This window comes from Aeromonas sp. DNP9, assembly GCF_001728955.1.
In the GTDB taxonomy this organism is placed as follows: domain Bacteria; phylum Pseudomonadota; class Gammaproteobacteria; order Enterobacterales; family Aeromonadaceae; genus Aeromonas; species Aeromonas veronii.
Genome location: NZ_LYSQ01000029.1, coordinates 1 through 57039, shown reverse-complemented (window position 1 = coordinate 57039; position 57039 = coordinate 1). Strand labels below are relative to the sequence as shown.

The 57039-nt window shown below is 59.9% G+C and carries 48 protein-coding genes and 1 riboswitch (1 of these 49 only partly in view); of the genes, 26 read left to right on the top strand and 22 right to left on the bottom strand.

What is annotated here, in order from left to right; all coding sequences use genetic code 11:
- The 3 genes in view from A9G06_RS18440 to pepQ are tightly spaced (at most 36 nt apart) and all read right to left on the bottom strand, a layout consistent with a single transcriptional unit that may run on beyond the window.
- A protein-coding gene (locus tag A9G06_RS18440; RefSeq protein WP_069556170.1) for a TrkH family potassium uptake protein crosses the window boundary here: on the bottom strand, window positions 1-960 show its 5' portion. Its footprint begins 498 nt before the window's first position; 960 of the gene's 1458 nt are visible here — the first part of the coding sequence; the start codon lies at window positions 958-960; its stop codon lies off the left edge, out of view.
- 36 nt (window positions 961-996) lie between these two features.
- Window positions 997-1614, bottom strand: coding sequence for a YigZ family protein (locus tag A9G06_RS18435; RefSeq protein WP_069556169.1), 618 nt, complete (start codon window positions 1612-1614; stop codon window positions 997-999).
- The gene (gene pepQ, locus A9G06_RS18430; RefSeq protein WP_041210605.1) at window positions 1614-2936 is read right to left on the bottom strand and encodes a Xaa-Pro dipeptidase; all 1323 of its coding nucleotides are present in this window, start codon (window positions 2934-2936) and stop codon (window positions 1614-1616) included. Before pepQ ends, A9G06_RS18435 begins: the two co-directional genes overlap by 1 nt.
- A 191-nt stretch (window positions 2937-3127) precedes the next feature.
- Here pepQ and A9G06_RS18425 point away from each other — a divergent pair, with 191 nt between their 5' ends.
- The 6 genes from A9G06_RS18425 (at window position 3128) to A9G06_RS18400 (ending at window position 12288) form a co-directional block, all read left to right on the top strand.
- Window positions 3128-5065 carry an acetoacetate--CoA ligase gene (locus A9G06_RS18425; RefSeq protein WP_069556168.1) on the top strand — a complete coding sequence of 646 codons (1938 nt, stop codon included), beginning with the start codon at window positions 3128-3130 and terminating at the stop codon, window positions 5063-5065.
- Between the two features lie 204 nt (window positions 5066-5269).
- A complete protein-coding gene (gene fadB / locus A9G06_RS18420; protein WP_069556167.1) occupies window positions 5270-7417 on the top strand; it encodes a fatty acid oxidation complex subunit alpha FadB in 2148 nt (715 codons plus the stop codon).
- A complete protein-coding gene (fadA, locus tag A9G06_RS18415; RefSeq protein ID WP_198868326.1) occupies window positions 7418-8602 on the top strand; it encodes an acetyl-CoA C-acyltransferase FadA in 1185 nt (394 codons plus the stop codon).
- A gap of 278 nt (window positions 8603-8880) precedes the next feature.
- Window positions 8881-9603, top strand: coding sequence for a response regulator transcription factor (locus A9G06_RS18410; RefSeq protein WP_005339475.1), 723 nt, complete (start codon window positions 8881-8883; stop codon window positions 9601-9603).
- Entirely contained in the window at window positions 9600-11045 is a 1446-nt protein-coding gene (locus A9G06_RS18405) for an ATP-binding protein (RefSeq protein WP_005357365.1), read from the top strand. The genes A9G06_RS18410 and A9G06_RS18405 overlap by 4 nt, the downstream gene beginning before the upstream one ends.
- A gap of 4 nt (window positions 11046-11049) precedes the next feature.
- Window positions 11050-12288: an ABC transporter substrate-binding protein gene (locus A9G06_RS18400; RefSeq protein ID WP_069556166.1), complete on the top strand. Its 1239-nt coding sequence runs from the start codon at window positions 11050-11052 to the stop codon at window positions 12286-12288.
- Between the two features lie 75 nt (window positions 12289-12363).
- On the opposite strand, the gene A9G06_RS18395 is transcribed toward A9G06_RS18400, so the two are convergent.
- On the bottom strand, window positions 12364-12555 hold the full coding sequence (locus tag A9G06_RS18395; RefSeq protein ID WP_005339471.1) for a hypothetical protein: 192 nt from the start codon (window positions 12553-12555) through the stop codon (window positions 12364-12366).
- Window positions 12556-12724: 169 nt separating this feature from the next.
- Between A9G06_RS18395 and tusA the strand changes: the two genes are divergently transcribed.
- Window positions 12725-12970 carry a sulfurtransferase TusA gene (gene tusA / locus A9G06_RS18390; protein WP_005339470.1) on the top strand — a complete coding sequence of 82 codons (246 nt, stop codon included), beginning with the start codon at window positions 12725-12727 and terminating at the stop codon, window positions 12968-12970.
- Window positions 12971-12991: 21 nt separating this feature from the next.
- A complete protein-coding gene (locus A9G06_RS18385; RefSeq protein WP_069556165.1) occupies window positions 12992-13339 on the top strand; it encodes a RidA family protein in 348 nt (115 codons plus the stop codon).
- Between the two features lie 144 nt (window positions 13340-13483).
- Here the strand turns inward: A9G06_RS18385 and A9G06_RS18380 are convergent, their stop codons facing one another.
- A complete protein-coding gene (locus tag A9G06_RS18380; RefSeq protein WP_005339468.1) occupies window positions 13484-14140 on the bottom strand; it encodes an OmpA family lipoprotein in 657 nt (218 codons plus the stop codon).
- 129 nt (window positions 14141-14269) lie between these two features.
- Window positions 14270-14842: a DNA-3-methyladenine glycosylase I gene (locus A9G06_RS18375; RefSeq protein ID WP_005339466.1), complete on the bottom strand. Its 573-nt coding sequence runs from the start codon at window positions 14840-14842 to the stop codon at window positions 14270-14272.
- Window positions 14843-15064: 222 nt separating this feature from the next.
- Here A9G06_RS18375 and glyQ point away from each other — a divergent pair, with 222 nt between their 5' ends.
- Together glyQ and glyS are read left to right on the top strand one after the other, a co-directional pair.
- Entirely contained in the window at window positions 15065-15988 is a 924-nt protein-coding gene (glyQ, locus tag A9G06_RS18370) for a glycine--tRNA ligase subunit alpha (RefSeq protein ID WP_005339464.1), read from the top strand.
- A 9-nt stretch (window positions 15989-15997) separates the two neighbouring features.
- Window positions 15998-18067 carry a glycine--tRNA ligase subunit beta gene (gene glyS, locus A9G06_RS18365; protein WP_021229264.1) on the top strand — a complete coding sequence of 690 codons (2070 nt, stop codon included), beginning with the start codon at window positions 15998-16000 and terminating at the stop codon, window positions 18065-18067.
- A 154-nt stretch (window positions 18068-18221) separates the two neighbouring features.
- Here the strand turns inward: glyS and A9G06_RS18360 are convergent, their stop codons facing one another.
- Both A9G06_RS18360 and A9G06_RS21695 read right to left on the bottom strand, forming a co-directional pair.
- Complete coding sequence (locus A9G06_RS18360) at window positions 18222-18815, bottom strand: GNAT family N-acetyltransferase (protein ID WP_069556164.1); 594 nt, start codon at window positions 18813-18815, stop codon at window positions 18222-18224.
- Window positions 18754-19116 (bottom strand): DUF1778 domain-containing protein, encoded by a 363-nt coding sequence (locus A9G06_RS21695; RefSeq protein WP_083243837.1) that lies wholly within the window; start codon window positions 19114-19116, stop codon window positions 18754-18756. Before A9G06_RS21695 ends, A9G06_RS18360 begins: the two co-directional genes overlap by 62 nt.
- Window positions 19117-19622: 506 nt before the next feature.
- Here A9G06_RS21695 and A9G06_RS18350 point away from each other — a divergent pair.
- Complete coding sequence (locus A9G06_RS18350) at window positions 19623-20387, top strand: EAL domain-containing protein (protein ID WP_069556162.1); 765 nt, start codon at window positions 19623-19625, stop codon at window positions 20385-20387.
- Window positions 20388-20505: 118 nt separating this feature from the next.
- Here A9G06_RS18350 and A9G06_RS18345 read toward each other — a convergent pair whose 3' ends face one another.
- A complete protein-coding gene (locus tag A9G06_RS18345) occupies window positions 20506-22041 on the bottom strand; it encodes an ADP-ribosyltransferase (protein ID WP_069556161.1) in 1536 nt (511 codons plus the stop codon).
- A 228-nt stretch (window positions 22042-22269) separates the two neighbouring features.
- Entirely contained in the window at window positions 22270-23631 is a 1362-nt protein-coding gene (locus A9G06_RS18340) for an ADP-ribosyltransferase (protein ID WP_069556160.1), read from the bottom strand.
- 198 nt (window positions 23632-23829) lie between these two features.
- Between A9G06_RS18340 and A9G06_RS18335 the strand changes: the two genes are divergently transcribed.
- Both A9G06_RS18335 and A9G06_RS18330 read left to right on the top strand, forming a co-directional pair.
- On the top strand, window positions 23830-24207 hold the full coding sequence (locus A9G06_RS18335; RefSeq protein ID WP_019446305.1) for a CesT family type III secretion system chaperone: 378 nt from the start codon (window positions 23830-23832) through the stop codon (window positions 24205-24207).
- A gap of 126 nt (window positions 24208-24333) precedes the next feature.
- Window positions 24334-24828 carry a DM13 domain-containing protein gene (locus tag A9G06_RS18330; RefSeq protein WP_040069868.1) on the top strand — a complete coding sequence of 165 codons (495 nt, stop codon included), beginning with the start codon at window positions 24334-24336 and terminating at the stop codon, window positions 24826-24828.
- Between the two features lie 74 nt (window positions 24829-24902).
- On the opposite strand, the gene A9G06_RS18325 is transcribed toward A9G06_RS18330, so the two are convergent.
- Together A9G06_RS18325 and A9G06_RS18320 are read right to left on the bottom strand one after the other, a co-directional pair.
- Window positions 24903-27167: a methyl-accepting chemotaxis protein gene (locus tag A9G06_RS18325; RefSeq protein WP_069556159.1), complete on the bottom strand. Its 2265-nt coding sequence runs from the start codon at window positions 27165-27167 to the stop codon at window positions 24903-24905.
- 251 nt (window positions 27168-27418) lie between these two features.
- Window positions 27419-28423, bottom strand: coding sequence for a substrate-binding domain-containing protein (locus A9G06_RS18320; protein ID WP_005355925.1), 1005 nt, complete (start codon window positions 28421-28423; stop codon window positions 27419-27421).
- 434 nt (window positions 28424-28857) lie between these two features.
- On the opposite strand from A9G06_RS18320, the gene A9G06_RS18315 reads away from it, so the two are divergent.
- The 7 genes from A9G06_RS18315 (at window position 28858) to glpG (ending at window position 34998) form a co-directional block, all read left to right on the top strand.
- Window positions 28858-29979: a branched-chain amino acid ABC transporter substrate-binding protein gene (locus A9G06_RS18315; RefSeq protein WP_005339442.1), complete on the top strand. Its 1122-nt coding sequence runs from the start codon at window positions 28858-28860 to the stop codon at window positions 29977-29979.
- 66 nt (window positions 29980-30045) lie between these two features.
- A complete protein-coding gene (livH, locus tag A9G06_RS18310) occupies window positions 30046-30972 on the top strand; it encodes a high-affinity branched-chain amino acid ABC transporter permease LivH (protein ID WP_005339439.1) in 927 nt (308 codons plus the stop codon).
- The gene (locus A9G06_RS18305) at window positions 30972-32240 is read left to right on the top strand and encodes a high-affinity branched-chain amino acid ABC transporter permease LivM (RefSeq protein ID WP_005355922.1); all 1269 of its coding nucleotides are present in this window, start codon (window positions 30972-30974) and stop codon (window positions 32238-32240) included. Before livH ends, A9G06_RS18305 begins: the two co-directional genes overlap by 1 nt.
- Entirely contained in the window at window positions 32237-33010 is a 774-nt protein-coding gene (gene livG / locus A9G06_RS18300) for a high-affinity branched-chain amino acid ABC transporter ATP-binding protein LivG (protein WP_005339435.1), read from the top strand. Before A9G06_RS18305 ends, livG begins: the two co-directional genes overlap by 4 nt.
- A gap of 10 nt (window positions 33011-33020) precedes the next feature.
- On the top strand, window positions 33021-33722 hold the full coding sequence (locus A9G06_RS18295) for an ABC transporter ATP-binding protein (RefSeq protein WP_005339433.1): 702 nt from the start codon (window positions 33021-33023) through the stop codon (window positions 33720-33722).
- A 122-nt stretch (window positions 33723-33844) separates the two neighbouring features.
- The gene (gene glpE, locus A9G06_RS18290) at window positions 33845-34168 is read left to right on the top strand and encodes a thiosulfate sulfurtransferase GlpE (protein ID WP_005342431.1); all 324 of its coding nucleotides are present in this window, start codon (window positions 33845-33847) and stop codon (window positions 34166-34168) included.
- Window positions 34165-34998, top strand: a complete 834-nt coding sequence (glpG, locus tag A9G06_RS18285) for a rhomboid family intramembrane serine protease GlpG (protein WP_069556158.1) — start codon at window positions 34165-34167, stop codon at window positions 34996-34998. The genes glpE and glpG overlap by 4 nt, the downstream gene beginning before the upstream one ends.
- 66 nt (window positions 34999-35064) lie before the next feature.
- Here glpG and A9G06_RS18280 read toward each other — a convergent pair whose 3' ends face one another.
- Window positions 35065-37500, bottom strand: coding sequence for a VolA/Pla-1 family phospholipase (locus A9G06_RS18280; RefSeq protein ID WP_069556157.1), 2436 nt, complete (start codon window positions 37498-37500; stop codon window positions 35065-35067).
- A gap of 300 nt (window positions 37501-37800) precedes the next feature.
- Between A9G06_RS18280 and A9G06_RS18275 the strand changes: the two genes are divergently transcribed.
- Window positions 37801-38058 (top strand): accessory factor UbiK family protein, encoded by a 258-nt coding sequence (locus A9G06_RS18275; protein WP_005339429.1) that lies wholly within the window; start codon window positions 37801-37803, stop codon window positions 38056-38058.
- A 54-nt stretch (window positions 38059-38112) separates the two neighbouring features.
- Here the strand turns inward: A9G06_RS18275 and A9G06_RS18270 are convergent, their stop codons facing one another.
- The 6 genes from A9G06_RS18270 to trxA form a co-directional block, all read right to left on the bottom strand.
- On the bottom strand, window positions 38113-39126 hold the full coding sequence (locus A9G06_RS18270) for a sensor domain-containing diguanylate cyclase (RefSeq protein WP_083243836.1): 1014 nt from the start codon (window positions 39124-39126) through the stop codon (window positions 38113-38115).
- Between the two features lie 217 nt (window positions 39127-39343).
- Window positions 39344-40042, bottom strand: a complete 699-nt coding sequence (gene fre / locus A9G06_RS18265) for an NAD(P)H-flavin reductase (protein ID WP_069556155.1) — start codon at window positions 40040-40042, stop codon at window positions 39344-39346.
- Window positions 40043-40188: 146 nt separating this feature from the next.
- Window positions 40189-41658 carry a 4-hydroxy-3-polyprenylbenzoate decarboxylase gene (gene ubiD, locus A9G06_RS18260; protein ID WP_005339421.1) on the bottom strand — a complete coding sequence of 490 codons (1470 nt, stop codon included), beginning with the start codon at window positions 41656-41658 and terminating at the stop codon, window positions 40189-40191.
- Between the two features lie 33 nt (window positions 41659-41691).
- Window positions 41692-42684 carry a hypothetical protein gene (locus A9G06_RS18255; RefSeq protein WP_069556154.1) on the bottom strand — a complete coding sequence of 331 codons (993 nt, stop codon included), beginning with the start codon at window positions 42682-42684 and terminating at the stop codon, window positions 41692-41694.
- A 108-nt stretch (window positions 42685-42792) separates the two neighbouring features.
- Window positions 42793-44058, bottom strand: coding sequence for a transcription termination factor Rho (rho, locus tag A9G06_RS18250; RefSeq protein ID WP_005339417.1), 1266 nt, complete (start codon window positions 44056-44058; stop codon window positions 42793-42795).
- A gap of 204 nt (window positions 44059-44262) precedes the next feature.
- Entirely contained in the window at window positions 44263-44589 is a 327-nt protein-coding gene (gene trxA / locus A9G06_RS18245) for a thioredoxin TrxA (RefSeq protein WP_005339416.1), read from the bottom strand.
- Window positions 44590-44702: 113 nt separating this feature from the next.
- Here trxA and rhlB point away from each other — a divergent pair, with 113 nt between their 5' ends.
- From rhlB to A9G06_RS18230, 3 genes are read left to right on the top strand one after another with little or no spacing between them, the layout of a single operon-like run.
- Window positions 44703-45992: an ATP-dependent RNA helicase RhlB gene (rhlB, locus tag A9G06_RS18240; protein WP_005339414.1), complete on the top strand. Its 1290-nt coding sequence runs from the start codon at window positions 44703-44705 to the stop codon at window positions 45990-45992.
- Between the two features lie 11 nt (window positions 45993-46003).
- Window positions 46004-47494 (top strand): guanosine-5'-triphosphate,3'-diphosphate diphosphatase, encoded by a 1491-nt coding sequence (gene gppA, locus A9G06_RS18235; RefSeq protein ID WP_069556153.1) that lies wholly within the window; start codon window positions 46004-46006, stop codon window positions 47492-47494.
- 30 nt (window positions 47495-47524) lie between these two features.
- Window positions 47525-47779: a Rho-binding antiterminator gene (locus A9G06_RS18230; RefSeq protein WP_069556171.1), complete on the top strand. Its 255-nt coding sequence runs from the start codon at window positions 47525-47527 to the stop codon at window positions 47777-47779.
- A 70-nt stretch (window positions 47780-47849) separates the two neighbouring features.
- Here A9G06_RS18230 and A9G06_RS18225 read toward each other — a convergent pair whose 3' ends face one another.
- Window positions 47850-48599 (bottom strand): class I SAM-dependent methyltransferase, encoded by a 750-nt coding sequence (locus A9G06_RS18225; protein ID WP_069556152.1) that lies wholly within the window; start codon window positions 48597-48599, stop codon window positions 47850-47852.
- A 76-nt stretch (window positions 48600-48675) separates the two neighbouring features.
- Between A9G06_RS18225 and A9G06_RS18220 the strand changes: the two genes are divergently transcribed.
- The gene (locus A9G06_RS18220) at window positions 48676-49416 is read left to right on the top strand and encodes an ABC transporter substrate-binding protein (protein ID WP_069556151.1); all 741 of its coding nucleotides are present in this window, start codon (window positions 48676-48678) and stop codon (window positions 49414-49416) included.
- A 6-nt stretch (window positions 49417-49422) separates the two neighbouring features.
- On the opposite strand, the gene A9G06_RS18215 is transcribed toward A9G06_RS18220, so the two are convergent.
- Both A9G06_RS18215 and prlC read right to left on the bottom strand, forming a co-directional pair.
- Window positions 49423-51969: a bifunctional diguanylate cyclase/phosphodiesterase gene (locus tag A9G06_RS18215; protein WP_069556150.1), complete on the bottom strand. Its 2547-nt coding sequence runs from the start codon at window positions 51967-51969 to the stop codon at window positions 49423-49425.
- 207 nt (window positions 51970-52176) lie between these two features.
- Window positions 52177-54219 carry an oligopeptidase A gene (gene prlC / locus A9G06_RS18210; protein WP_069556149.1) on the bottom strand — a complete coding sequence of 681 codons (2043 nt, stop codon included), beginning with the start codon at window positions 54217-54219 and terminating at the stop codon, window positions 52177-52179.
- A gap of 424 nt (window positions 54220-54643) precedes the next feature.
- A riboswitch (cyclic di-GMP riboswitch) is annotated at window positions 54644-54729 on the top strand.
- A gap of 54 nt (window positions 54730-54783) precedes the next feature.
- Here prlC and A9G06_RS18205 point away from each other — a divergent pair.
- Window positions 54784-56973, top strand: coding sequence for an immunoglobulin-like domain-containing protein (locus A9G06_RS18205; RefSeq protein WP_069556148.1), 2190 nt, complete (start codon window positions 54784-54786; stop codon window positions 56971-56973).
- Window positions 56974-57039 lie beyond the last annotated feature (66 nt).

Below are 57039 nucleotides of genomic sequence, written 5' to 3'. Positions count from 1 at the left end.
GGTGGTCCCCAGAGAGACCGCCTGGAAAAGACCGTGGTTGAGCGCCTCTTGCCAGGTGGCGTAGTGTCCGTGGGTCAGCAAGGCGACAAAGCAGATCATCACCAGGGTCGCCTGGATGGCCAGAAACACCTTGAGTTCAGAATCGTAAAGGTAGCGACCGAGCCGCACCGGGCGGTGTGAGAAAACGGTAAAGTGGAGCGCAAAGTTCACGCTGGCCAGCAGCAGGAACACCACGGTAATCAGGTTGATGACCGGACTGTTGAAGAAACCGATGCTGGCATCGTGAGTGGAGAAGCCACCGACCGACAGAGTCGAGAACGAATGGCAGACCGCATCGAACAGCGTCATCCCGGCGAGCCAGTAGGCCAGCGCACAGAGTGCGGTGAGCAGCAGATAGATGAACCAGAGCGCCTTGGCCGTTTCGGCGATGCGCGGCGTCACCTTGGTATCCTTCACCGGCCCCGGGATCTCCGCCCGATAGAGCTGCATGCCCCCGATCCCCAGCAGCGGCAGCACAGCAACCGCCAGCACTATGATCCCCATCCCCCCCAGCCACTGCAACAACTGGCGATAGAACAGAAACGCCTTGGGCAGGTTATCGAGCCCGGTCAGTACCGTTGCGCCAGTGGTGGTCAGGCCGGAAAAAGATTCGAAGAAGGCCTCCGAGACCGACATATCCGGCACATCGCTCATGATGAAGGGCACCGCCCCCACACTACCCAACACGGTCCAGAACAGCACCACAATCAGAAAGCCCTCTTTCGAGCGCATCTCCTTCTTGTGATAGCGATTGGGAAACCAGAGCACCACGCCGAGCAGCAGGGCGATCAGAAAAGAGCTGACGAACTCGGCACCACCACCATCCCGATAGCCAAAGGCCACCAGTGCAGGCAACAGCATGGTCGAGCTGAACAGCGCAACCAGCAGGCCAACAATGCGAATAATGCTCAGAATGTGCATTACAGCTCCCTTTCCCCAATTAAAGAGCGATGGATTCTAGCCATCTAAGGGGCTGAGGGATACCCGCCCATGAGTCCGGTCGGTCAATTCACGGTCCACCTGAGCCCATACCGAGGACTCCCACGCCACCTGCAAGGTGACCTGCTGACCGTAATCCGCCGCCAGCAATTCGCCATTATGGCTGCTGATCAGCGACTCGACTGCCCCCATGTCACCGTAATCGCAGTGAATGAGAGAGGGAGTGCGCGGCACCTTGAGCAGGGTAGGCAGCTGCTTGAGGGCGGCACCGACGCCGCCCCCATAGGCTTTGACCAGTCCACCGGTACCAAGCTGGATGCCGCCGTAGTAACGCACCACCACGGCACAGATTTCACCGATCCCCGAGCCCATCAGCTGGGCCAGGATCGGCTTGCCAGCCGTGCCGGACGGTTCGCCATCATCACTGAAGCCATAAACCTGACTATCTTGCGGCGCACCAGCCACAAACGCCCAGCAGTGATGGCGCGCGGCCGGATGTTGGCGCTTGATCTCGTTGACCCACCCCTTGGCCGCCTCGACGGTCGGGGTGTGGGCGATCAGGGTAATGAAGCGGCTCTTCTTTATCTCTTCGGTCAACTCCAGCGGGGCAGCCGGAATGGAGTACGCTGCCGCCATCAGAGTCCTGCTTGTCTGGTCATGTTCTCCACCCCGTTGGCGTGCAGCACCACGTTGTCCTCGATGCGGATGCCGCCGAACGGACGCAGTGCCTCCACCTTGTTCCAGTTGACCCGCTTGCCCTGTTCGCCCTGACGCAGCGGCTCCAGCAGGCTGTCGATGAAGTAGAGACCGGGTTCTATAGTGAACACCTGACCCACCTCCATCACCCGGGTGCAGCGCAGATAGGGGAACTGCTCGGGAGCTGCCAGATGGGTGCCACGCTCATCCTGCATGAAACCGCCCGCATCGTGCACCTGCAAACCAAGGAAATGGCCGAGACCATGGGGGAAGAAGACGTTGGTCACCCCGGTGTGGATCATCTCGTCTACCGACATATCCACCAGTTCGGTCGCTTGCAGCAGGCGCGCCAGCTTGTGGTGCATCTGCAGATGCAGCTCGCTGTAGCGACGGCCCGGTTTGATCTCGCCGATGATCTCCTGCTGCTGCGCATCCAGCGCCGCGATGAGATCGGCAAACTCGCCGCGGCGCCACGCCCAGGTACGGGTGATATCGGAGGCATAACCGTGGAAATCGACGCCCGCATCGATCAGGAAGGAGTAACGCTCGGCATCAGGCACCCGCACAGCCGAGAGATGGGTGTAGTGAAGAATGGCCGCATTGCGGTTGATGGCGACGATATTACCGTAGGGCGCCTCATTGGCCCCCTGCCCGACCGCTTTCATGTAGGCCAGATTGATCTCGAACTCGCTCGCCCCCGCCATAAAGGAGTCCTTGGCGGCGATATGGCCGCGCACCCCGATCCGGTTCGCCTCGCGCAGACACTCCAGCTCGTAGGGGGTCTTGTAGGCGCGGTGATAGTGCAGATAGTTAAGCACCGCCTCGGGATTGGGCTGGGTCAGACCAAGCAGCTCGGCCACTTCCAGATGACCGCCCAGATAGGCCCACTCCTGCTTGTTGCCCGGCAGATGATCGGCGACTTGTTCCGGTCGGGTCAGGAAGCGGATATCGAAGAACTCGACCCAGAAGGCATTGGGCAGATCCGCCACCTTGTGCCAGAAATCGACCGGACGATAGAACAGCAGGATTGGTTTGTTCACCCCGTCCACCAGCAGCCAGCAGTGGGGATTGTCCAGTACCGGCAACCAGGCCTTGAAGTGCGGGTTTACCTTGAACGGGTAATCCTGATCATCGAGGAAGATGCGGTGGGTCTGGCCGGAGTGGATGGCCAGCCCGCCAAGTCCCTGTTGCTGCAGGATATCGCGGGTGCGTTGCTGCAAAGTATCGAGATGCTGGGCAAAAAGTTGGCTGTAGCTGCTCATGGCGTCCTGCTCCGAGGTGAATGTGATTGCAGCATAACATCAAGCGCTTGGCGGCTCGACCCGTCAAGCTGCCGCTTCGTGAGGTAACGCATACGTTACAAACGTGTTTGTTATCAACAGAGAACCAACCGTTAACAAATCAAAAACAATTCAATACACTGCCGGAAGATACATGAAGTCAGGGATTACTCATGGACAACCTCTGCCTGTGGCAACCGGATCCGCTCAGGATGCAGCAATCCAACCTCTACCGCTTTATGGCAGAGGTGAACCGCTTCCACGGCCTGCAACTACAGGACTATCCGCAGCTGTGGCAATGGTCGGTGGAAAAGACCACCCGCTTCTGGCCGCTGGTGTGGCAGCACTGCGGCGTCAAGGGCGAACTCGGCAACATAGTGGCGGAGAATCGTCAGGATATGCAGCGCACCCGCTGGTTCCCCGACAGCCGCCTCAACTTCGCCGAAAACCTGCTGCGCCGCCAGGACGAGAGCCCGGCCATCATCTCCCGCATCGAAGGGAGCCCAAGCCGCACCCTGAGCTGGCGTGAGCTGGGGGAACAGGTTGCCCGGCTGGCTCAATGGCTGCGCAATCAGGGGATTGGTCGTGGCGATGTGGTTGCCGCCTATCTGCCCAATATCCCGGAAACCGTGGTAGCCATGCTGGCAACCACCAGTCTGGGGGCGATCTGGACCTCCACCAGCCCCGACTTTGGCGAGGCCAGCGTGGTAGAGCGCTTCGGCCAGACCCGGCCGCGAGTGCTGTTTGCCGTGGATGGCTATCGCTACAACGGCAAGGCCATCGATATTCAGGACAAAGTGGCAGGGGTCATCAGCCAGATCGACAGCATAGAGCAGACGGTGATGATCCCCCTGCTCGGCAACGCGCTGCAGCTTGGCCATGACTGGCAGCAACTACTGGCGAGCCAGCCAGACGCCAGCCTCCAGTTCGAGACCATGGCTTTCAATGACCCGCTCTACATCCTCTACTCCTCCGGCACCACCGGCAAACCCAAGTGCATCGTCCACGGCATCGGCGGCACCCTGCTGCAACACCTGAAAGAGCACCAGCTGCACTGCGACATCAAGCCGGGGGAGCGGATCTTCTACTTCACCACCTGTGGCTGGATGATGTGGAACTGGCTGGTGAGCGCGCTCGCCTCCGGCGCCACTCTGGTGCTCTATGACGGCTCGCCGTTTTACCCGGATGGCAATGTGCTGTGGGATCTGGCCCGCGACGAGCAGGTCAGCTTGTTCGGTACCTCGGCCAAGTATCTCGATGCTTTGCACAAACAGGGATATGCCCCGATCAAGACCCACGACTTGCCACACTTGCGGCTGATCTGCAGCACCGGATCCGTGCTGTCGCCGGAGGGGTTCGACTACGTCTACGAGCAGATCAAGCAGGACGTGCAGCTCAGCTCCATCTCAGGTGGCACCGACATCTGCTCCTGCTTCGTCATCGGCAACCCGCTCAGCCCGGTCTATCGCGGCGAGAGTCAGGGGCGCGGCCTCGGTCTCGCGGTGCAGGTATTCAACGAGGCGGGCCAGCCGGTGCAGAGGGAGAAGGGCGAGCTGGTCTGTACCAAGCCGTTCCCGGCCCAGCCCATCTACTTCTGGGGCGACGAGAACGGCGACAAGTACCATGCGGCCTACTTCGAGCGGTTCGACAACATCTGGTGCCACGGCGACTGGATCGAGCTGACCCCGACCGGCGGCATTCTGTTCTATGGCCGCTCCGACGCCACCCTCAACCCGGGCGGCGTGCGCATCGGCACCAGCGAGATCTACCGCTATGTCGAGCAGCTGGACGAGGTGGAGGAGAGCATCGTCATCGGCCAGCAGTGGCAGCAGGACGAGCGGGTGGTGCTGTTCGTCAAGCTCAAGGTGGGCTGCAAGCTGGACGAGCCGCTGCGCGAGCGCATTCGCCAGCAAATAAAGCAACATTGCACCGCCCGCCACGTGCCCGCCCGCATCCTGCAGGTGGATGCCATCCCACGCACCAAGTCCGGCAAGATCGTCGAGCTGGCGGTACGGGAAGTGGTGCACAACCGGCCGGTCAACAATACCCACGCCCTCGCCGATCCCGAAGTGCTGAACCAGTATCGCAACCGGCCGGAACTGGCCAGTTGATAACAAACTCACATCTATCCGGGGCGCCGCAAGGCGCCTCTCTTTTGCCCGTTTTGTGATGAGGAGCTTTTACTCGATAACTGTTAAACAAATGTTTTAAATAGGTGTTGAAAATGTCTCCTTTTGGATCAATAGTGAGCCTCGCCCCCTGCTGGGGATTAAGGAGCACCACTCCCCACTGAGTGGGAACAAGGAGACACTCTCATGATCTACCAAGGCGAAACCCTGTCGGTCAGCTACCTCGAAAACGGCATTGCCGAGCTGAGGTTTGATGCCCCGGGTTCAGTCAACAAGCTGGATCGCGCTACCCTGCTCTCCCTGAGCGAAGCGATCGCCGCATTACAACAAGAACGTGAACTAAAAGGTCTGATCCTCACCTCCGGCAAAGACGCCTTTATCGTCGGTGCCGACATTACCGAATTCCTGGAACTGTTCGATCTGCCGCAAGAAGATCTGCTCGGCTGGCTGAAAAAGGCCAACGACATCTTCAATGCCATCGAAGATCTGCCGGTTCCTACCCTCTCCGCCATCAAAGGCCACGCTCTGGGCGGCGGCTGCGAGACCATTCTCTCCACCGACTTCCGTCTGGCCGACACCACCGCCAAAATCGGCCTGCCCGAGACCAAACTCGGCATCATGCCGGGCTTTGGCGGCACAGTCCGTCTGCCGCGGGTGATCGGCGCCGACAACGCGCTCGAGTGGATCACCACCGGCAAGGATTACCGTGCCGATGACGCCCTCAAGGTGGGTGCCATCGATGCCGTGGTCGCGCCAGAGGCGCTGCAGAGCGCTGCGCTGCAGATGATCAAGGACGCCATCGCGGGCAAGCTGGACTGGCAGAGCCGCCGCGCCGCCAAGAAAGCGCCGCTGCGCCTCTCCAAACTGGAAGCCATGATGAGCTTCACCACCGCCGCCGGCATGGTTGCCGCTGTGGCGGGCAAACACTATCCGGCGCCGATGACTGCGGTGAAAACCGTCGAAACCGCCGCAGGTATGGGCCGTGACGAGGCGCTGGTCGTTGAAGCACAGGGCTTTATCAAGCTGGCCAAAACCGACGTGGCCAAGGCGCTGGTCGGTATCTTCCTCAACGATCAGCACATCAAGGCACTGGCCAAGAAGGCTGCCAAGCAGGCGAGCAAGGCCACCGGCCACGCCGCCGTACTGGGTGCCGGCATCATGGGGGGCGGCATCGCCTACCAGTCTGCCAGCAAGGGCATTCCGGCAGTGATGAAGGATATCAACGAGAAGGCGCTGGCACTTGGCATGGGTGAAGCCACCAAGCTGCTCAACGGTCAGCTCGAAAAGGGCCGCATCGACGGCATCAAGATGGGCCAGGTGCTCTCTGCCATTACCCCGACCCTCAGCTATGACAACGTCAAAAGCGTGGACGTCGTGGTCGAAGCCGTGGTCGAGAATCCCAAGGTGAAAGCCGCCGTATTGGGCGAAGTGGAAGGGATCATTGGCGAAGACGCCGTGCTCGCCAGCAACACCTCCACCATTCCCATCTCCCTGCTGGCCAAGGGGCTGAAGCGCCCGCAGAACTTCTGCGGCATGCACTTCTTCAACCCGGTGCACCGCATGCCGCTGGTTGAGATCATCCGCGGCGAGCAGACATCCGATGAAACCATCAACCGCGTGGTGGCCTATGCCGCCGCCATGGGCAAGTCCCCGGTGGTAGTCAACGACTGCCCTGGCTTCTTCGTCAACCGCGTGCTGTTCCCCTACTTCTTCGGCTTCAACAAGCTGGTCGCCGATGGTGCCGACTTCGCCGCCGTCGACAAGGTGATGGAGAAGGAGTTCGGCTGGCCCATGGGCCCCGCCTACCTGCTGGACGTGGTCGGCATCGACACCGGTCACCATGCCGGTGACGTGATGGCGCAGGGCTTCCCGGCACGGATGAGCAAGGAAGGTCGCACTGCCATCGACGTGATGTACGAAGTGAACCGCTTCGGTCAGAAGAACGGCAAGGGCTTCTACGCCTACGAGCAGGACAAGAAGGGCAAGCCGAAGAAGGTGGCCGACGCAGCTAGCTACGAGCTGCTGGCCCCCATTGCCAAGCCGAAACAGGATTTCGACAAGGACGCCATCATCGCTCGCATGATGATCCCGATGATCAACGAGGTGGTGCTCTGTCTGGAAGAGGGCATTGTCGCCACGCCAGCCGAAGCCGACATCGCACTGGTCTACGGTCTGGGCTTCCCTCCCTTCCGCGGCGGCGTGTTCCGCTATCTGGACACCATTGGTCTGGATCGCTACGTGGCCATGGCCGACCAGTATGCCGACTTGGGCCCGCTCTACCGCGTCAGCGACAAGCTGCGTGAGATGGCCGCCCAGGGCAAAACCTTCTACTGATTGCGGAAAGGAGATCCATTCATGAAAGACGTAGTCATTGTCGACTGTATCCGGACCCCGATGGGCCGGTCCAAGGGCGGCGCCTTCCGCAACGTGCGTGCAGAAGACTTGTCCGCGCACCTGATGAAATCCATCCTGCTGCGCAACCCCAACCTCGACCCGAACGAGATCGAGGATATCTACTGGGGCTGCGTGCAGCAGACTCTGGAGCAGGGCTTCAACATCGCCCGCAACGCCGCGCTGCTGGCCGGCATTCCCAAGCAGGTGGGGGCGGTTACCGTCAACCGCCTGTGCGGCTCGAGTATGCAGGCGCTGCATGACGCCTCCCGCGCCATTCAGGTGGGTGACGGGGATATCTTCATCATCGGCGGCGTCGAGCACATGGGCCATGTGCCGATGAGCCACGGCGTCGACTTCCACCCCGGCATGGCCAAGTCGGTGGCGAAAGCCTCCGGCATGATGGGGCTGACCGCCGAGATGCTCGGCAAGCTGCACGGCATCAGCCGCCAGCAGCAGGACGAGTTTGCCGCCCGCTCCCATCGCCGCGCTCACGCCGCCACCGTGGAAGGGCGCTTTGCCAAGGAGATCGTCGGGCTGGAAGGCCATGACGCTAGCGGCGCCCGCTTCTTCTACGACTACGACGAGGTGATCCGCCCGGAGACCACGGTCGAAACTCTGAGCCAGCTGCGCCCGGTGTTTGACCCGGTCAACGGCACCGTCACCGCCGGCAGCTCCTCGGCCCTGTCCGATGGCGCCGCCGCCATGCTGGTGATGAGCGCGGATCGCGCCAAGGCCCTCGGCCTCACGCCGCGCGCCAAGGTACGTGCCATGGCCATCGCCGGCTGTGACGCTGCCATCATGGGTTACGGCCCGGTGCCGGCTACCCAGAAGGCGCTCAAACGGGCTGGTCTGACTGTCGGTGATATCGACCTGTTCGAGCTGAACGAGGCGTTTGCCGCCCAGTCCCTGCCCTGCGTGAAGGATCTGGGTCTGCAGGATCTGGTGGACGAGAAGGTAAACCTGAACGGCGGCGCCATTGCGCTGGGCCACCCGCTCGGCTGCTCCGGTGCCCGCATCTCCACCACCCTCATCAATCTGATGGAGGAGAAGGATGCCACCCTGGGGGTTGCCACCATGTGTATCGGTCTGGGTCAGGGCATCGCCACCGTGTTTGAACGGGTGTGATAACCAGCCGGATCGACGGGATGCACTACTGAGAGTTGTCCCTTTTCGGGGCCAGTCTGACTGGCCCCTTTTCAAGTCTGTGACGATCGCCACACGGGGTGCTCGTCAGTGGTCAGAAGCTGTCTGTTGGCCGTCCCGTTTGGGTCGGCCTTTTTTCGTTTTAATCTTATCAATAGGCTGTTATTGCCTTAAACCTCACATTAGATAGGGGGCTTGCTTGCTTTTTACTCCCCCGACAGGTTCAATCTGCACAAAAAAATGGGTGGATGCACATACATATGTCAATGAGCAAACAACTGCTGATCGTCGATGACGACCAAGAGATCCGCGAGCTGCTCAATGAATACCTGACCCGGGCGGGCTTTCAGGTATTGACGGCGGCGGAGGGTAACGAGATGCGCCAGCAACTCGCCCAGCACAGCCCGGACCTGATTATTCTGGACATCATGATGCCCGGCGAGGACGGTTTTACCCTCTGCCAGCAGATCCGTCGTGACTCCCAGGTGCCCATCATCATGCTGACCGCCGCCTCCGACGAAGCGGATCGGGTGATCGGCCTCGAACTCGGCGCCGACGACTATATCGCCAAGCCGTTCAGCCCCCGCGAACTGCAGGCCCGCATCAAGGCACTGCTGCGCCGCGCCGAATTCCGCCAGCCGGAAAAAGAGAAAGAGCCGAGCCGCCGCCTGCGTTTTGCCGAGTGGACCCTCGACACCCTGAGCCACCAGTTGACCCATGATGATGGCAGCCTGCTGGATCTCTCCGGCAGCGATGCCATGCTGCTCGGCATGTTCCTGCAGCAGCCCGGCGTGGTGCTGGATCGGGACACCATCTCGGATGCCACCCGCGGCCGCGAAAGCCTGCCGATGGAGCGCGGCATCGACGTACAAATCAGCCGTCTGCGCCAGAAGCTGGGCGACAACGGCAAGAGCCCGCGCATCATCAAGACCATTCGCGGCAGTGGCTACATGCTGATTGCCGAGGTGCACGAGCTGCCATGAGCAACAAGTGGTCCTGGGGGGCGCTGGTGCCCCGCTCCCTGTTGTCACGGATGATCCTGCTGCTGTTGCTGGCCATCCTGCTCTCCCAGACCATTCTGACCGGCATCTGGATGCAGCAGATCCAGAAGCGGGAGCTGGAGGGGATGCTCAGCACCACCCGCAACCTCGCCATGTCTGCCGCTTCCACCGTCAATTTCTTCAAATCCCTGCCGCTGCAGTATCGCCATATCGCGCTGGACCAGCTGCGCAACATGGGGGGCAGCCGCTTCTTCGTCTCGCTCAATGAGGAAGAGATCCACATCAACGCCATCCCCGACAGCGAACGCAAGACGCAGGTGCTGGAGGAGGTGCAGGGAGTGCTGACCCGCAAGCTCTCCGATGCCATGGCGATCAAGGTGGACTTCTCCCGCCCCGATGACCTCCACGTCTTCAACAACGACACCCTGCTGGCGGATCTCCCCTCCTCCTGGGCCCGTTACACCCTGTCGCTGGAGCCGCTCAATCCGCCGGTGCTGGTGACCCAGATCGAGATTGAAAAGGGGGAGTGGCTCTATCTGGCGGCCCTGCTGCCCGCCCCCTACATGACCCTCGACGATACCGTGATGCCGAGCAACCAGGTGCGTTTCATCGCTCTGATGACCGTGTTCCTCTGCTTCTTCACCTTTATGCTGGTGCGCTGGCAGACCCGCCCGCTGCGCCGTCTCGCCAAGGCGGCGGTGAATCTGGGCAAGGATATCGATCAGCCTTCACTCAAGGAGGAGGGCGCATCCGAGATCGTGGCGGCGACCCGCGCCTTCAACATCATGCAGCACCGCATCCGCCGTTATATCGATGATCGGGAACGGCTGTTCAGCTCCATCTCCCACGACCTCAAGACCCCCATCACCCGACTGCGGCTGCGGGTCGAGCTGCTCGATGACGAGGTACAGATCGCCAAGTTCAACAAGGATCTCGACGAACTGGAGCTGATGGTGAAAGGGGCGCTGCAGACGGTCAAAGAGACCGACATTCACGAGAATATCGAGGAGATCGACATCAACGCCCTGCTTGAACAGATGGCGGAGTCGATGAACCTGCACGACGAGCGGCTGACCATCGAAGGGCACTGCAAGTGGCCCTACCGCGGCAAGCTGCTGGCGCTCAAACGCTGCATCGGCAATCTGGTGGACAACGGCATCAAGTATGGCCAGAAGGTGCGCATCATCATCATGGATGACGAGGAGATGCTGATTCTCTTTATCATGGATGAGGGCCCCGGCCTGCCGGACGATCAGTTCGAGCGTATCTTCGAACCCTATTACCGGCTCAGCACGGATCAGGCTGGCACCGGCCTCGGTCTTGGCATCGCCCGCAACATAGCCCACGCCCACGGCGGCGATCTGGTGCTGGAAAACCGTCCGCAAGGTGGCCTGCAGGCCACGCTCTCCCTACCAAGGCAGTAACCTTATGAAGTGGTTGTCTTTTTCTGTCATCGCCCTGCTCTCTGCTCCAGTTGCCGCTTCCCAGGTGGAGGTACTGCACTGGTGGACGTCCGGCGGCGAAGCGAAAGCGGTCGAAGTGCTCAAATCCGAGTGGACCAAACAGGGCAACCAGTGGAACGACTTTGCAGTGCAGGGCGGCGGCGGCAAGAGCGCCATGACGGTATTGAAGAGCCGGGCACTGGCGGCCAACCCGCCCGAAGCGGCCCACCTCAAGGGCTATGAGCTCAAGGAGTGGGCCGGACTCGGCTTCCTGCGCGATCTCACCCCCATGGCCGAACACCTCGGCTGGTACGGTCAGATGCCGCCCATGGTGCGTGCCACCCTCAGCCAGAATGGCGCTCTGATGGCGGTGCCCACCGGCATCCACCGGGTCAACTGGCTGTGGCTCAACCGCAAGATCTTCGAGCGCAACAAGCTGACTCCGCCCACTGACTGGGCCCAGTTTGTCACTGTTGCCGAGCAGCTTAAAAAACGGGGCATCACTCCGCTCGCCATCGGCAACGAGCCCTGGCAGCTGGCAGTGTTGTTTGAAACGGTGGCGCTCGGTGAGGGCGGTAAAGAATTCTATCGCAAGGCGTTCCTCGAGCAGGACAGCGCCACCCTGACCGGCCCCGACATGGTGCGGGTGCTGACCCGCTTCCAGCAGCTGCGCGCCTATGTGCCGCAAAAATACGCCGGTCTGAAGTGGCATCAGGCCACCAATCTGCTGGAGAGCGGTGGCGCCGCCATGCAGGTGATGGGGGACTGGGTGAAGGGTGAGCTGAGCGCGGGCAACTACCGACCGGGTGAGGATATCGCCTGTCTGCCGAGCCCGGGCAGCGCCGGGCTGTTCAGCTACAACCTCGACTCCATCGCCATGTTCAAACAGCGGGATCCGGCCCAGCTGCAGGCACAGGGGGAGCTGGCCCAGCTGCTGATGACGCCGAAGTTTCAGGAGGAGTTCAACCGGGTGAAGGGGTCGATCCCGGCGCTGACCAAGCCAAACATGAGCAAGTTTGATCGCTGCGCCATCCGCTCCTATCAGGATTTCCTGCTGGCGGAAAAGCAGGACAACCTGCTGCCCAGCATGGCGGAAGGGATGGCGACACCGACCAATATGCGGCAGGCGATCCTCGATGTGCTGAGCAACTTCTTCAACGACCCCAAGGCCAACCCGGAGCAGACGGCGCTGCATCTGGAGCGGGCGATGCGCTCGACCCGCTGATCCGGGCACATTGCCAAACAGCAGAAATGACAAAGGCGGAATTGCTCCGCCTTTGTTGCTGAATCGTCATCCGATTCAGGATTGATCGTTCTCGTCCTCATCCTCGTCATAGTAATCGCTGAGCTCGATCCAGAGCCCCAACCCGACCATCACCATGGAGCCGAACCAGGTACCGGTATTCCCGATCGGGCTACCCATCACTATCATGGCGAAGGACAAGAACCCCATGCCTGCATAGGCTTGTAATCTGCCGTAGGAGACCTGCATATTCACCTCCTTGTTGAATATGGTTCAATTTTTATATTACTCGTCCGGCGCAAGCTGGATAGGGCCGAATAACATTTCGGTTACATATGCTGGTTGATGGGGCGTTTGTTTGATTATTTTTTAGCCCTGAGTATCATTGGCAGCCGAATAGGTTGAAGGTTGATAATAGATGAGTGATTTATTCTGCGGCGCAACTCATGAGTTGGACGCAATCGGGCTTCGTTGCCCGGAACCCGTTATGATGGTTCGCAAGAAAGTGCGGCTGATGGCGGATGGCGAGACCCTGCTGGTCAGCGCCGACGATCCTTCAACCACCCGCGACATCCCCAGTTTCTGCCGCTTTATGGATCACACCCTGGTCGCCAGCGAGACAGAGCAGGCCCCCTACCGCTATCTGATCCGCAAGGGTCAATAAGCCCCCGTACTGGAGCACTCCATGACAACCATTACCCGAATCGGCACCACCCAGCGTTGGTCAGACGTGGTCATCCACAATGGCACCCTCTACGTGGTGGAAGTGCCCGTCAGCGAAGAGGCCGATATCCACCAGCAGACCCGCGAAGTGCTGGCAAGCCTGCAGCGCCTGCTGGAAGCCAACGGCTCCGGCGTCGACAAGATCCTGATGGCCAATATCTATCTGAAAGACATTCAGGACATCGCCGCCTTCAACGAGCAGTGGGATGCCTGGATCCCGGCTGGCACCGCCCCCGTGCGCGCCTGTGTACAAACCCGCTTAGCCCACGAAGGCTACAAGGTCGAAGTACAGCTGACTGCGGCAGTCTAAGAGGCGCTTATCCCCCTCATCCCCGCCCCTTCTCCCACGAGGGGAGAAGGGAGCAAGCAACAAGGCAGCATTGCTCGCAACGGCTCCAATAGAAAGGCCCCGCCATCACTGGCGGGGCCTTTTCGTTACCGAAACCTGAGCGACTTAGGCGGTCGGGGTCAGGGTAATGGTCACGCGGCGGTTCTGGGCTTTGCCAGCGGCGGTGCTGTTGGTAGCAACCGGCTGATCCGGGCCCACGCCGGTGGTGGAGATGCGGCTACCTGCTACGCCCTGACCAATCAGCTGGGCGGCAACGGCATCGGCACGATCGCGGGAGAGCTTCATGTTCAGGTCGCGGGAACCGGTACTGTCGGTGTGACCGACCACGTTCAGGCGGGTCTTGTCGAACTCGGCAACCACCATGGCCACGCCGGAGAGGGTGTTGGCACCGGCCGCTTTCAGCTGGGAGCTGGAGCTGTCGAAGGTCACGTTGTTCGGCATGTTGAGGATCAGCTCATTGCCATTACGGGTCACGCTGACGCCAGTGCCCTGCAGCTTCTCACGCAGCTTGGCTTCCTGCACGTCCATGTAGTAGCCGATACCGCCACCCAGCGCCGCGCCGGCAGCAACACCGGTCAGGATGCCCTTCTTGCGGTCACCCTTGCTGGAGGAGAGCGCACCTACGGCCGCACCGGCAGCGGCGCCAGCCAGCGCGCCCCAGGCACCTTTGGAGGTCTGGGATTCACCTGTGTAGGGGTTGGTGGTACAGCCGCTCAGGGCAACGGTCAGTGCCAGAGCAGGCACCAGGATCTTGGCTCGCATGAAAAAACCTCTGTGAAAACAATCCGGCACCATGCCGGGGGCCGGATTGTAACGCGCTGGCACGCCATTGTCTGACGCAAGCCTGAACAGATGGCGAGAGTGGTGTTTTTTTGGGCAATCGGCGGGTTGTCAGCGCGGTAACTGACACTCGGCGTGGCAAGGACAGCTGACCAGATGATCGTTCACCATCCCCACCGCCTGCATAAAGGCGTAACAGATGGTGCTGCCAACGAAGTTGAAGCCGAGCTTCTTGAGCGCTTTCGACATGGCATCCGACTCCGGCGAGGTGGCCGGAATATCGCCGTTGCCCTGCCGCTGGTTGACGATGGGGGCGCCGCCAACAAAGCCCCACAGGTAGTCGGCGAAGTCGATCCCCTGCTCCTGCAACGCCAGATAGGCGCGGGCATTTCTGATGATCGACTGCACCTTGAGCCGGTTGCGGATAATGCCGCTGTCCTGCATCAACCGCTCCACATCCTGCTCGTCAAAGCGGGCAATCTGCACCGGATCAAAGTCGGCATAGGCGCGGTAGTAGCTCTCGGTGCGCTTGAGGATGGTGATCCACGACAGCCCCGCCTGCTGGCCGTCGAGGCAGAGCTTGGCAAACAGCTCGCGGGCGTCATAGACCGGCCTGCCCCACTGTTTGTCATGGTATTCAATGTATTCCGGGTCCTTGGTCACCCAAGCGCAACGCAGTTCCATTTCCTCTCCCTCGTTATTTCAGCGGTTTGCCCGACCCTGCCCACTCTGCAGGCGGCACTGCTCACATCATATACCGGACAGCCCGCCCGACCAGCCAGGGCGCAGCACCATCCCGCGAATCCGCTGCAATTTCGCCTATTATCCGACCATGCCAGACGGTATACTCCCTCGGTTCACATTCAGCAAATCTTGCTCTGATTTTCACTTCGCGCGAAAAAAATTATGCAAAAATTCGATGTCAAAACCTTTCAGGGCCTGATCCTGCAGCTGCAGGACTATTGGTCCCGCCAGGGCTGTACCATCATTCAGCCGCTGGATATGGAAGTGGGTGCCGGTACTTCCCACCCCATGACCTGTCTGCGTGCCCTGGGCCCGGAGCCCATCGCCTGCGCCTACGTGCAACCGTCCCGCCGTCCGACTGACGGCCGCTACGGTGAAAACCCGAACCGCCTGCAGCACTACTACCAGTTCCAGGTGATCATCAAGCCTTCCCCCGACAACATTCAGGAACTCTATCTGGGCTCCCTGAAAGAGCTGGGCATGGATCCTGAAATCCACGATATCCGCTTCGTGGAAGACAACTGGGAAAACCCGACGCTGGGTGCCTGGGGTCTGGGTTGGGAAGTGTGGCTGAACGGCATGGAAGTGACCCAGTTCACCTACTTCCAGCAAGTTGGCGGCCTCGAGTGCAAGCCGGTCACCGGCGAGATCACCTACGGTCTCGAGCGTCTGGCCATGTACATTCAGGGCGTAGACAGCGTCTACGATCTGGTCTGGTCTGACGGCCCGCTGGGCAAGACCACCTACGGCGACGTGTTCCACCAGAACGAAGTGGAGCAATCCACCTACAACTTCGAACACGCCGATGTGGAGTTCCTGTTCCACTGCTTCGAGCAGTACGAGAAGGAAGCCCAGAATCTGCTGGCACTGGAAAAACCGCTGCCGCTGCCTGCCTACGAGCGCATCCTCAAAGCCGCTCACTCCTTCAACCTGCTGGATGCCCGCAAGGCCATCTCGGTCACCGAGCGTCAGCGCTACATCCTGCGCATTCGCACCCTGACCAAGGCCGTGGCAGAGGCATACTACGCCTCCCGCGAAGCGCTGGGCTTCCCTATGTGTCAGCGCAGTGAGAACAAGCAAGGTTAAGGAACGGACATGGCACAACATACATTTCTGGTAGAGATCGGTACTGCTGAGCTGCCGCCCAAAGCCCTGCGCTCCCTGGCCGAAGCCTTTGCCGACAACTTCAAAGCCGAACTGACCAAGGCCGATCTGGCCTTCGGCGACGTCGAGTGGTTTGCTTCACCGCGCCGTCTGGCGCTGAAGGTAAGCGAGCTGGCCGGCGAACAGCCGAGCAAGAGCGTCGAGAAGCGCGGCCCGGCCGTGGCGCAGGCGTTCGATGCAGAAGGCAAACCGACCAAGGCTGCCGAAGGCTGGGCCCGTGGCAACGGCATCACCGTTGAGCAGGCCGAGCGTCTGGTCACCGACAAGGGCGAGTGGCTGGTTCACACCGCCAAGGTCGAAGGCCGTCCGGCCGTCGATCTGCTGGGCGAGCTGGTTAGCCAGGCGCTGGCCAAACTGCCGATCCCGAAAATGATGCGCTGGGGCGACAAGACCATCCAGTTCGTGCGTCCGGTCTTCACCGTGACCCTGCTGCTGGATGGCGAGCTGGTTCCCGCCCACATTCTGGGTATCGACTCTGCCCGCACCATCCGCGGTCACCGCTTTATGGGCGAGAGCGAATTCACCATCGACAACGCCAGCCAGTACCCGCAGATCCTGCAGGAGCGCGGCATGGTGATTGCCGACTTCATGGCGCGCAAGGCCAAGATCAAGGCTGACGTCGAAGCGGCCGCTGCCGCCTTCGGTGGCGTGGCCGATCTGGACGACGCCCTGCTGGAAGAGGTTACCGCACTGGTCGAATGGCCGGTGGTGCTGACCGCCAACTTCGAAGAGAAGTTCCTGGCCGTTCCCGCTGAAGCGCTGGTTCACACCATGAAGGGTGACCAGAAGTACTTCCCGGTCTACGACAAGAACGGCAAGCTGCTGCCGAAGTTCATCTTCGTCACCAACATCGAGTCCAAAGACCCGAGCCAGATCATCAGCGGCAACGAGAAGGTGGTTCGCCCCCGTCTCTCTGACGCCGAGTTCTTCTTCAAGACCGACCTCAAGCAGACCCTGGCCTCCCGCCTGCCGCGCCTTGAAACCGTGCTGTTCCAGCAACAGCTGGGCACCGTCAAGGCCAAGGTCGAGCGCATCGAGACCGTCGCCGGCTTTATCGCCGAGCGTATCGGCGCCGACGTGGCTCAGGCCAAGCGTGCCGGTCTGCTCTCCAAGTGTGACCTGATGACCAACATGGTCGGCGAGTTCACCGACACCCAGGGTGTCATGGGGATGCACTACGCCCGTCACGATGGCGAAGACGAAGCGGTTGCCGTGGCCCTCAACGAGCAGTACATGCCGCGCTTTGCCGGTGATGCCCTGCCGTCCGGTCTGGTTGCCTGCGCCGTCGCGCTGGCCGACAAGTTCGACACCCTGGCCGGTATCTTCGGCATCGGCATGCTGCCGAAGGGTGACAAGGATCCGTTCGCCCTGCGTCGCGCCGCCATCGGTGCCCTGCGCATCATGACCGAGAAGCAGCTGGATCTGGATCTGGTTGAACTGGTTGAAGAAGCGGTACGCGTCTACGGCGACAAGTTGACCAACAAAACCGTCGTCACCGACGTGGTCGACTTTATGCTGGGCCGCTTCCGCGCCGCCTATCAGGACGAAGGTATCGGTGCCGATGTGGTGCTGGCCGTACTGGCCCGCCGCCCGACCCGTCCGCTCGACTTCGATCGTCGCGTCAAGGCCGTCAGCCACTTCCGCACGCTGGATGCCGCACTGGCACTGGCTGCCGCCAACAAGCGCGTGAGCAACATTCTGGCCAAGGTTGAAGGCGAGTTGCCGACTGCCGTCAAACCGGAACTGCTGGTCGATGCCGCCGAGAAGGCACTGGCCACCCAGGTTGCCGAACTGCAAGCCGAACTGGCCCCGCTGTTCGCAGCCGGTGACTATCAGGCTGCCCTCACCCGTCTGGCCGCCCTGCGCGAGCCGGTCGATACCTTCTTCAACGAAGTGATGGTGATGGCCGACGACGAGGCCCTCAAGGCCAACCGTCTGGCACTGCTGAACAACCTGCGCAACCTGTTCCTGCAAGTCGCGGATATCTCCCTGCTGCAGTGATTTTGGTTGGGTTGAGTGATAATAAAAACGGCGCCGTAAGGCGCCTTTTTTCTATTCAAGAAGATGAAATCATTTATGTTCCACACACAAAAATGAACAAAGCCTGTCACTGATGATGACAGGCTTCGTATTCATTCACTGACTAAGAGTGAAATTAACTTGATTGCTTCTTATCTGCTTCTGCGAATGCTTTAGCCAGAACAGACATAGGCAAGAACATAGGTGTAGTTACAACTCCCCCTTGCTCTCTGGGGTCACCGATAGGGAAAAAGCCAAATTTTTCATAAAAATCAACTTTCCCCTCAATTGCATCGATGAAAACTCCATGAGAAGCAACAATACTGGAGGCTTTATAAATCTCAGAAAGCGCATGCTTCAACGCTCGTTTCCCATGACCTTCGCCTTGATAGGCGACATCCACTGCCAGCATGCTTAACCGTGTCACCGGGATGATTTTAGGGCCACTAGAATACGCTAAAAACTCCCGTACCAAAGAAAAGCTCTGTAGTGTGTAAAATCCAACCAACTTTTCATCAGACTCAGAGTCCAACAAAAGCTGGCATACACTCATCCCTTGGGACACATGCTTCGGCATCATTTTAGCAACATAGTTGCTCAAAGCAGGCTCACCACAGTTAAACTGCTTCACCCCTTGGATTTCCATTCCAGGGGTATATTTTTCAAACTTAAACCGACTCTGCGGTTGGTTTTGGTTTGCATTGACGTCGGTGTTTTGAATGACGGTCATCGAAAAGGCACTCCTCTGTTGTTAGCAACTCAATTAGAGAAGCTGTCGGCTCAGAGGCGACATTGATAGCTTCAGACACCTTGTCAAACATAGGAGATGAAAGAAAGAAGACTTGGCTCTCTAGCAAAACCTTCCTAGCTTTCTCTGCCGCAGCTTGAACAATGAATGCAGTCATATCAATGCCGCTACTGGTCGCAGCTTGACGTAAGATTTCCTTGATCTCGCTGTTTGTTTTCAGCTCGATCCTACTGTTTTTCGGTAAATCCAAAGGATTTGCCGACAATACGGATAAATTCTTCATAAAAATCCTCGCTACTGTTTCGTATTTCCTCCTAATGAATCTTTACATCGATAATCGATGCGCCCTCTTTACGTGGCAAAAATTGAACATGTTTAACTCCTTTAATGAGACGTTTTGCTTAGTTAAGTATTTAATTTTAAAGTGATTAATATATATCTATATTTATGATTTCTAATTTACATATGTATTATTTCATCTCGTACGGCTATCAGCCGTATGAGACTATACGACAGTGACCATTTCGTGTCAACACCGTACGGTCATTGTACGGATAGAGTGGTAGATTCGATCAGCCTTCAGACGTAATCAAACGTTCGCGCAAATGGGCTCTCCCGCCATCACAACCAAATTCTGACCTACGGCTGGCCGCCTCTAATGCACGGCAACCACCGCAATCAAAGCTTTTCGTTCGTCCGATTACGCTGCGCTAATCGAACCTACAGGGGGGTGATCAGCTGTTATCATTTGAGACAGTGCCCAGCGCCGCCACGCCCAAGAGGAAAGTCATGGATATACCTGCCGCCCCATCCCCCGCCATCTGCCAGCTGTGTCAGGAGAAAGCCGAGCTCGACTTCGACTTCACGATGGCCTTCCAGCCCATCGTCGATTGCAGCCAGCGCACCATATTCGGCTATGAGGCGCTGGTGCGGGGGATCAACAACGAACCGGCGCAGAGCGTGATTGCCCGGGTCAACGACGGCAATCGCTACCGCTTCGATCAGCTGTGCCGCATCAAGGCCATCGCGCTGGCGGCACGGCTCGATATGCGGGGCATGCTGAGCATCAATTTTCTGCCCAATGCGGTCTACCGCCCGGAGCGCTGCATCCGCACCACCCTGCAGGCGGCCCGCGAGCATCTCTTTCCCATCGAGCAGATCATGTTCGAGCTGACCGAGGTGGAGCAGGTGCAGGATAGCCAGCATCTTCGCGGCATCGTCGATCACTATCAGGCGCTCGGCTTCAAGACGGCGATCGATGACTTTGGCGCCGGTTACTCGGGCCTCAACCTGCTGGCCGATTTTCACCCCAACATCGTCAAGCTCGATATGCACCTGCTGCGCGGCATCGACCATGACCCGACCCGGCAAGCCATAGTGCGCCACTGTCTGGCGCTGTTTGCCGAGTTGCAGATCACCCCGCTGGCGGAGGGGATCGAGACCCGCGAAGAGATGGCCTGCCTGCGGGAGATGGGCGTCAGCCTGATGCAGGGCTATCTGTTTGCCCGCCCCGGCCTCGAAACCCTGCCCGAAGTGGATTTCGCCAGCTTGTAAGCAAATCGGTCTGCACTGACCCCTCAGCCCACTCCCGCCCGAATAAAGAAAACGGACACCCGAGGGTGTCCGTTTTTATCTCATATCACCTTGCCCCGAGGGGCTGTGTGCTGACGGTTTACAGATAGCTCTCATCGACGCCGATATGAGCCAGCGCAGCCAGTTCGAGCGGCGTCAGCTGGCTGGCGGAGTCGATCATGGTCGGCTCGCCACGGGCGGACCCGGGCAGTTGCAGCCGCTCCTTGAGCGCATCGGTCAGGCTGCCCACCAGATTGCCCATGCGGGTCAGGCGGGAGACCAGCACGGCCTCAGGGCTGCTTTCGCTATCGGCAAAGCCGGAGACCTGAGCCACCGCGAAGTCGCAGATAGCCCTGGCCCGATCACCAAAAGCCCCTTCCAGCTGTTGCAGCACCTGCCGTGCCTCGCTGTCGCCGAGACGCCCCAGCTCCGCCTGCATATGGCCGGTGTCAAAACGCAGTCGCGCCCCGGCATCGAGCCGATCCTCCGGCTTGCCAGCTGTATGGTTCACCCACGCCTGATCGGTCTGACCGGCAAACTGCATCAGGCCGCCCAGCACCAACCGCTGGTTGGGGCGCGCCGAGGCGAGACTGTCGAGGGCATGACCAAGGGAAGAGCCCTTGGCGTCGCTGCCGCTGGCCAGCGAGAGCGCCAGAGTACGCAGGGTTTGCAGATCGCCACGGGTCTGCAACTTGGCCATGTGGGAACTGTTGATGGAGCCATCGGCAATGTGTTGATGCAGGGCATTGAGATCGCTGCTGCTCAGGGTCACCTCGGTCGAGGTTTGATCCCGCAGCAGGTAGCTGGCCTGATAGCTGATAAGATCCAGCGCCAGCTTGTAGCCGGTGGCCGGAGTCTGGCGGCCCATGGCGACCTGTTCGCGGGCAGCCCCTTTGCTCTCACCGCTTTGGACGGGTGCCGCATCCGCAGTGGTGGTCGCACTTTGCGCCGGTTCGCCAGCGATTTCAGCCTTGACGGCCCGCTGCAGGTCGGTCACTTCACCCATCGCGGTGTGCAGCTGGCTCATCGCCTCCTGCAGCAGTTCGGGGGTGGCGCTGGCGAGCAGCTCGGTCACCTTGCCCCCCACAGTGCCCCACTGCTGGAGCGGGATACCGGCGATGGGGCGGGCCAGCAGCCCGGCAGCCAACCCACGGAGTTGCGGCTGCTCGGAGCCGATGACAACGGCCTGCAACGCGGTGCAGAGCGAGCGCAGTGGGCCGTTGCCGGTCGCCAGAGTGGCGTGCTCCTTGCCCAGTTGTTCGGCGGCGATGTTGTTCAACATGTCCGCCTTGGCAAAGCCACCCAGCGAGCTACCAAATGCAGCCTGCTTCATCAGACGCTGAAGATCCTCGGGGGACGTGGCGGTTTGCGCCTTCGGCGCAGCGGCACTCTTGCCGCTCCCCAGCAGGTTGCCAATCCACTCTTTGATGGCCACGAACGGACGGGCCAGTTGGGCCCCCAATCGCGAGAGCAGCCCCTGCCCTTTCTGCGGTTCGCTGCGGTTGCCCAGCAAGATCGCATCTTGTCCGGTGGCAACCTGACGCGCCTCCAGCTGGCCCATCCGGCCAACCCCTGTGGTTGCATCACTGTGGTGAGCGACGGCCTGTGTGCCGACAGTGTTTGCTTGAATCTGCATGATGATTGTCTTCTTGTGATGTTTCGCCGCCAGTCTAGGAGAGGCCATCAACAGGGACTATCGGGATTGGTCGCGATTTTTGTACTGAGCGCGGCGTGCTATCTCGCTGACCGAAAACCTAAAAAAAGAGAGCCACCAACTTGCACTGAGCCCCTATAGTCCACTCCCGCCAGAATAAAAAACGGACACCCGAGGGTGTCCATTGGTATCAGTTCTCGTGCTATCTGGTCACGCCAGATCGAGGCCACGCATCTTCAGACGGATATCAACCTCTTGCGGCTTGTCGGCACCGCCCGACCCTCTTGCCAAATCCAACGCATCCAACAGCCCCTTGCTATGGCCGCTTTGTTCCCCCAACTTGGCCTCTTCCAGTACCCGCCTGGTGACTCCCCGCTCATCTTTGGCACTCAGCAACACCCGCATATCCGTCGCCTTGTTATAGAGGATCTCCTGCTCATCCCCTTCAACGGATATGTCGCTGACATCGATCCCCGAGCGGCCAAATACTGTGGAAATAGTGCCTGAACCACCAAAGTTGATGGCCACTTTGGGATCCCGGGAGGTAGAGAAATAAGCAGCATCATGACCGACTTGCCCCTCTGTCACCCCGCTGAACGCATCGCCACCGTGGGTACCGCGGAAGGTCTTGACCAACTGCTCGGCGGGAGTGCTTTTTTCAAAAGCAGCAGTCATGCCCTGATCGATCAACGCTTGCCCTGCATCCAGCTGCTTTTCCTGACGCAGCGAGCGATTCAGGTGCTGGTACTCGCCATTGGTGTAGAGCCCAAGCGCCATGACTTCAGCATCACTGTAAAGACCGTGGGGCTGTTCACCCAGATATTGTTCAGCCTCCAGGCCAAATTGATTCTGCAAGCCCTCAGCCAGCGCCTTGTCGGCGGGCTCACCTTTAACTTCGCTCTCGACGGCATAGCGTAATTGGGCAACCTCATGCATCAGGTCGTTCAATCCGGCTGCAACCTCACCAAGTTGCTCCTGCGTGGCGGAGCTCACCCATTCGCTGGCCTGCCTGCCCGTGGTTCCCCATTGCTGTAGAGCAATCCCGCCCAAATTCAGTTCAAGCAGGCGGGCGGCCTGATGAGTGGTTGCCTCGATTTTTGATCCATCACGAATACCGCTCAGGGCAGTGACCAAGGAACGCAGAGCACCGTTGCCAGTCGCCAGCGTGGTGTGGTCCTTGCGCAGTTGTTCAGCATTGATACTTTTCAGCTCGCTTGTCTTGTCGAGCGCGCTCAGGGTATAGGGCAGTGCCTTTTGCAAAAAAAGACGTTTCTGATCCGCCATGGAGAGGTTTTCTGCTACCTGAGTCTTCGGCGCAGCGGCACTCTTGCCGCTCCCCAGCAGATTGCCGATCCACTCTTTGATGGCCACAAACGGGCGGGCCAGTTGGGCCCCCAATCGCGAGAGCAGCCCCTGCCCTTTCTGCGGCTCGCTGCGGTTGCCCAGCAAGATCGCATCTTGTCCGGTGGCGACCTGACGCGCCTCCAGCTGACCCATCCGGCCAACCCCTGTGGTTGCATCACTGTGGTGAGCGACGGCCTGTGTGCCGACGGTGTTTGCTTGAATCTGCATGATGATTGTCTTCTTGTGATGTTTCGCCGCCAGTCTAGGAGAGGCTATCAACAGGGACTATCGGGATTGGTCGCGATTTTTGCACTGAGCGCGGCGTGCTATCTCGCTGACCGAAAAGCTAAAAAAAGAGAGCCACCATTAACAGTGCCGCTGGCGGTGACCTGCTCTAATGGCGCCATCATCAATCTGGAGCCATCAATGAACTCTCTTTATCACGCCGCCATCCACCAGCTGTTTCTCTCCCTCTCCCTGCCTGCACCGCAACAGGAGGAGAGCGTCACCAGCCTGCAGATCGGCGAACTGACCTGTCACCTGACCGAACACCCGGCCGACTATCTGCTGATGTTTACCCGCCTCGACGCGGCCACCAGCGCTCAGGCCGCCGCCCAGAACCTCTTCAGTCAGGACCCGTGCAAACCGGTACTGGGTTTCGATACCGAGAGCCTGACACCGGTACTGTGGAGTCGCCAGCCCTTGCAGCAGCTGGATCGCACCCAGATCCACCACCAGCTGGAGCAACTGGTACACGCCGCCAGCGAGATCAACAAAGGCCAGGACGGCACTATCCGGCCTTGAGCCATTGGCGTGACCACACCCCACGTCACCATAGATGGATAACCAGGCCTCTGGCCTGAGCAATCTGGGCAGCGGGCCCCCGGACTGGTATGGTTTTGCCATCAATTCATCAACGACCGAGATATCATGAAACGCAAAACCATGGCCCTGCTGCTGGGCACCCATCTGCTGGTCGCGGCGGCAGGCTTTGCCGCCGGTGTCTACACCCTGCCGATCCTGATCGCGCCACCCGCCCCTGATACCGAGCAGGTAGCGGCCAGCCAGCAGCAAGCGAGATTCCACGGCACCTTTCGCCGGGATCTGAAAGACAGCGATCGGCTGCACTGGGGGGAAGGCAAGGTGAGCATAGGGCCGGATGCCGTTAGCCTGATGGGCAAGCTGGCCCCCGGGCCGGACTACCAGCTCTACCTCTCCCCCGAGTTTGTCGAGACCGAAGCCGATTTTGCCCGTCTCAAGGATCAAATGGTGCGAGTCGGGCCGGTGAAGACCTTCGACAACTTTATCGTGCCGCTGCCCGCCACGATCGATCCGGCCCGCTACAGCAGCGTGATCGTCTGGTGTGAAACCTTCGGCCAGTTCATCACCGCCGCCCGTTATCAGGATCTGCGTCCGGAGCAGTAACCTCGCCCCAGACCCGCACCATGAAAAAGGGCTGACATCGCTGTCAGCCCTTTTGCTATCCGATCCGCTCGTCATTAACGCTCCGGCTTGGTCATCTCCCGCAGCAGCTGATCGATGCAGCCCACGACCTGCTCTGAGTTCTGCTCGATTTCGCGGTAGAGCGCCTCCGCCTCTTCATGCTTGTGCTGGTTTTTCAGCTCGATAATCTGCTGGATCACCTGATGCAGTCTGGCGTGGGGGGCGGCCATCGCCCTGAAGGCGGGTTGATCGCCGCAGCATGCCTGCCCTTCACTGAAGTACCAGTGGCCAAGGCGGCACTCCTTGTCACTGACCGCCTCGCTGCGCGACAGCCCCTCCTGCCCATCCAGATAGGCCCGCACCCGGGTCTTCCAGCCCATATGAGCGGCGCGGGCGCGACTCAGCACCATCCGCACGTTGGAACCATCCTGGAACTGCCCGGCCAGATCCCCCAGCTTGTCCACCAGGGTCGCCACATGGCTGGCGATATGGGCGGTATCCCGCGCCACCAGCGTGGTGGCCTGGGAGATCTCGTGGACGCTGACGATATTGCGGGTGATCTCGTCGCTCACCGAGGACTGCTCCTCCGAGGCAGCGGCGATCTGGGTGTTCATGTCGCGAATGCTGTTGACCGCCCCCTTGATCCGGCCGAGGGCTTCTCCCGCCTGATTGGCCCGCTCCACCGACTCTCCCGCCCGCGAGACGCTGTGTTCGATCATGGTCACCGTGGTGCCCACCGCCCGTTGCAACTGCTCGATGGTACCGCGGATCTCGGCGGTGGAGTGCTGGGTACGCCCGGCCAGCGAGCGCACTTCGTCGGCCACCACCGCAAAGCCGCGTCCCTGTTCCCCGGCCCGGGCTGCCTCAATGGCGGCGTTGAGAGCCAGCAGGTTGGTCTGCTCGGCGATGGACTGGATCACCGCCAGCACCGAGCCAATCTGCTCGCTGGCCTTGGCGACCTCTTTCACCGTGTTGCCCGCGCTGGCGATCTCCTCCGCCAGCTGTTCGATCATGTTGACGCTCTGCTGCACCACCTCATCACCGGTGACCGCCTGATTGTCCGCTTCGTTGGCCGCTTCGGCCGCCTGTGCCGTGTTGTTGGCCACCTCGTGTACCGTGCTGGTCATCTCGGTCATGGCGGTGGCGAGCTGGGTGGTCTGTTCCTGCTGGCGCGTCATGCTGCCAAGATTGCCCGCAGCACTGCGCGACAGCCGCTCACTCTCGCCAGCCAGTTCGCCCAGAGTGGCGGTGAGCTGGCTGATGGTGTCGCGGATCTTGGCAACAAAACCATTGAACGCCGACCCGAGGCGACGGATCTCCTCTGGCCCCGCCACTGGCAGCTTGCTGCCGAGATCGCCGGAGCCATTGGCCAGCGCCTCCAGCGCCTTGACGCTGTCAAGCAACGGTCGATTGATGCGATTGAGTGCAAACGCCATCACCATGGCAATCACCAGAGCCCCTACCAGAGAGATGATCGCCATCTGCCAGCCCTGACGAGCCAGATCGGCCGCGACCAGACTGTGATCCCGGGTCAACTCGATGATACCGACCGCCTTGCCGGAGTAATCGCGCAGGGGGGCCGCCATCACCAGCAAATCACTTCCCTGCTGCGTCATATTGACGAAACGTTCCTCACCGGCCAGTACCGGCTGATACCACTCCATCGCCTCACCAAGCCGGGATGTGCCAACCAGCGTCACCAGTTTGCCCTGCTCAAACAGATAGATGGCGAGTTGCACCTGCTTGTCCAGCAGTTGGCCAAACAGCTTTTCATCCAGGGCACGACCGAACTCCACCGAACCGACCGGCTGCCCGTTGAAGGTGACCGGCACGACCCCGCGCAAACCGGTACCAGCCACGCCAATCTCCAGCCCGCCAACGGCATGATGCTCGCGATTCACCTCAACCACAGTGGGGCGAATGGCAGAGAGGTCATCACCGTGTTTTTCAGGCTTGTGTACCCGATAGAGGGAAGTGGCTGGCGGCAGGTGAAACTGGAACTGCTCGATCCCCTGCGCCTTGATGGCGGGCCAGAGCGGATCAAACAGATTGGCGAGGGTCTGCCAATCCTTGTCGGCCACAGCCCTGGCTGCATCCGGCCGCTGGGAGATCAGGGTTGCCGCCAGCACGGTTTCATGGCTGGTGTTTTTGATCACCGCTTCCACATTCTGGAGCTGACTCCGCAGTGCAGCCTGCTCGGCCGCGAGCGCCCGCTGGCGATTTTCAAACAGATTAAAGGTAAGCAGCACCACGGCGAGCAATACGATGCCGCCGATTGCCAGCAGCGTGATCTGGTGACCCAGCTTGCGAGGGGGGAACATAAGACACCATCCTTGACAGTCATACCCAACCTACAGGATGGAACGGTTAAGTCGGGAGTCCATCAGAACTTAACCCTTTGTTGATATTGATCAAACGATTAACAGGCAAAATGCGAGGTGGGTCAAACGGGGGGAATATTCACTCACAAGGCCGAGATCGGCACTGCGAGCCACAGGTTGAAAGTAAACAGCCCATAAACAAAAACCCCCTCGTGATAGAGGGGGTTTTTCGTGTTGGCAACGGGTGCGGATTAACGCAGCGGTTTGACCGAGCGACGGACAATCAGCTCGGGCTGTACCGTCATCGATTCCACTTCCAGCTCCTTGTTGCGGATCCGACTGACCAGATGCTTCACCGCCAGCTGGCCCAGTTCGGCCTTCGGGTGACGGATGGTGGTCAGCGGCGGGCTGGAGAAGCGCGCCATCTCCACATCGTCGTAGCCGATGATGGAGATATCGTCCGGCACCTTGACTCCCGCTTCCCAGGCAGCGCAAATCGCGCCGATCGCCATGGGATCGTCGAAGGCAAACACCGCGGTCGGACGAGGCTGCAGGGCCAGGATGCGCTGCATGGCATCGAAGCCGCTCTGGCTCTCGTAATCCCCTTCAAAGACCTGTTCATCTTTGAGGGTCAGACCGTGTTCGCCCAGCGCATCACGTACCCCGTCCAGTCGCTGCTGGGTGGTCGGCTTGGAGAGCTGGCCAGTGATGCAGACGATGTCGCGGTGCCCCAGCTCCAGCAGATGGCGTACGGCCATGCGGGCGCCGATGCGGGCGTTGTCGTTGATGACGTTGGCGAAATCGCACTCCGTACCCCAATCCAGTACCACCTGCGGCACGTTCTTGTGGATGCGCAGCATGTCGCGCAACGGGGTGTCGATATCGGTACCCAATACCAGCAGGCCATCCACCCGTTTTTCCATCAGCATTCTCAGGTAATGCTGTTGGCGAGGCGGCTGGTTTTCGGTGTTGCAGAGGATCAGGCTGTAGCCCTGTTCGAAGCAGTACGCTTCAACCCCTTGCACCACTTCTGCGAAGAAGGGGTTTACGCTGGTGGTCACCAGCATACCAATGGTCTTGGTCGAATTTATTTTAAGACTGCGCGCTACCGAGTTGGGCGCGTAGTTGAGTTCTGCCACCGCCTCAATCACTTTCTGGGTCGCGTCTTCGCTGACCCGCCGAGTGTGGTTGAGCACATGTGAGACGGTGGAGATGGATACGCCTGCGCGCGAGGCGACATCCTTGATAGTGGCCATCTCTGTCTCCTGACTGTCAAAGGCGGAACATTAGCAGATTTCCCGAATAAAGGCTTGGTTTTAACGAGCTCTGCCACGGAATTGTCAATGCCGGCTAATTTAGGCGCTCATTTCTGTTTGCGCAAATGGATTCTGGTCAAAATGGGAGCGTTGTCAGAGTAAAATATCGTCAGATTAATCCTCTGGCGTTTGTCGGAATCGCCTCTCGTTACCAAGATGTTAAGTCAACAAATCAAAATTAAGCTCTGATTGGCCGAAAATAACAGGTCATTTATTTCAAAATCCACCCATCCAACCCCCTCTGGTTAGTATCTTTAACAGCTTGTTATTGCCCCGTGAGGAATGATAGAACCATACCTATAGCCGGATGCACGGGATGTAGATCCGGAATGGCACACGGAAATGAAACAATCCACTGATTAAGGGACGAATCAATGCATAAGTTGAGCAAAATCACAGTTGGCGCAGCGGTTTCTTTGGCTCTGTTTGGATCGATCTCCATCGCCCACGCGGCAGACACCATCAAGATAGGTATCGCAGGCCCGGTCACCGGCCCGGTCGCCCAGTACGGGGACATGCAGTTCACCGGCGGCAAGATGGCGGTCGAGCAGATCAACAAGGCTGGCGGTATCAATGGCAAGCAGATCGAAGCGGTCGTCTATGACGATGCCTGCGATCCCAAACAGGCGGTGGCCGTTGCCAACAAGGTGGTGAACGACGGCGTCAAGTTCGTGGTCGGTCACCTCTGCTCCGACAACACCCTGCCCGCCTCCGACATCTATGAAGACGAGGGGATCCTGATGGTCACCCCTGCCTCCACCAACCCCAAGATCACCGAGCGCGGTTACCAGCTGACCCTGCGCACCATCGGCCTGGATAGCGATCAGGGCCCGACTGCCGCCAAGTACATCATCGAGCAAGTCAAACCCCAGCGCGTGGCCGTTATCCACGACAAGAAGCAGTATGGCGAAGGCATAGCCTCCAGCGTGAAAGCCGCGCTCGACAAGGCTGGCGTGAAAGTGGTGGCCTTTGAAGGGATCACCGCCGGCGACAAGGACTTCTCCGCCCTGATCGCCAAGCTGCAGAAAGAGAACGTCGATTTCGTCTACTACGGCGGCTACCACCCGGAGCTGGGTCTGATCCTGCGTCAGGCTGGCGAGAAGGGGCTGAAAGCCAAGTTCATGGGCCCGGAAGGGGTGGGTAACAAGGATATCTCCGCCATCGGCGGCCCGGCTTCCGAAGGCCTGCTGGTGACCCTGCCAAACAAATACGATCTGGTGCCGGCCAACGCCCCGCTGGTCGCTGCGTTCAAGGCCAAGGGTCAGGACTCCTCCGGCCCGTTCGTCTGGACTACCTATGCCGCGGTGCAAACCCTGGCAGCCGGTATCGCCAAGGCGGGTGAAGATGACCCGGCTGCCGTTGCCGCCGCCATCAAGGCCGCACCGATAGATACCGTGATGGGCCCCCTGACCTGGGCACCGAACGGTGACCTGAAAGGCTTCGAATTCGGTGTGTTCCAGTGGCACGCTGACGGTACTTCCAGCCAAGTCAAATAATCTGCCGATCGGGGGTGAGTACGCTCACCCCCTCCTCTCTTTGCGGGCAAGTACAGGGAACGCAGTATGTCCGAACACCTCCTCTATCTGGTTCAGCAACTGCTGAACGGATTAACCATAGGCAGCACCTATGCGTTGATCGCCATTGGCTACACCATGGTCTATGGCATCATCGGCATGATCAACTTCGCCCACGGCGAGGTGTACATGATCGGCTCCTATGTCGCTTTTATGGTGATGGCGGGGCTCATGATGATGGGCATCGACAGCACCTTTTTGCTGCTGGGAGGCGCCTTCCTGGTCAGTATCATCATCACCGGCACCTATGGCTGGAGCATCGAGCGGGTCGCCTACCGGCCACTGCGCGGTGGCAACCGGCTGATCCCCCTCATCTCCGCCATCGGCATGTCGATCTTCCTGCAGAACATGATGCGGATGGCGCAGGGCTCGCGGGATATCGCCATGCCCAGCCTGATCTCAGGTGGCTGGACCCTGGGGGGTGAGGATGGTTTTCAGGCCAGCCTCTCCTATATGCAGCTGATCATCTTCGTGGTGACGTTCATCACCATGCTGGCGCTGACCCAGTTCATCGGCCGCTCCCGCATGGGCCGCGCCTGCCGTGCCTGTTCGGAAGATATCAAGATGGCCAACCTGTTAGGGATAGACACCCACGTGGTCATCTCCATCACCTTCGTGCTGGGGGCCGCGCTGGCCGCCGTCGCCGGGGTGCTGCTCGGCATGTATTACGGCGTCATCAACCCCTACCTCGGCTTTATGGCCGGTCTGAAGGCCTTCACTGCCGCAGTGCTGGGCGGTATCGGCAGCATTCCGGGCGCCGTACTGGGCGGCCTGCTGCTCGGCGTGGTTGAAGCGCTCACCGCCGGTTATCTCAGCACCGAGTACAAGGATGTGATGGCGTTTGCCCTGCTCATTTTTGTGCTGCTCTTTATGCCGACCGGCATCCTGGGCCGTCCGGAAGTGGAGAAAGTGTGATGAAACATCAATTTATCCACGCCTGTATCGCCAGCCTGGTGCTGCTGGTGCTCTCTTTCTGGCTGCTCGGCTTCAAGCTGGAGACCGATGGCTCCAGCCTGCAGGTAGTGAGCCGCCTCGATGTGTCGCTGGCCTGGCTACTGGGGGGCGCCACCCTCGTTTTCTGGTTCCAGATGCTGCGCGGCCAGATCGCCAAGCTGTTTCAGGCCTCCATCAGTGGCTTCTCGGTCGGCTTCACCAAGCTGGTGCTGCCGAGCCCGGAAGAGGCGCCCAAGCTCTATAACCTCACCGCCGTGCTGGTGCTGCTGTTTGCGGTGAGCTGGCCCTTTATGGCCTCTCGCGGCGCCATCGATCTCGCCACCCTCACCCTGATTTACATCATGCTGGGGCTGGGGCTGAACGTGGTGGTCGGCCTCGCCGGTCTACTCGATCTCGGCTATGTCGGCTTCTATGCGGTCGGCGCCTACAGCTATGCCCTGCTCAACACCTACTTCGGACTGAGCTTCTGGGAGTGCCTGCCCATCGCCGGGCTGATGGCCGCTACCTTCGGCTTCCTGCTCGGTTTCCCGGTGCTGCGGCTGCGGGGGGACTATCTGGCCATCGTCACTCTGGGTTTTGGCGAGATCATCCGCATCCTGCTCAACAACATGACCACCCTGACCGGCGGCCCGAACGGCATATCCGGCATTCCCAAGCCGACGCTGGGGGGTCTGGAGTTCAACCGCACCGTCAAGGATGGGGGCTTTGATACCTTCCACAACTTCTTCGGCATTACCTACAACGCCAACCACAAGGTGATCTTCCTCTACCTGATGGCGCTGGTGCTGGTGGTGGTGACCCTGTTCGTCATCAACCGCCTGCTGCGCATGCCCCTTGGCCGCGCCTGGGAAGCGCTGCGGGAGGACGAGATCGCCTGCAAATCGCTGGGGCTCAACCCCACCATCATCAAGCTGACCGCCTTCACCATAGGCGCTACCTTTGCCGGTTTTGCTGGCAGTTTCTTTGCCTCCCGGCAGGGCTTTATCAGCCCGGAATCCTTCGTCTTTATCGAGTCGGCCATAGTGCTGGCGATTGTGGTGCTGGGTGGTATGGGCTCGCAGATCGGGGTGGTGCTGGCTGCCATCGTGATGACGGTGCTGCCGGAGCTGGCCCGCGAATTCAACGAGTACCGCATGCTGATGTTCGGCCTCTTGATGGTGTTCATGATGATCTGGCGGCCACAGGGATTGCTGCCGATGACCCGTCCGCATCTGGAGTTGAAGAAATGAGTACTCATCAGAAGTTAATGGAAGTCTCTGATTTGTCGATGCGCTTCGGGGGCCTGCTGGCAGTCAACGGGGTCAAGCTGGATATCGACAAAGGCGAGGTGATCTCCATCATCGGCCCCAACGGCGCAGGCAAGACCACCATCTTCAACTGCCTGACCGGTTTCTACTGTCCGAGCGGCGGCACCATCCGCTACAAGGGTGAGGAGATCCAGGGGCTGCCCGGCCATCTCATCGCCCGCAAGGGGATTGTGCGCACCTTCCAGCACGTGCGGCTGTTCAAGGAGATGACGGCGGTGGAGAACCTGCTGGTTGCCCAGCACCAGCACCTCAACACCAGCTTTATCGCCGGTCTGTTCAAGACCCCGGCCTTCCGCCGTGCCGAGCAGGAGGGGCTGGAGCGGGCCGCCTTCTGGCTGGATAAAGTGGGCCTCAAGGATCTTGCCAACCGCGCCGCCGGTAATCTGGCCTACGGTCAGCAGCGCCGGCTCGAGATCGCCCGCTGCATGGCGACCCGCCCCGAGCTGCTGATGCTGGACGAACCGGCCGCCGGTCTCAACCCGAAGGAGACCGACGAGCTGGATGAGCTGATCATGAGCCTGCGGGACGAATTCGGGGTCTCGGTGCTGCTGATCGAACACGATATGAAGCTGGTGATGGGCATCTCCAACCGCATCTTCGTGGTCAGCCAGGGCACCCCGCTGGCCCATGGCAAGCCGGATGAGATCCGCAACAACCCGGCAGTGATCAAGGCCTATCTGGGCGAGTCGTAAGGACAAAAAGATGTTAGAACTTCGCAACGTATCGACCCACTACGGCAAAATTCAGGCGCTGCACGATGTCAGCGTCGAGGTGAAAGAGGGGGAAATCGTCACCCTGATCGGCGCCAACGGCGCAGGCAAGACCACCCTGCTGATGACCCTCTGCGGCGAACCCAAGCCCAGCAGCGGCTCCATCTGGTTTGAGGGGGAACAGATCAGCTCCCTCACCACAGCCCGCATCATGCGCAAGGATATCGCCGTGGTGCCGGAGGGGCGCCGCATCTTCGCCCGCTTGACGGTGGAGGAGAACCTGCTGATGGGGGCCTTCTTCGTCGACAAGGCCGAGCAGCACGGCCTGCTGGATCAGGTGTTCACCCTGTTCCCGCGCCTGCACGAGCGGCTGGAACAACGGGCGGGCACCATGTCCGGCGGCGAGCAGCAGATGCTGGCTATCGGCCGTGCCCTGATGAGCAAACCGCGCCTGCTGCTGCTGGATGAACCCTCGCTGGGGCTGGCCCCCATCGTCATCCAGCAGATCTTCGACACCATTGAGCAGTTGCGCCAGAAGGGGATGACCATCTTTCTGGTGGAGCAGAACGCCAACCAGGCGCTCAAGCTGGCCGACCGCGGCTATGTGCTGGAGAACGGCCACGTGGTGCTGCAAGACACAGGGGCCGCTCTGCTCGCCAACCCGGCGGTACGGCAGGCCTATCTGGGCGGTTAACCCACTCACCCACATGCCATATCAACAAGGGAGCCGCTGGCTCCCTTATCTTTTGTGGGGTTAGTTTGCGCCCAAGCTTGCGGTACACTGGCCCGTAATCAACCTATTCGCAGGACATCCCGATGGACCAGTTTGCCCATATCAATGCCCATGATGCCTACCAGAAACTGAGCGCGGGTGAAGCCCGTCTGGTGGATATTCGCGACCCGCAATCCTTTGAAGCGGCCCACGCGGTCGGCGCCTTCCACCTCACCAATGGCACCCTGGTGCGCTTTATGAATGAAGTGGATTTCGATACCCCGGTCATCGTGATGTGCTATCACGGCAACAGCAGTCAGGGGGCGGCCCAATACCTGCTACAACAGGGTTATGACGAAGTCTACAGTCTGGATGGCGGCTTCGAGGCGTGGCGCCGGGAGTTTCCCATCGAGGCAGGCGAGGCATGATCCAGCTGCTGGTGCTCGACAACGCCCGCATGGCGCAGGCGCTGGTGGACTATCTGGCAACCCTGGGTATCTCCTGCGAGCTGACCCAGTCCGAGCTGGGGGTCACCATCTGGCTGGCGGACGAGCAGCGCCTCGCGCAGGCCCAGCTGGAGGTGAAGCGCTTTCTGGCCGAGCCGGACCACCCGCGCTACATGGAGGCCTCCTGGCAATCCGGCCGCGCCGATGCCCGCATCGACTACAGCAAGGGGATGACGGATCCCATCACCGACTTCCTCCATCAGGCGGGGCCACTGACGCTGGTGGTCATCATCGCCTGTCTCGCCATCTACGGGATCGAGGCCATCGGCCTGCCAATCTACGATGAACTGGCATTCCACCCGACGCTGGCCCAGTTCACCGACTGGCAGGCGTGGCGTTATTTCACCCCCGCCCTGATCCACTTCTCAGTGCTCCATCTGGTGTTCAACTTGCTGTGGTGGTGGTATCTCGGGGGCCAGATCGAACAGCGCCTCGGCAGCGGCAAGCTGCTGATCCTGCTGCTGGTGGGCGCCGCCCTGCCCAATATCGCCGAGTTTTTTGCCAGCGGCCCGCTGTTTGGCGGCCTCTCCGGCGTGGTCTATGCCCTGCTCGGCTACTGCTGGCTGCGCAGCAAGCTGCAACCGGCCTGTGGCCTCACTCTGCCACCGGCACTGATGGGCTTTATGCTGTTCTGGATGGTGCTCGGCTTCTTCGACATGCTCGGAACCAGCACCGCCAACATCGCCCACCTGACCGGCCTGCTGGTCGGCCTGCTGCAAGGCTGGCTGGATCGCAACCACCAGCCGACCTGATTTTTCAGCAGCCGCAGAAACGAGAACGCCGCCCCGAAGGGCGGCGTTTTTTTACGCGATAGGCAGTTACTGCTTGATCAGGGTGTCATCGGTTACCTTGACCGCCGCACCGCCACTCATAAAGAAGCTGGCGAACTGGGTCTGGATCTCGGTGGTGACCGCGCCAACCTGATCGAAGTTCTCGTCAGGAGCCAGCAGCGAGCTATGGCCCCCTTTCAGGAAGCGCGCAGCATGGTGACCCGCCGGGAGCACGCCGGAACCCTTCAGCTCTTGCAAACCCAGCACCTGGAACAGCGGCTCGGTGCCACCCAGCGGCGCAGAGGCGATGCTGTTGGGGATCACTTGATCCGGTAGGTTGAGGGCGCCATCACCCACAATTTCGGTGGCGAACAACGGGAAGCTCTTGGCGACGCCACTGCCCAGATTGATCGGGTCGGCAGAATCCAGCACTGACTGGGCGGCAAAGGTATAGCTCTGCAAGGTGCTCGCCGCCCCCGCCTGCGTGGCTGCATCCAGACTGGGCAGGAACTCGTTGACGAAGCAAGTGGCGGCAGCCGTTTTGCAATTCGGTGCATAGGCGGTAAAGCCCGCTTTCAGCGCCGGACTGCCCGAGGTAAGCACGCTCATCTTGATGGTCGGCCCGAAGCTCGGCGAGTTGAGCAACAACGGCGCGATGCCGCCACCCGGCATCGCCAGACCACCGGTATCGAACTTGAACAGGGCATCAGCCTGAGCACTGCCGGTGGTCTGGTTGGCGACAGCCAGCAGATTGGCCCCGGTAATGGCTCCGAGTGAGTGACCGAGGAAGTGAACTTTCAGACCAGCACCACCCAATTGGCCACCCAGCCCCTTAGCATTGGCCAGACCGACAGCCAGGCGAAGGCCAAGCAGATCGGCCACGCTCTGTTTCAGGTTGTCCCGCGCCACCGTCAGATAGCCCAGATTCAGGTAGGGAGTCGGGTTCTCGGAGGTGGTGACGGTATCCATGCTGCCGCTCAAGGCGTAGCCACGTTCGCCGTGCAGCGGATGATCGATCACTACCACAGCGACGCTCTTGCTGGCTGTGGCACCGGCGCCGATTTGGCCCAGCGCCAGCGCATAGGCGTTCTCCTTGATGGAGGTAACCCCGTGCTGATAGATGATCACATCGGTAATGGTATTGAGCGGTGCGGCGGCAAAGATCCGCAGCGGTACCGATTGTACTTCGGTCAGGGTCGGCAACGGGTTGAAACGGCCGATATTGCGCTCGGCATCCAGCGGCTTGCCACCAGAGGTGAGGGTCACCCCGATCAGCTTGCTTGCCTCGGTCAGCAGTTCACTCTGACGGCTCGGGTCGGCGATTAGCTCACCCAGCAATGCCGGGTCCACGCCCGCCCCGACCAGCCCACCGATCACTTCGGTATCACCCGCTTTCAGCGCGTTGGCGATGGCATAGAGGCTGGGAATGGCGCCGTGCCAAGATTGGGTCTTGGCCTTGTCCCATGAGCCAGCTATCGCCGGGGTAGAGAGGAAGTAAGGGAGTTTGACGGTGCCGGTATACACCTTGGTCACCGCTGCAACTCCGTTTAAGGTGGCATTAGCCGCCACAGCGGCAGCAATCGCATCACGATCTTTCTGCGGCAAGAATGGCTCATTCGCCAGCTGGGTCAGAAAATCCACCCCGCCATTAAGACCGTTGATGGTATAGGTTGCCGGCAGGCTGGTATTGCCTCTGGCATCCTGTTTCCACAGCGCCGCGGCGTCCAGACTCGGGCTCTTCAGCACGGAAGCGGCGGCACTCTTCACCGCCAGCAGCACATCGGCACCAGATTGGGTGGCAAACCAGTCGGAGAAGATCACCCGATCGCTGGTGATCCCGGTGGCCGCCTTGAACAGACCTTCCTGCAGCGAGATCAGGCCGTTAATGGTCTGCTCCTGAGTAGTTGCGCCAGCTGTCGATTTGAAGCTGCTGTAATCGCCGCCCGCCTTGAGCGGTGTGCCACGACTGTCCTTGAGGGCATCGGTCGCCACTATCATGTAGTAAGAAGAGGGATTGAGCGGCTTGAGCGGAACCAGATTGAGCTTACCGTCCCCGCCAGTGACCACAAAGTCGGTCCCATAAACCAGTGGCTTGCTGCCCTTGACTCCATTGGGTTGCAGAGTGACCGGATCCAGCGTGAGCTCGAGCAGGTAGAGGGGCGCAACGGCAGAGGCATACTCGCTGGCCGCCGGTGCCGGCACAGAGACACCGGTCACAGTCGCCGGTACCAACTGGACGGGTTGGGTGGTTGACCAACCATCCAGAGTGGAGAGGGCAGATACCGGGTTCGACAGATCAGCCGTTTCTGTCGAAAACTTCAGGGTACCATCGCTGGCACGGGGGGCCAGCACGCTCGGGCGCACCCCGTTGGCGCCACTCAGGACGTAGTCGAGGGAGCTGGTGGTGTCTCCCTTGTTGTCATCTCCACCACATCCGGCCAGCAGGGCGCTGACAACAGCTGCATAAATTAGCTTCTTCTTCATTTTTTATTCTCTTTTTATAGGGTTGTTATCCATCACAAGCCAACGGGGTCATCACGACCTCGACTGCAAAACGTTAACATAAAACCAACACCAAATAAGACTCATGCTGGACAGTTCTGGCTCAGCTTTGTGGTGCATGTCATGGTTTCAGGTTAACAAAGGGGCGCAAGGGTAGCAGTTGTAGCCCCATCACCAGACCCGACCAGCCAGCGGGCACCATCACGACTAAAAAGCCGCCGCGATCTCGGCAAAGTGAGGGAATTGTCGGTAGAATGTCCGCCAACGCTTAAGGAGGACATCATGATCGACCCGAAGAAACTGGAAGAGATCGCCAAGCAGGTGCACAACTCCCTGCCGCCCGGCATTCGCAGCATGGGTGAAGAGGCCGAGAAGAAGATGCGTCAGGTACTGCAAGCCCAGCTGGGCAAGCTGGATCTGGTCAGCCGCGAAGAGTTCGACGTGCAGACCAAGGTGCTGCTGCGTACCCGTGAAAAACTGGCCGCCCTCGAAAGCAAGCTGGCTCAGCTCGAGCAGCAGCTCGGCGCCAAAGGCGAATAACAAAAACCCCAGCTCGGCTGGGGTTTTTGCTTTGTATTGAACCTGTAAAAACCATCACACCTGAAGCAGATACCAGGCCCGCTTGCCGCGTGCCTTGGCCTCATACATGGCACGGTCGGCCACCTCCAATGCCTGTCGGAAGCTCAATGGCTCCTCCCCCCAAAGGGCGATACCGATACTCAGCCCCACCCGTTGCGGGCAACCGGGTTTGGGCACATATCCGTGCATCCGGCTGATCAGGGCGTCGGCCAGTTGTGCCAGGCCATGGCTCGACACATCCCGATGCAAATGCACCACAAACTCGTCGCCGCCGTAACGACCACATAGCGCCGAGCCAGGCATAATAAGGCGCAGCCAGTCCGCCATCTGCTGCAACACCAGATCGCCGCAGGCGTGCCCCAGCTGGTCGTTGATCCCTTTGAAATCATCCAGATCGATAAAGAGCAGCGCCCCCGCCCCTTGCGGCTGCAGCTGAGCAAACGCCTTGCCAAACCCCTGCCGGTTGAGCAAGCCGGTCAGCGCGTCGCTGTTGGCGCGCTCCGCCAGTCGCTGCTCATAAGCCTTGCGCTGGGTGATATCGATATGGGAGCCCATGATCCGCAGCGGCTTGCCATCGCCATCCCGATCTACGACCCGACCCCGATCCCACAGCCAGGTGACCTCGCCTTGCGGATTGATGGTGCGGTATTCGGCTTCGTAGAAGGGGGTTTTGCCCTCAAGGTGGGCAAAGTAGCTGCCCATGGCATGGGCGCGATCGTCGGGATGGAGCTTGGCGCTCCACTGATCGAAATGAGGGGCCATGTCACCGGCCTGAAAGTTCTGCAGATTGAAGACCCGCAGCTCGCCGGTGGGAATGGTGCCCTGCCAGAGACAGATGCCGGTGCCATCGAGGGCGGCATTGAGCTTCTCCTGCAACAGGCCATTTTCATGCTGCAAAGCGGCGATCTCTGCCTGCAAACGGGCCATTTCACCGCCATGAGGGGACGGGATCAGCGTTGCGACCCGCTCGACAGAGCCGGTCTCTCCCCTGTCATCCTCCGCAGATGCCCTGCCCTCTTCACTCAACACTGCGCCTCCTTGTGCTTGCTCTATGGATGCTCTTGTCAATCCCCCACAAAGATGCCATCAGCTAGGCTCGATTAGTAGCCACTCATAGCCAAAATATTGAAAAATAATGGGATAACGCCGCGATAATCCGCTCATTCGGTACGATCCGGTACTGCGGCAGCCACAAAAAAAAGCCCCCGGCAAAACCGGGGGCTGCGTCATCCAAGCGGGGATCCCGTCAAATAAATTCGTAGGCATCACCAAAGATGCGCTCCGGCTCGGCGCCAAGAATCTTGAACTCCTCACGCGCGGCACCCGCCATCTCGAAACGGCCGGCGACATAGATGTCGTAGTCGTGGAGGCTGACGAAGTCATCCATGATCGCCTTGTGTACCAGCCCGCTCTTGCCGGTCCAGTCAGCCTCCGGCTCCTGCACCACAGGGATAAAGGTGAGCGGCGCATAGTCACGCTCCCACTGCTGCATCTGCTCCAGCTCATAGAGCCAGTGAGCCTGACGCACACCCCAGTAGAAGAACACCGGACGCTTGCTGCCCGTGTCGATCAGGTACTCCAGAATGGAGCGGGCGTAAGAGAAACCGGTGCCGCCCGCCATCAGGATCAGCGGACGGGGGGATTCATCGCGCAGGAACGCCTTGCCAGCGGGCAATTCGACCTCGATCTCCCCCTGCTCGCGCATGCGGGCCAGCACCTGACCGGCGTAGGCGTTCTCGGGAGTGGCACCAATTTGCAGCTCCAGCACGCCCGGGCGGGTCGGCGAGTTGGCGATGGAGAAGGGGCGCTTATCCGAATCGCTCATCACCACCAGCAGATACTGGCCCGGCTTGAAGCTGATCGCTTGCTGCGGCGCCAGGGCCACATGCCAGATGGTGTCGACATATTCGCGCAGTTCCTCTACGCGGCATTTGATACGTTGCATTCTTGTCCTTGTGGCGGGCTCGCTCGGCCCGCTTCGCTCATTGTTTCACTATGGAGTGACGACCAGCAGCCCTGGCCCCGTCAGTCGAGAATACTCAAATCAGTGCGGATCGCATCACTTTTTGCAGCAAAGCTGTCATGTTTGCCTCATCCGAGGATATTGAGCTCATCCCAGATGGCATCAACCTTCTGCTTCACCGCCTCATCCTGCACTATGGGCTGACCCCACTCCCGATTGGTCTCGCCCGGCCACTTGTTGGTGGCATCCAGCCCCATCTTGGAGCCGAGGCCGGAGACCGGCGAGGCGAAGTCCAGATAGTCGATCGGGGTGTGCTCGATCAAGGTGGTGTCCCGTGCCGGGTCCATCCGGGTGGTGATGGCCCAGATCACATCCTTCCAGTCGCGGGCGTTGACGTCATCGTCACACACCACCACGAACTTGGTGTACATGAACTGGCGCAGGAAGGACCAGACCCCCAGCATCACCCGCTTGGCGTGGCCCGGGTAGCGTTTCTTGATGGTCACCACCGCCATCCGGTAGGAGCACCCCTCCGGCGGCAGATAGAAGTCCACAATCTCGGGGAACTGCTTCTGCAGCAGCGGCACGAACACCTCGTTCAGCGCCAGACCCAGCACCGCCGGTTCATCAGGCGGACGGCCGGTGTAGGTGCTGTGATAGATGGCATCGCGCCGCTTGGTGATGTGGGTGATGGTGAAGACCGGGAACTCGTCCACCTCGTTGTAGTAACCGGTGTGGTCGCCATAGGGCCCTTCCGGCGCCATTTCGCCCGGTTCCAGATAGCCTTCCAGCACAATCTCGGCGCTGGCGGGCACCTCCAGATCGCAGCTGATGGCCTTGATCACTTCGGTACGGCTGCCGCGCAGCAGACCGGCAAAGGCATATTCAGAGAGAGTATCCGGCACCGGCGTCACCGCGCCGAGAATGGTCGCCGGATCGGCGCCGAGCGCCACCACCACCGGGAATCGCTCACCGGGATGGGCCTCCTGCCACTCGCGAAAATCGATGGCACCGCCACGATGATCCAGCCAGCGCATGATCAGCTTGTTTTTGGCGATCTTCTGCTGGCGGTAGATGCCGAGGTTCTGGCGCTTCTTGTAGGGGCCGCGGGTGATGGTGAGGCCCCAGGTGACCAGCGGCGCCACATCGCCGGGCCAGCAGTGCTGGATCGGGATCTGGTCGAGATCGACCGCATCTCCCTCCTGCACCACCTGCTGGCAGGGGGCGGAAGAGAGTCGCTTGGTCGGCATGTTGAGCACCTGCTTGAAGATCGGCAGCTTCTCCATCAGCTCCTTGAATCCCTTGGGCGGCTCGGGCTCCTTGAGATAGGAGAGCCAGACCCCGACCTGACGCAGGGCGCCCACATCGGGCTGCCCCATGCCCATGGCGACCCGATCCGGGGTACCGAACAGGTTGGTCAGCACCGGCATGGTGTAGCCTTTGGGATTTTCGAACAGCAGAGCCGGGCCACCCGCACGCAGGGTGCGATCGCTGATCTCGGTCATCTCCAGATAGGGATCTATCTCGCGGGTGATGCGCTTGAGTTGTCCGTTTTGTTCCAGCTGCGCGATGAAATCACGCAAATCCTTGTATTTCATGCAAGTTCCCAACCGGGTTCAGGAGGTCACGCATTATAACCCTGGCTGCCCATCGGGTGTACCCGAATCGGGCAGCAGACTCGGTGCAATGGGTGGCACGTCACGCTGGCCGAGGCGTCTGGCCAGCGCAGAGAGCAGTTGGGGCTCGTCCACCTCCATCAACAGACCGGCTACCAGCGCCCCGTATTGACGGTTGGAGAGTTCCGCCAGCAGGTATTTCTGGGCTTGCGGCGGCAAGGGGGAGAGTGCGCTCAGTTGGCGCAGGGCGGCTCCCTTCAATCCCTCATTGCCACTGGCAGCAATCAGCAAATCGCTGGCAGCACTGCCGTGATGGAAGCGGTTGATGGTAGAGAGTGCGCGCAGCGCATCCTGATCTGCCGGCCGCCGCCACAGCATGCTATAGAGCGCCGGTTCGCCAGTGCGCTGCAACAGATGGAACAACAGATGATTGTCGGGCAGATAGATATTCTGGCTGGCCAGCGCTTGCGCCTCCCGCATCCAGATCGGTTGCGGCAAGGTGTCGAGAGCCAGCAACAGGGCTTGCTGCTGCATGGCGAGATCGGGGTTACTGCTGTAGTAGATGGACTTTAGCTGGAAGCTGCCCTGGGCAAGCTGCTGCCGATAGCGCTGCATCAGTGATTGCAGCTGCCACTCCCCCAGCAACTGACGGGCCTGCGCGGCAAAATCATAGACAGGTTGCTGCACCAGAAAACCGTCGACCTGCTGCTCCATGAGCCACTCGGGGGCCTTGTCGGCCTGAGCCTCGACCCACTGTTGCAACGCAGGGGATGCAGGGGTGGTCGCGGGAATATCCCGCAGCAGCTGCAACAGCAGGAACTCCCGCCGCTCGCGACTCAGGGTCGCCAGCAGAGAGTCGATGGCTGCAAATTGCCCCTCCTGCAGACGGCCTGCCAGATAGCGCTGGTGAGTCTGCAACGTCTCGGCTGTAACCGCGATCGGTGCACTTTGCGCGCAGGCTGGCATTGCACTCAGCAACCCCAGCAATAACCAGAAAACAGGCGTCATGACGTCTCCATCCATGTGACATCGGGATCTCATACTACTAGGGCGACCGGAAAACAGATAAGCAAAAACCGCGACCAGGGCCGCGGTTTCGTCATTTTCTGACCGGACTTACTTCTGCTGGCGCCGCATGGCATCGAAGAACTCGTCGTTGGTCTTGGTCATCGCCAGCTTGTCGATGAGGAACTCGATACCGTCGATCTCGCCCATCGGGTGGACAATCTTGCGCAGGATCCACATCTTCTGCAGCTCGTCACCTGAGGTGAGCAGCTCTTCTTTACGGGTGCCTGAGCGGGTGATGTCGATGGCCGGGTAGACGCGCTTCTCGGCAATCTTGCGCGAGAGGTGCAGCTCCATGTTGCCGGTACCCTTGAACTCTTCGTAGATAACCTCGTCCATTTTGGAACCGGTATCGATCAGCGCGGTAGCGATGATGGTCAGGCTGCCGCCCTCCTCAACATTACGCGCGGCGCCGAAGAAGCGCTTGGGACGGTGCAGGGCGTTGGCGTCCACACCACCGGTCAGTACCTTGCCGGATGACGGGATAACTGTGTTGTAGGCGCGAGCAAGACGGGTGATGGAGTCCAGCAGGATTACCACGTCTTTCTTGTGCTCGACCAAACGCTTGGCCTTCTCGATCACCATTTCGGCAACCTGAACGTGACGGGAAGCAGGTTCGTCAAAGGTGGAAGCGATCACTTCACCTTTCACCATGCGCTGCATCTCGGTCACTTCTTCCGGACGCTCGTCGATCAGCAGAACGATCAGTTCACAGTCCGGGTGGTTGTAGGCGATGCTCTGGGCGATGTTCTGCAGCAGCATGGTCTTACCGGCCTTGGGCGGCGCCACGATCAGGCCACGCTGGCCTTTACCGATGGGGGAAGCCAGGTCCAGTACACGGGCGGTAATATCTTCGGTAGAGCCGTTACCCCGTTCCATACGCAGACGTTCGTTGGCATGCAGGGGGGTAAGGTTTTCAAACAGGATCTTGTTGCGGGAGTTTTCCGGACGGTCGTAGTTGACCTCATTGACCTTGAGCAGTGCGAAGTAGCGTTCGCCCTCTTTCGGAGGCCGGATCTTGCCGGAGATGGTATCGCCGGTACGCAAGTTGAAGCGGCGGATCTGGCTCGGGGAGACGTAGATATCGTCAGGGCCTGCCAGATAGGAGCCGTCTGCACTGCGCAGGAAGCCGAAACCATCGGTCAGGATTTCCAGCACACCGTCGCCAAAGATATCTTCACCACCCTTGGCGTGCGCCTTGAGGATTGCAAAAATAATATCTTTCTTGTGCGCCCGAGCCAGATTTTCCAACCCCATGGATTCGCCAAGCTTGACCAGCTCGGACACAGGAGTGTTCTTTAATTCAGTCAGATTCATAGTGGTGAAAGTCTGTAAGCAAGGATTGAAATGAGGAGACAGTCTGCTGGATTGATGCTGATCGGATTTGATTGCCAGGCTGTGGTTAGCAAAGAGTCAGGCAAAAAGGTTAGCAAACGAGCGATAAACTAGCACCAATCGGGATGAGCGTCTAGGTGATAAAACACAAGGAGCGCATTATTGCAATGCGCTCCTCTTTAATTATTACAGGTTGCCGTCCAGGAACTCTTTCAGCTGAGTCTTGGACAGTGCACCGACCTTGGTCGCTGCCACTTCGCCATTCTTGAACAGCAAGAGGGTCGGGATACCACGAATGCCGTACTTGGGCGGAGTATCAGAGTTATGGTCGATGTTCAGTTTGGCTACGGTCACGCGACCTTCGTACTCTTGGGCAACTTCTTCCAGGATCGGGGCAATCATCTTGCACGGACCACACCACTCGGCCCAGAAGTCGACCAGAACGGCGCCATCGGCTTTGATTACATCTGCCTCGAAGCTGGCATCGCTCAGCTGAACAATCTTGTCACTCATCTCCAACTCCAGTCAGTAATTAAGGCTTTATTGACATATCAACAAAGGCAATAGTTGCCCTATTTGAAATGATCCTGTTTATTATTGCAAGCCTAACCTGATAACCTACCGCCATGAGCAAAACACACTTAACGACCGACAAATTCGCCCAAATGGGCCTCGAACCCGAAGTTCTGGCTGGTCTGGAATCAAAGGGATTTCACTATTGCACCCCCATCCAGGCACTGTCTCTGCCACTGCTGGTAGAAGGTCATGACCTCGCCGGTCAGGCCCAGACAGGAACCGGCAAGACCATTGCCTTCCTGGCCGCGACATTCAACTATTTGCTGACTCACCCGCTGACTAAGCCCCGTCTGGTTAACCAACCCAGAGCCATCATCATGGCACCCACCCGGGAACTGGCAGTACAGATCTATAACGATGCCGACAGCATCGCCGCTTCTACCGGCCTGAAACTCGGCCTCGCCTACGGTGGCGAAGGTTACGACAAGCAGCTGGCCGTGCTGGAGCAGGGCGTCGACATCCTGATCGGCACTACTGGCCGCATCATCGACTACTTCAAGTCCAAGGTGATCGATCTGAGCAACATTCAGGTCGTGGTACTGGACGAAGCGGATCGCATGTTCGATCTGGGCTTCATCAAGGACATCCGCTTCCTGTTCCGCCGCATGCCGCCCGCCACCGAGCGTCTGAGCATGCTGTTCTCCGCCACCCTCTCCCTGCGCGTGCAGGAGCTGGCCTACGAACACATGAACCACCCGGAACATGTGCAGGTCGAGCCTGAGCAGATGACCGGCGTGCGGATCAAGGAGGAGCTGTTCTACCCTTCCAACGAAGACAAGATGTTGCTGCTGCTCTCCCTGATGGAAGAGGAGTGGCCGGAGAAAGCGATCGTCTTCGCCAACACCAAGCATGTCTGTGAAGACGTCCATGCCTGGCTGGAGAATGACGGCCACCGCGTCGGTCTGCTGACCGGTGATGTGCCGCAGAAAAAGCGGATGAAGATCCTCGAGGATTTCACCAAGGGTGCGCTCGATATTCTGGTCGCCACCGACGTGGCTGCCCGTGGTCTGCACATCCCTGACGTGACCCACGTCTTCAACTATGACCTGCCCGATGACGCCGAAGACTATGTACACCGTATCGGTCGTACCGGTCGTGCCGGCAAGAGCGGTCACTCCATCAGCCTGGCCTGTGAAGACTATGCCTTCAACCTGCCGGCCATCGAGGAGTACATCCACCACGCCATTCCGGTCAGCAAATATGATCGCGAAGCACTGCTGGATGACGTGACCCCGCCGAAACGGGTGTTCCGCAACCGTCAGCCGGTGAACCGCAACATGCGGGATCGTCAGGGCGGTGGCAACAGCAACAACCGTCGTCGTCCGCCGCGCAAGAGCTAAGGACAGGCCCGTTGCACAACTCGCCTCTCTATGCCGCTATCGACCTCGGCTCCAACAGCTTTCATATGCTGGTGGTGCGCGAGGTCGCCGGTGCCCTGCGCACCGTCGCCAAGGTCAAGCGCAAGGTTCGCCTCGCAGCCGGGCTAGATCCGGAATTTCGTCTCAGCCGTGCCGCCATGGAGCGGGGCTGGGACTGTCTGCGTCTCTTCTCCGAACAGTTGCAGGACATTCCGGCCGACAACATCCGGGTGGTGGGCACCGCCACCTTGCGCCTCGCTACCAACGTCGATGAGTTCCTCAGCGAAGCGGAACGGGTACTTAACCACAGCATCGAGATCATCTCGGGCGAGGAAGAGGCCAAGACCATCTATGAAGGGGTCTCCTGGACCTCTGCCGGGGAAGGCAACCGGCTGGTGATCGACATCGGCGGTGCCAGTACCGAACTGGTGATCGGCGAACATAGCGAAGCAAAACTGCTCAACAGCCTGCACATGGGCTGCGTCACCTGGCTCAACAATCACTTTGGTGATGGCGAGCTCTCTGAAGCCCGTTTCGAGCAGGCGATTGCTGCCGCCAAGGCGGTGCTGGAGAAGGTGGTAGAAGATTACCGCGCCCTCGGCTGGCGCACCTGCGTCGGCGCCTCCGGCACGGTACAGGCGCTGCAAGAGATCATGCTGGCGCAAGGGAAGAGCGAGCGGGTCACCCTGCCCAAGCTCCAGGAGCTGATGGGTCAGGCCATCGCCTGCGGCAAGCTCGACCGGCTGCAACTGGAAGGGCTGGCGGCCGAGCGGCTGACCGTGTTCCCCTCCGGCCTCGCCATCCTGATCGCCATCTTCGAAACCCTCGATATCGAGAGCATGACCCTCGCGGGTGGCGCCCTGCGTGAAGGACTGATCTACGGTCTGCTTGGCAACAATCACGACTGTGATGCCCGGGATCGCACCGCCGACAGCCTGATCAGCCGCTATCAGCTGGATAAAGAGCACGCCGAACGGGTGCGCGATACCGCTGTCGAGGCGTTCAACCAGCTGCAACCGGCATGGCGACTCTCCAAACGCTACGGCCGCCCAATCTTGCGTTATGCCGCGCTACTGCACGAGATCGGCCTCTGTATCGAATACAAGAAGGCGCCGCAACACGCCGCCTATATCATCGACAACATCGACATGCCGGGCTTTACCCCTGCGCAAAAGAAGCTGTTGTCGGCCCTGCTGTTCAACCAGCGGGACGAATTCAAGCTGGAACCACTGGAGAAACAGGGTGCCGTCACCGGTCGTCAGGCGATCCGGCTGGCCCGCATCCTGCGCATCGCACTGATTCTCTGCATGCGCCGCACCCAGGGCACAGTACCCAGCTTCACCCTGCAGGCAGAAGAGGAGTCACTGACCCTGACCCTGCCCAAGGGCTGGATGGATGAACACTACCTGCGCGCCAGCGAGCTGCGCTTTGAAGTGGAGCGCCAGCAGAAGATGGGCTGGCCGACCCGCGTACAGGAAGCCTGACTCAGCAACCTGCCTGTTTTGGAGCCGATCATGCCGGATTATCAACCCATCAGCTGCGATCTCTACGACTGGCTGGAAATTGCTGCCAGCTGGCAACTGCCGGTGACCCTCACCGGCCGCGATGATCGCCAATGGGATGACAAGATCCGCACTATCGAAGCCAGCGAAGGGGTCGAGTATCTGTTGCTGCACAGTGGCGAGCGGCTCAGTCTGGCAGAACTAGCGACCCTGCGCCTGCACTGGCAAGGGGAAGAGAAGCTGATCCGCTTCGCGCCAACCAACTGAACCCAGTACGAAAAAGGAGGGCCAACATGACGTTGGCCCTCCTTTATGCATCCGCAACTCGCACCGGCTGTTAACTCGCCGCCAGCGCCGCCATCACATAGACATCGAAGCGGTTGCTCTTGGTCTCAATGGCCATGCTGGGCTTCTGCTCGTTGAGCCAGCCGGCGTAGTCCGGCCGCTTCACCACCACCCGCTTCTCTGCCATTTGAAGCGCAGCTGGCAGCAGAGCATCGGCGTCAAGATCCGGCCCCACCAACGACTGGAACACCCGCATCTCCTTTTTCACCAACGCTGACTTCTGCTTGTGCGGGAACATGGGGTCGAGGTAGATCACCTCGGGCCGCTCCGGCAACGCCAGCAGGTTGTCCACCGCCGGGCCTTGCAGCAGGTGCATCCGCTCGCTGACCCAGGGGCCAATCTCGGGATCCTGTGCCGCCCGCGCCAGCCCATCCTGCAACAGAGCAGCCACCGCAGGGCTGCGTTCGATCAGGGTCACCTTGCAACCGAGGGAGGCGAGCACGAAGGCATCGCGCCCCAGCCCGGCGGTAGCATCCACCACGGTTGGTGTGGCACCGGCCTTGAGCCCCACCGCCTTGGCGATGGATTGACCGCGACCGCCACCAAACTTGCGACGATGTGCCACCGCCCCTTCCACGAAGTCCACATAGACGGCACCCAGCTTGGGCTCGTCCAGCTTGCGCAGCTCCAACCGTTCCGGGGTAAACACCAGGGCAAACTGGGGAAGGTCGAGCTGGGCAAGCTGGCTGGCCAGCGCGTCTGCCTGCGCGGCCTTGGCGGGGTCTTCGAGGAGGATTTGCATGGTCTTTGGATGCGTTCTAAGTTCAGTGAACCGAGTGTACCACAGCCCCTTCAAGTCGCTGTAGGGAGGAAATCCCATGAACCTGTTCATTGCCCTGCTCCTCGCCGCCCAGAGCGGCACAAACCTGAAGGTCTGCGGCGTAGACTGGCCTCCCTTTTCCTATGCCGAACAGGGCAACCTGAAAGAGGGCATTTCGGTGGAGATCCATCAAGAGGTGGCGCGCCGCCTTGGCATGAACCTCACCCTGCTTGAACTGCCTTGGGGGCGCTGCGAGCAATATGTCAGCACCCAGCTGGCGGATGGCATTCTCGACAATGCCCCTCTCCCTGGTTGCTATCACTCTGACCTTGCCACCGCCTTCTATCCTCTGGCCGCCTATGTGCGTACCGACAGTCCGTTACAGAACTTCTCGTGGGAGATGGCCAAGGGGCTGAAAGTAGGAATGGTCAGAGGGTATGACTACACGGCCAAGATCAGGAGCTTCACTGGCTGGGAGCCCATCAAGGTTCACTCCGACAAACAGCTGCTACTGATGCTGGAAAAGAGCCGGGTCGATATGATCATCCTGGACTACTTCTCTGCCCCCATTCTGTCGAGGGAGCAGGACGTCAGGATCCGCGCCCTCACCCCCTTTATCGATTCGACGCCACTCTACCTCTGTTTTGGCAAACAGAAGGCTGACCTGCTGCCTGCCTACAACAAGGCGCTGCAACAGATGCAGGATGAGGGAGTACTGGATCGCATCTATCTGCGCTATCTCGGCGAGGATTACCGGACATTGAAAACCAAACAGGAACAGATGACATCAAAGGAGTGAGCGCCACTAGCTGATCTGCAGAAACATCCCTTTGTCATTGAGCTGCAGATATTCGGTGAGATCGTCATAGGCCAGCGGACGGCTGAGCAGATAACCCTGGGTGAAGGCACACCCCTTCTGGCATAGGAAGTTGAGCTGCTCGCGGGTCTCTACCCCCTCAATCACCACCTGCATGCCCAGGTTGTGCACTATGTTGATGATGCCGTCGAGCAGCATCCGATCCTGCTCATTGAAGGGGATATGGCGCACGAAGGAGCGGTCGATCTTGACCAGATCGACCGGGAAGGTGCGCAGATAGTTGAGGGCCGAGTAGCCGGTACCGAAATCGTCGATGGCCAGCTTGCAACCCGCCTCGCGCAGGGCATCGATCCGCACCCTGTGCTGATCACTGCTCTCCATCAGCAGAGATTCGGTGATTTCGATGACGATGTCGGCAGGATCGAGCCCGAAGTGCTGGATCACCTTGAGCCACTCGCTCGCCTCTGGGTCAATGGTCTGGAACTCCATGGTGGAGCGGTTGATCGACATCTGCAGATCCGGGAAGCCGGACTGCTGCAATCGTGCCAGATCCCGGCACGACTGCCACAATACCAGCGCCCCCAGCCCCTGAATCAGGCCAGCCTCTTCCGCCAGCGGAATGAACTCGGCAGGGGAGACCTGTCCCCATTGGGGGTGATACCAGCGCACTAACGCCTCCAGCTTGGCGACCCGTCCGCTGCGATTGTCCCAGATGGGCTGGTAGGCCATGGTCAGCTGCTCCAGCTTGATCGCTTCGGCTAGATCCTGCTGCATCTGGTGGCGCTGGCGTACCTCTTCCCGCATGGATGAGCAGTAGGCTCCGAGCAACCTTCCCTGCCGCTTGGCCGCAAACAGCGCCTGTTCGGCGTTGCGCAGCAGCTCGTCGCTCTCGCTGCCATCGACCGGACAAAGAGTCATGCCGATGGTCGCGGTCACATAGAGATGCTGGTTGGCCAGCATAAAGGGACGGGCAAAGCTGCCGATCACCTGCTTGGCAAACACCTCGGCCTGACGGCGGGTGACGATGCCGGGCACCAGAAACGCGAACTCGTCGCCACCGATACGGGCCACCAGATCTTCGGTGCGCACCCGGCTCACCAGTCGATCCGAGACCTCCCGCAGCAGGGCATCGCCAGCATGGTGATCCATGCTGTTGTTGACCGCCTTGAAGTTGTTGAGGTCGAGCACCATGAGCGCGAAGCGCTCGCCCCGCTCGCAGAAACGGGTGAGGCAGCGGCCAAACAGCCAGCGGTTGGGCAGGCTGGTGAGGTTGTCGTAGTTGGCCTGGGTCGCGATCTTCTGCTCGGCCACCTTGGTCTGGGAAAGATCGCTGAAAATGGCGATATATTGCTGGATTTTGCCGGCTTCGCGCAGAGTGCTGATCATCAGCTGCTGCGGATAGAGCTTGCCGTTCTTGCGCTTGTTCCACACCTCACCACGCCACCCCCCCACCCGCTCCAGCGCGTGGTACATGTCGGCATAGAAGGTCTGATCGTGCAGCCCCGACTTGAGCATGCTGGGACGCTGACCCCGCACCTCGTCACTGCTGTAGCCGGTGATCTGCTCGAAGGCCGGGTTGACCGAGATGATGCGGCTGTCGGCATCGCACACCAGAATCGCCTCGGAGAGGTTGTCGTAGACCCGGTGAGAGAGCTTGAGCTGCTCCGCATGGCGCTTGAGGGGATCGATATTCTCCAGCAGCACCATCAGGTAGTCCGGCTGCTGTTGTTCATCGCGGATCAGTGTGACAGTTACCCGCCCCCACAGGATCTCGCCCCCCTTGCAGAAGTAGCGCTTCTCCTGGGTGAAACTGCTGCGCTCGCCACGCCGGATCTCTTCGTAGCACTCAAGGCTGCGCTGCCAATCCTCCGGGTGATTGATGTCGGAGATGGATCGATGAAGCAGCTCGTCGAGGGGATAACCCAACATCTTCTCTATGGCCGGGTTGGCCCAGAGAATGCGGCCGGTGAGATCGAGCTTGCCGATCCCCACCGGGGCCTGAAACAGCATGCTCTGCAGCACATGGGGGGTATCAGGCAAGAGTTGCGGCAGCTGGCGTTGCAGCATCAGCGCCAGTTCGCGACCGGCCAGCGGCCCCAGCAACCGGAGCAGCCCCATCACCTTGGTCATATTGGCCTGCGGCTGACGATAGAGCAGGCAGCAGATGCCTATGGTCTCGCCATCCGCATCCTTGAGGGCGATCCCGGCGTAGGCCTGGGCCTGCCACGCATCGGCAAGCGGCATCGCGGGGAACAGCTGCAACAGACGATCGCTGAACCAGGCTTCCCCCTCCTGCCAGGTAATGGCATCGGGAGAGTCAGTGATTGGCAGCGTCAGGGTATCGGGGTCAAGAGAGGAGGGATGGGCAGCCTGAACCGTCAGGTGGGTAGCATTTGATTCCCTGCTGGCGATCAGGACGACATCAGCCATCACTGCTGCGGCGATTTCACTCACAAAAGTATCGAAATATCCCTGGCCGCTCGAATGAGCCAGACTTGAGATGATTTGATAGACGGAATCGAGTGCTCGCCTCATGGCAAGTGGCTTTCTCTCCTTGAAGGTTAGAACACGACTCTACTGAAGAGCCGTGGGCAGTGCAAATATGCAATCAGCAAGATATTAAAAAGCCTTGAAAAAAGGGACCAAAAGGTCCCTTTTTGTCGCAGAAATCACGACTCGATCCCACTATGCCGCAAAACAGTGTACCTGCTTGAAGCTCACACAGGCGGCGGGTCAGGACTCTCAGGCAGCGATCCCGCTGTGTCGCAACAGCGCATCCACCTTGGGCTCACGACCACGGAAGGCTCGGAACAGCTCCATCGGCTCCTTCGAGCCTCCCTTCTCCAGAATATTCTTCAGGAAGGATTGGCCGGTCGCCGGGTTGAAGATCCCCTCCTCCTCGAAGCGGGAGAAGGCATCGGCAGAAAGCACCTCGGCCCATTTGTAGCTGTAGTAGCCCGCCGCATAGCCGCCCGCGAAGATGTGGGAGAAGCTGTGCTGGAAGCGGTTGAACGCTGGCGGCGTCATCACAGCTACCTGACTGCGCACCTCATCCAGCAGCGCCGGGAGCTGCGCCGGATTGGCCGGATCAAACTCCTGATGCAGGCGGAAGTCGAACAGGGCGAATTCCAGCTGACGCAGCATCTGCATCGCCGCCTGGAAGTTGCGGGCGGTCAGCATCTTCTCCAGCAGATCGGCAGGCAGCGGCTCGCCGGTCTCGTAGTGGCCGGAGATAAAGGCCAGCGCCTCGGACTCCCAGCACCAGTTCTCGAGGAACTGGCTCGGCAGCTCCACCGCATCCCAGGCCACGCCGTTGATACCGGCTACACCGGCCACATCGATGCGGGTCAGCATGTGGTGAATGCCGTGGCCAAACTCATGGAACAGGGTGACCACTTCGTTGTGGGTGAACAGTGCAGGCTTGCCATCCACCGGGCCGTTGAAGTTGCAGGTCAGGTAGGCCACCGGCTTTTGCAGCGAGCCATCCTGACGGTAGCGACGACCCAGACAGACATCCATCCAGGCGCCGCCCTGCTTGTGCTCGCGGGCGTAGAGGTCGAGATAGAAGCTGCCGCGCAGCTCGTCGTCGGCATCGAAGATGTCGTAGAAGCGCACGTCCGGGTGCCAGGTGTCGATGCCGAGGCGCTCGCGCACCTTCATGCCGAACACCCGCTTCACCACTTCGAACAACCCCTTCACCACCTTGCTGGCGGGGAAGTAGGGGCGCAGCTGCTCATCGGAGATGGAGAACTTGTGCTGCTTGAGCTTCTCGGCGTAGTAGGCGAGATCCCAGGCCGCCAGCTCGCTCTGGCCGTGTTGTTCGGCGGCGAAGGCGCGGATCTCTTCCAGCTCGGCTTTGCCTTGCGGCAGGGATTTGGCCGCCAGATCGGTGAGGAAATCCACCACCTGACTGGTCTTGTCGGCCATCTTGGTCGCCAAGGAGAGCTCGGCATAGTTGGCAAAGCCCAGCAGCTGAGCCAGTTCGCGTCGCAGGGCGAGGAGCTCGGTCATGATGGCGGAGTTGTCCCACTTGCCGCCATTGGGCCCCTGATCGGAGGCGCGGGTGGTGAAAGCCTCATACATCTCGGCGCGCAATTCGCGGTTGTCGGCATACATCATCACCGGCAGATAAGAGGGGATATCCAGGGTGAACAGCCACCCCTCTTTGCCCTTGAGCTCGGCCATCTGACGGGCAGCGGCACGCACGCTGTCGGGCAAACCGGCCAGTTCGGCTTCATCGGCCACCAGCTTGTTCCAGCCCTGGGTGGCATCCAGCACGTTGTTGCTGAAACGGGAGGCCAGCTCGGAGAGGCGGGCCTGAATTTCGCCGTAACGCTGCTGCGCCTCGGCAGGCAGACCGATGCCGGAGAGGCGGAAGTCGCGCAGGGTATTCTGGATCTCCTTGCGCTGGGCACCGCTCAGCAGCGGGAAATCATCGCTCTGGGAGAGGGCCAGATAGGCCTGATAGAGCCCTTCATGCTGACCGACATAGGTCTGGAATTCGGAGAGCAGCGGCAGGCAGGCGTCATGGGCCTCGCGCAGCGCTTCGCTGTTGAGTACGGAGTTGAGGTGGCTGACCGGTGACCAGATCCGTGACAGGCGGTCATTTACCTCTTCCAGTGGGGCAATCAGGCTATCCCAGGTATGGGGATCACGCTGGGCCAGCACATCGCTGATCTTCTGCTTGCAGTCAGCAATCGCCTGAATCACGGCAGGCTGAACCTGCTCCGGCTTGATCTGGCTGAAAGGGGGCAGCGAATCCATTGTCAGCAAAGGGTTATTCATCCCGGTTACCTCTTGTTTGGTCTTGAACAGACCGCTTTAGCAGCTCTGTATGGCTTTCTAACATGTGGCCAAGCCACGCAATAATCAAGCGGGAATCCACCTCTCGGCACTGTTTTCCCCTCTTTGTGAACTCAAACACCTCTCTGCCAGATACTGGACGGCAACAGCATGAATAATGGGTACTTTTTTGCTCTTTTTGCAGCTTTTTCAACTCTCGAATCACCAGGCTGCAGACCAAATCCACTCAACACAGGAGTAGGTCACAGCAGTGTATCTCTGGCCCTTTCCATGCTGGGAAAATAACTAATCAACAAATTAATAACCAAAACAAATCATGCACATACGTTGATTAATTTGTTTTTAAGTGCATATCATAAGCTGCCTGTTACTCAGGTCACTTGATTCTCTGTGCTGCACAGAAATCGGGTGAAAAAGGCAAAGCGACCCGAAAGGGCGCGACGCAAAGCCACCGGTCTAAGGGAAAACACCTATGACAGCGGGGCTGCCCCCGGGAGCGTTCGGCCATAGCTGGACGCTCCGTTTGTACTGTATGGAGATATCAAGATGAACAAATTGAAGTTATCCCTGCTGGGCTGCCTGCTCGGCATGGGCGCCCCCATGGCATATGCCACCAGTGCCGGTCAGGCGATGGTCAACCCCCAGTCCGGCGTAGTGGTCGGCTATTGGCACAACTGGTGTGACGGCTCGGGCTACAAGGGCGGTATCGCCCCCTGCGTCAAGCTCGATCAGGTCAACCCGCAATACAACGTGGTCGATGTCTCCTTCATGAAGGTCTATGGCAGCGATCCCATCCCCACCTTCAAGCTCGACCCGGCCATCGGCATGAGCGAAAGCCAGTTTATCGAGCAGATCGCCGAGCTGAACCGTCAGGGCCGTGCCGTGCTGCTGGCGCTGGGCGGTGCCGATGCGCACATCGAGCTGCGCAAGGGTCAGGAACAGGCCTTTGCCGACGAGATCATCCGTCTGGTGGAGACCTATGGCTTCGACGGGCTGGATATCGATCTGGAACAGGCCGCCATCACCGCCGCCGACAACCAGACCGTGATCCCGGCGGCCCTGCGTCTGGTCAAGGATCACTACCGCGCCCAGGGGAAAAACTTCCTCATCACCATGGCGCCAGAGTTCCCCTATCTGACCCAGACTGGCGCCTACATCCCCTATATCCGCAATCTGGAAGGGTACTACGACTGGATCAACCCCCAGTTCTACAACCAGGGTGGCGACGGTATCTACATCGATGGCATCGGCTGGATTGCCCAGAATAACGATGCCCTGAAAGAAGAGTTCATCTACTACATGGCGGATTCGCTGAGCAACGGTACCCGCGGCTTCTACAAGATCCCCCATGACAAGCTGGTGTTCGGCATTCCGACCAACATCGACGCCGCCGCCACCGGCTATGTGCAGGATCCGCAGAAGCTCTACAACGCCTTCAACCGCCTGAAGAGCGAGGGGCAACCGCTGCGTGGCGTGATGACCTGGTCCATCAACTGGGACATGGGCCGCAACGCCGCCGGTCAGTCCTACAACGAATCCTTCATCAAGAGCTACGGCCCCTTCATCCACGATCAGGAGATCACGCCCCCGGACGACAACGGCAAGCCGGTGTTCAGCGGCCTGAGCGATGCCCGCATCAAGCAGGGCACCGCCTTTGATCCGCTGGCCGGTGTCAGCGCCAACGACAAGGAAGATGGCGACCTGACTGGCCAGATCCAGGTAGAAGGCTCGGTAGACGGCCAGCGCATCGGCCTCTACCCCCTCACCTACAAGGTGAGCGATCGCGACAACAACGTCACCGAGCAAGTACGAACCATCGAGGTCTACAGCATGAAACCGGTATTCAGCGGCGTCACCGACACCACGCTGGAGCTGGGTACCCCCTTCGATCCGATGACCGGCGTCAGTGCCCATGATGAAGAAGATGGCGACCTGACCGCCCAAATCAAGGTCAGCGGCAGCGTCGATAGCAGCAAGGTCGGCCGCTACACCCTCACCTATCAGGTGAGCGACAGCGCCGGTCAGCAGGTAACCCAGCAGCGCAACGTGACCGTCAGGGAGCAGGGCGCCGTCTGTGAAAACAGCTGGGACGCCAAGAAGGTCTACGTGGGCGGCGACATCGTCAGCCACAACGGCAAGAACTGGCTGGCAGGCTGGTGGACCCAGAACGAAGAGCCGGGCACCACGGGTGACTGGGGCGTCTGGCGTGTACAGGGCGACAGCGACTGCGGCGGCACAACGCCACCCGCAGAAGGCAGCAGCGACTTCACTGTCAGCGCCATGGGTTCCGACTACACCATAGTTAACGGTCAGGTCTCCATCCGCTTCAACATCACCACCGCCAACCCGGTGCAGATCTCTGCCACGCTGGAGCAGAGCGGCCACAGCCACGGTACCACCAGCAGCCAGGTGAACGGCACCAGCACCCTGGTGCTACAGGGCAGCAATGTCACCGATGGCAGCTACGACGTGGTTATCACAGGTCTGGCGGACGGCCAGCAGCCGGTGGTACAGCGCTTCCCGGTTGCGCTGACCGAGCAGAGCAGCGGCGGTGGCGAGGGCGACTACCCGGCCTATGCCCCCAATACCAGCTATCAGGCCGGTGATCGGGTCAGCAATGCCGGTGGCAACTACGAGTGCAAACCCTGGCCTTACAGCGGCTGGTGTGGCGGCTCGACCAGCCACTATGCGCCGGGTACCAGCACAGCCTGGAGCGATGCCTGGATCAAGCTCTGACCTTGTCGCCGATTGATACGGGGGAGCAATGCTCCCCCATATCAATATGAAGAGAGCTGTATTCAT

What these genes read in the sequence shown, in the direction of transcription:
- prlC (WP_069556149.1), bottom strand. Translation starts at nt 54,219, where the DNA reads ATGAATAACCCTTTGCTGACAATGGATTCGCTGCCCCCTTTCAGCCAG.
- glpG (WP_069556158.1), top strand. Translation starts at nt 34,165, where the DNA reads ATGATCCAGCTGCTGGTGCTCGACAACGCCCGCATGGCGCAGGCGCTG.
- A9G06_RS18325 (WP_069556159.1), bottom strand. Translation starts at nt 27,167, where the DNA reads ATGTTCCCCCCTCGCAAGCTGGGTCACCAGATCACGCTGCTGGCAATC.
- A9G06_RS18220 (WP_069556151.1), top strand. Translation starts at nt 48,676, where the DNA reads ATGAACCTGTTCATTGCCCTGCTCCTCGCCGCCCAGAGCGGCACAAAC.
- trxA (WP_005339416.1), bottom strand. Translation starts at nt 44,589, where the DNA reads ATGAGTGACAAGATTGTTCAGCTGAGCGATGCCAGCTTCGAGGCAGAT.
- ubiD (WP_005339421.1), bottom strand. Translation starts at nt 41,658, where the DNA reads ATGAAATACAAGGATTTGCGTGATTTCATCGCGCAGCTGGAACAAAAC.
- A9G06_RS18255 (WP_069556154.1), bottom strand. Translation starts at nt 42,684, where the DNA reads ATGACGCCTGTTTTCTGGTTATTGCTGGGGTTGCTGAGTGCAATGCCA.
- A9G06_RS18350 (WP_069556162.1), top strand. Translation starts at nt 19,623, where the DNA reads ATGGATATACCTGCCGCCCCATCCCCCGCCATCTGCCAGCTGTGTCAG.
- A9G06_RS18385 (WP_069556165.1), top strand. Translation starts at nt 12,992, where the DNA reads ATGACAACCATTACCCGAATCGGCACCACCCAGCGTTGGTCAGACGTG.
- A9G06_RS18215 (WP_069556150.1), bottom strand. Translation starts at nt 51,969, where the DNA reads ATGAGGCGAGCACTCGATTCCGTCTATCAAATCATCTCAAGTCTGGCT.
- pepQ (WP_041210605.1), bottom strand. Translation starts at nt 2,936, where the DNA reads ATGAGCAGCTACAGCCAACTTTTTGCCCAGCATCTCGATACTTTGCAG.
- A9G06_RS18405 (WP_005357365.1), top strand. Translation starts at nt 9,600, where the DNA reads ATGAGCAACAAGTGGTCCTGGGGGGCGCTGGTGCCCCGCTCCCTGTTG.
- A9G06_RS21695 (WP_083243837.1), bottom strand. Translation starts at nt 19,116, where the DNA reads ATGAAGAATTTATCCGTATTGTCGGCAAATCCTTTGGATTTACCGAAA.
- A9G06_RS18225 (WP_069556152.1), bottom strand. Translation starts at nt 48,599, where the DNA reads ATGCAAATCCTCCTCGAAGACCCCGCCAAGGCCGCGCAGGCAGACGCG.
- livH (WP_005339439.1), top strand. Translation starts at nt 30,046, where the DNA reads ATGTCCGAACACCTCCTCTATCTGGTTCAGCAACTGCTGAACGGATTA.
- A9G06_RS18315 (WP_005339442.1), top strand. Translation starts at nt 28,858, where the DNA reads ATGCATAAGTTGAGCAAAATCACAGTTGGCGCAGCGGTTTCTTTGGCT.
- fre (WP_069556155.1), bottom strand. Translation starts at nt 40,042, where the DNA reads ATGCAACGTATCAAATGCCGCGTAGAGGAACTGCGCGAATATGTCGAC.
- rhlB (WP_005339414.1), top strand. Translation starts at nt 44,703, where the DNA reads ATGAGCAAAACACACTTAACGACCGACAAATTCGCCCAAATGGGCCTC.
- tusA (WP_005339470.1), top strand. Translation starts at nt 12,725, where the DNA reads ATGAGTGATTTATTCTGCGGCGCAACTCATGAGTTGGACGCAATCGGG.
- glpE (WP_005342431.1), top strand. Translation starts at nt 33,845, where the DNA reads ATGGACCAGTTTGCCCATATCAATGCCCATGATGCCTACCAGAAACTG.
- A9G06_RS18425 (WP_069556168.1), top strand. Translation starts at nt 3,128, where the DNA reads ATGGACAACCTCTGCCTGTGGCAACCGGATCCGCTCAGGATGCAGCAA.
- A9G06_RS18335 (WP_019446305.1), top strand. Translation starts at nt 23,830, where the DNA reads ATGAACTCTCTTTATCACGCCGCCATCCACCAGCTGTTTCTCTCCCTC.
- A9G06_RS18275 (WP_005339429.1), top strand. Translation starts at nt 37,801, where the DNA reads ATGATCGACCCGAAGAAACTGGAAGAGATCGCCAAGCAGGTGCACAAC.
- rho (WP_005339417.1), bottom strand. Translation starts at nt 44,058, where the DNA reads ATGAATCTGACTGAATTAAAGAACACTCCTGTGTCCGAGCTGGTCAAG.
- A9G06_RS18205 (WP_069556148.1), top strand. Translation starts at nt 54,784, where the DNA reads ATGAACAAATTGAAGTTATCCCTGCTGGGCTGCCTGCTCGGCATGGGC.
- A9G06_RS18360 (WP_069556164.1), bottom strand. Translation starts at nt 18,815, where the DNA reads ATGACCGTCATTCAAAACACCGACGTCAATGCAAACCAAAACCAACCG.
- A9G06_RS18435 (WP_069556169.1), bottom strand. Translation starts at nt 1,614, where the DNA reads ATGGCGGCAGCGTACTCCATTCCGGCTGCCCCGCTGGAGTTGACCGAA.
- A9G06_RS18345 (WP_069556161.1), bottom strand. Translation starts at nt 22,041, where the DNA reads ATGCAGATTCAAGCAAACACTGTCGGCACACAGGCCGTCGCTCACCAC.
- glyQ (WP_005339464.1), top strand. Translation starts at nt 15,065, where the DNA reads ATGCAAAAATTCGATGTCAAAACCTTTCAGGGCCTGATCCTGCAGCTG.
- A9G06_RS18230 (WP_069556171.1), top strand. Translation starts at nt 47,525, where the DNA reads ATGCCGGATTATCAACCCATCAGCTGCGATCTCTACGACTGGCTGGAA.
- A9G06_RS18330 (WP_040069868.1), top strand. Translation starts at nt 24,334, where the DNA reads ATGAAACGCAAAACCATGGCCCTGCTGCTGGGCACCCATCTGCTGGTC.
- glyS (WP_021229264.1), top strand. Translation starts at nt 15,998, where the DNA reads ATGGCACAACATACATTTCTGGTAGAGATCGGTACTGCTGAGCTGCCG.
- A9G06_RS18320 (WP_005355925.1), bottom strand. Translation starts at nt 28,423, where the DNA reads ATGGCCACTATCAAGGATGTCGCCTCGCGCGCAGGCGTATCCATCTCC.
- A9G06_RS18340 (WP_069556160.1), bottom strand. Translation starts at nt 23,631, where the DNA reads ATGCAGATTCAAGCAAACACCGTCGGCACACAGGCCGTCGCTCACCAC.
- A9G06_RS18305 (WP_005355922.1), top strand. Translation starts at nt 30,972, where the DNA reads ATGAAACATCAATTTATCCACGCCTGTATCGCCAGCCTGGTGCTGCTG.
- livG (WP_005339435.1), top strand. Translation starts at nt 32,237, where the DNA reads ATGAGTACTCATCAGAAGTTAATGGAAGTCTCTGATTTGTCGATGCGC.
- A9G06_RS18280 (WP_069556157.1), bottom strand. Translation starts at nt 37,500, where the DNA reads ATGAAGAAGAAGCTAATTTATGCAGCTGTTGTCAGCGCCCTGCTGGCC.
- A9G06_RS18380 (WP_005339468.1), bottom strand. Translation starts at nt 14,140, where the DNA reads ATGCGAGCCAAGATCCTGGTGCCTGCTCTGGCACTGACCGTTGCCCTG.
- A9G06_RS18295 (WP_005339433.1), top strand. Translation starts at nt 33,021, where the DNA reads ATGTTAGAACTTCGCAACGTATCGACCCACTACGGCAAAATTCAGGCG.
- A9G06_RS18375 (WP_005339466.1), bottom strand. Translation starts at nt 14,842, where the DNA reads ATGGAACTGCGTTGCGCTTGGGTGACCAAGGACCCGGAATACATTGAA.
- fadB (WP_069556167.1), top strand. Translation starts at nt 5,270, where the DNA reads ATGATCTACCAAGGCGAAACCCTGTCGGTCAGCTACCTCGAAAACGGC.
- A9G06_RS18400 (WP_069556166.1), top strand. Translation starts at nt 11,050, where the DNA reads ATGAAGTGGTTGTCTTTTTCTGTCATCGCCCTGCTCTCTGCTCCAGTT.
- A9G06_RS18410 (WP_005339475.1), top strand. Translation starts at nt 8,881, where the DNA reads ATGTCAATGAGCAAACAACTGCTGATCGTCGATGACGACCAAGAGATC.
- A9G06_RS18395 (WP_005339471.1), bottom strand. Translation starts at nt 12,555, where the DNA reads ATGCAGGTCTCCTACGGCAGATTACAAGCCTATGCAGGCATGGGGTTC.